The sequence below is a fragment of the Mycobacterium hackensackense genome (genome assembly GCF_025822555.1).
GTDB classification, from domain to species: Bacteria; Actinomycetota; Actinomycetes; order Mycobacteriales; family Mycobacteriaceae; genus Mycobacterium; species Mycobacterium fluoranthenivorans.
In genome coordinates, this window is sequence record NZ_JACKUC010000053.1 from 170490 (window position 1) to 223901 (window position 53412).

74 protein-coding genes (2 of these 74 running past the window's edge) are annotated in these 53412 nt (G+C 65.4%); 57 read left to right on the plus strand and 17 right to left on the minus strand.

Annotated elements, in window-relative coordinates:
- The 5 genes from H7J86_RS32735 to H7J86_RS32755 all read left to right on the plus strand — a co-directional run.
- Positions 1–76, plus strand: the final stretch of a protein-coding gene (locus H7J86_RS32735) for a hypothetical protein (protein ID WP_267296188.1). The gene continues 287 nt to the left of window position 1, outside the view; only the last 76 of its 363 coding nucleotides appear in the window; the start codon falls outside the window, past its left edge; its stop codon occupies positions 74–76.
- A 135-nt stretch (positions 77–211) separates the two neighbouring features.
- Positions 212–493 carry a hypothetical protein gene (locus H7J86_RS32740; protein ID WP_267296190.1) on the plus strand — a complete coding sequence of 94 codons (282 nt, stop codon included), beginning with the start codon at positions 212–214 and terminating at the stop codon, positions 491–493.
- Positions 487–1023: a ribonuclease HI gene (gene rnhA, locus H7J86_RS32745; protein ID WP_267296346.1), complete on the plus strand. Its 537-nt coding sequence runs from the start codon at positions 487–489 to the stop codon at positions 1021–1023. Before H7J86_RS32740 ends, rnhA begins: the two co-directional genes overlap by 7 nt.
- 81 nt (positions 1024–1104) lie before the next feature.
- Positions 1105–1638, plus strand: coding sequence for a hypothetical protein (locus H7J86_RS32750; protein ID WP_267296192.1), 534 nt, complete (start codon positions 1105–1107; stop codon positions 1636–1638).
- 457 nt (positions 1639–2095) lie between these two features.
- The gene (locus tag H7J86_RS32755) at positions 2096–2284 is read left to right on the plus strand and encodes a hypothetical protein (protein ID WP_267296194.1); all 189 of its coding nucleotides are present in this window, start codon (positions 2096–2098) and stop codon (positions 2282–2284) included.
- A gap of 653 nt (positions 2285–2937) precedes the next feature.
- Here H7J86_RS32755 and H7J86_RS32760 read toward each other — a convergent pair.
- Positions 2938–3951 (minus strand): Imm63 family immunity protein, encoded by a 1014-nt coding sequence (locus H7J86_RS32760; RefSeq protein WP_267296196.1) that lies wholly within the window; start codon positions 3949–3951, stop codon positions 2938–2940.
- 399 nt (positions 3952–4350) lie between these two features.
- On the opposite strand from H7J86_RS32760, the gene H7J86_RS32765 reads away from it, so the two are divergent.
- The 6 genes from H7J86_RS32765 to H7J86_RS32790 all read left to right on the plus strand — a co-directional run bounded on the left by H7J86_RS32765 (position 4351) and on the right by H7J86_RS32790 (position 8014).
- Positions 4351–5091, plus strand: a complete 741-nt coding sequence (locus H7J86_RS32765) for a sce7726 family protein (RefSeq protein ID WP_267296198.1) — start codon at positions 4351–4353, stop codon at positions 5089–5091.
- Positions 5092–5197: 106 nt separating this feature from the next.
- Positions 5198–5437, plus strand: coding sequence for a hypothetical protein (locus H7J86_RS32770; protein ID WP_267296199.1), 240 nt, complete (start codon positions 5198–5200; stop codon positions 5435–5437).
- 26 nt (positions 5438–5463) lie between these two features.
- The gene (locus H7J86_RS32775) at positions 5464–6057 is read left to right on the plus strand and encodes a hypothetical protein (protein WP_267296201.1); all 594 of its coding nucleotides are present in this window, start codon (positions 5464–5466) and stop codon (positions 6055–6057) included.
- Positions 6058–6116: 59 nt separating this feature from the next.
- The gene (locus H7J86_RS32780; protein WP_267296203.1) at positions 6117–6509 is read left to right on the plus strand and encodes a hypothetical protein; all 393 of its coding nucleotides are present in this window, start codon (positions 6117–6119) and stop codon (positions 6507–6509) included.
- Between the two features lie 252 nt (positions 6510–6761).
- Positions 6762–7652: a hypothetical protein gene (locus H7J86_RS32785; RefSeq protein ID WP_267296205.1), complete on the plus strand. Its 891-nt coding sequence runs from the start codon at positions 6762–6764 to the stop codon at positions 7650–7652.
- Between the two features lie 104 nt (positions 7653–7756).
- On the plus strand, positions 7757–8014 hold the full coding sequence (locus tag H7J86_RS32790) for a hypothetical protein (RefSeq protein WP_267296207.1): 258 nt from the start codon (positions 7757–7759) through the stop codon (positions 8012–8014).
- A 372-nt stretch (positions 8015–8386) separates the two neighbouring features.
- Here H7J86_RS32790 and H7J86_RS32795 read toward each other — a convergent pair whose 3' ends face one another.
- Positions 8387–8731: a hypothetical protein gene (locus H7J86_RS32795; protein ID WP_267296209.1), complete on the minus strand. Its 345-nt coding sequence runs from the start codon at positions 8729–8731 to the stop codon at positions 8387–8389.
- Between the two features lie 20 nt (positions 8732–8751).
- On the opposite strand from H7J86_RS32795, the gene H7J86_RS32800 reads away from it, so the two are divergent.
- Positions 8752–8880 carry a hypothetical protein gene (locus H7J86_RS32800; RefSeq protein ID WP_267296211.1) on the plus strand — a complete coding sequence of 43 codons (129 nt, stop codon included), beginning with the start codon at positions 8752–8754 and terminating at the stop codon, positions 8878–8880.
- 14 nt (positions 8881–8894) lie between these two features.
- Here H7J86_RS32800 and H7J86_RS32805 read toward each other — a convergent pair whose 3' ends face one another.
- Together H7J86_RS32805 and H7J86_RS32810 are read right to left on the minus strand one after the other, a co-directional pair.
- Positions 8895–9530 carry a hypothetical protein gene (locus H7J86_RS32805; protein ID WP_267296213.1) on the minus strand — a complete coding sequence of 212 codons (636 nt, stop codon included), beginning with the start codon at positions 9528–9530 and terminating at the stop codon, positions 8895–8897.
- A complete protein-coding gene (locus H7J86_RS32810) occupies positions 9521–9967 on the minus strand; it encodes a hypothetical protein (RefSeq protein WP_267296215.1) in 447 nt (148 codons plus the stop codon). The genes H7J86_RS32805 and H7J86_RS32810 overlap by 10 nt, the downstream gene beginning before the upstream one ends.
- Before the next feature lie 240 nt (positions 9968–10207).
- On the opposite strand from H7J86_RS32810, the gene H7J86_RS32815 reads away from it, so the two are divergent.
- The 4 genes from H7J86_RS32815 to H7J86_RS33510 all read left to right on the plus strand — a co-directional run bounded on the left by H7J86_RS32815 (position 10208) and on the right by H7J86_RS33510 (position 14522).
- Positions 10208–10603, plus strand: a complete 396-nt coding sequence (locus H7J86_RS32815; protein WP_267296217.1) for a hypothetical protein — start codon at positions 10208–10210, stop codon at positions 10601–10603.
- 67 nt (positions 10604–10670) lie between these two features.
- Entirely contained in the window at positions 10671–11270 is a 600-nt protein-coding gene (locus H7J86_RS32820; RefSeq protein ID WP_267296219.1) for a DUF4333 domain-containing protein, read from the plus strand.
- Entirely contained in the window at positions 11267–12508 is a 1242-nt protein-coding gene (locus H7J86_RS32825) for a DUF7373 family lipoprotein (RefSeq protein WP_267296221.1), read from the plus strand. The genes H7J86_RS32820 and H7J86_RS32825 overlap by 4 nt, the downstream gene beginning before the upstream one ends.
- Positions 12509–12584: 76 nt before the next feature.
- On the plus strand, positions 12585–14522 hold the full coding sequence (locus tag H7J86_RS33510; RefSeq protein WP_267296223.1) for a serine/threonine-protein kinase: 1938 nt from the start codon (positions 12585–12587) through the stop codon (positions 14520–14522).
- Between the two features lie 17 nt (positions 14523–14539).
- Here H7J86_RS33510 and H7J86_RS32835 read toward each other — a convergent pair whose 3' ends face one another.
- Together H7J86_RS32835 and H7J86_RS32840 are read right to left on the minus strand one after the other, a co-directional pair.
- A complete protein-coding gene (locus H7J86_RS32835; protein WP_267296225.1) occupies positions 14540–15244 on the minus strand; it encodes a sensor domain-containing protein in 705 nt (234 codons plus the stop codon).
- 38 nt (positions 15245–15282) lie between these two features.
- Positions 15283–16365 carry a helix-turn-helix domain-containing protein gene (locus H7J86_RS32840; RefSeq protein ID WP_267296227.1) on the minus strand — a complete coding sequence of 361 codons (1083 nt, stop codon included), beginning with the start codon at positions 16363–16365 and terminating at the stop codon, positions 15283–15285.
- Positions 16366–16829: 464 nt separating this feature from the next.
- Between H7J86_RS32840 and H7J86_RS32845 the strand changes: the two genes are divergently transcribed.
- From H7J86_RS32845 to H7J86_RS32860, 4 genes are all read left to right on the plus strand, one after another.
- Positions 16830–17159 (plus strand): hypothetical protein, encoded by a 330-nt coding sequence (locus H7J86_RS32845; protein WP_267296229.1) that lies wholly within the window; start codon positions 16830–16832, stop codon positions 17157–17159.
- 199 nt (positions 17160–17358) lie between these two features.
- A complete protein-coding gene (locus H7J86_RS32850) occupies positions 17359–17667 on the plus strand; it encodes a pyrophosphohydrolase domain-containing protein (protein WP_267296231.1) in 309 nt (102 codons plus the stop codon).
- A 440-nt stretch (positions 17668–18107) separates the two neighbouring features.
- Complete coding sequence (locus H7J86_RS32855; protein WP_267296233.1) at positions 18108–19100, plus strand: DNA cytosine methyltransferase; 993 nt, start codon at positions 18108–18110, stop codon at positions 19098–19100.
- Positions 19097–19525: a DUF6283 family protein gene (locus tag H7J86_RS32860; protein ID WP_267296235.1), complete on the plus strand. Its 429-nt coding sequence runs from the start codon at positions 19097–19099 to the stop codon at positions 19523–19525. The genes H7J86_RS32855 and H7J86_RS32860 overlap by 4 nt, the downstream gene beginning before the upstream one ends.
- A gap of 401 nt (positions 19526–19926) precedes the next feature.
- Here the strand turns inward: H7J86_RS32860 and H7J86_RS32865 are convergent, their stop codons facing one another.
- A complete protein-coding gene (locus tag H7J86_RS32865) occupies positions 19927–20127 on the minus strand; it encodes a hypothetical protein (RefSeq protein ID WP_267296237.1) in 201 nt (66 codons plus the stop codon).
- Positions 20128–20199: 72 nt separating this feature from the next.
- On the minus strand, positions 20200–21282 hold the full coding sequence (locus tag H7J86_RS32870) for a hypothetical protein (protein ID WP_267296239.1): 1083 nt from the start codon (positions 21280–21282) through the stop codon (positions 20200–20202).
- A 464-nt stretch (positions 21283–21746) separates the two neighbouring features.
- Here H7J86_RS32870 and H7J86_RS32875 point away from each other — a divergent pair, with 464 nt between their 5' ends.
- Positions 21747–22211 (plus strand): hypothetical protein, encoded by a 465-nt coding sequence (locus tag H7J86_RS32875; protein WP_267296241.1) that lies wholly within the window; start codon positions 21747–21749, stop codon positions 22209–22211.
- 155 nt (positions 22212–22366) lie between these two features.
- Here the strand turns inward: H7J86_RS32875 and H7J86_RS32880 are convergent, their stop codons facing one another.
- Complete coding sequence (locus tag H7J86_RS32880; RefSeq protein ID WP_267296242.1) at positions 22367–23074, minus strand: hypothetical protein; 708 nt, start codon at positions 23072–23074, stop codon at positions 22367–22369.
- 35 nt (positions 23075–23109) lie between these two features.
- On the opposite strand from H7J86_RS32880, the gene H7J86_RS32885 reads away from it, so the two are divergent.
- From H7J86_RS32885 to H7J86_RS32930, 10 genes are all read left to right on the plus strand, one after another.
- Positions 23110–23253 carry a hypothetical protein gene (locus H7J86_RS32885; RefSeq protein ID WP_267296243.1) on the plus strand — a complete coding sequence of 48 codons (144 nt, stop codon included), beginning with the start codon at positions 23110–23112 and terminating at the stop codon, positions 23251–23253.
- The gene (locus H7J86_RS32890; protein WP_267296245.1) at positions 23250–23624 is read left to right on the plus strand and encodes a type II toxin-antitoxin system death-on-curing family toxin; all 375 of its coding nucleotides are present in this window, start codon (positions 23250–23252) and stop codon (positions 23622–23624) included. The genes H7J86_RS32885 and H7J86_RS32890 overlap by 4 nt, the downstream gene beginning before the upstream one ends.
- Positions 23625–24097: 473 nt before the next feature.
- On the plus strand, positions 24098–24307 hold the full coding sequence (locus H7J86_RS32895; RefSeq protein ID WP_267296247.1) for a hypothetical protein: 210 nt from the start codon (positions 24098–24100) through the stop codon (positions 24305–24307).
- Between the two features lie 62 nt (positions 24308–24369).
- On the plus strand, positions 24370–24609 hold the full coding sequence (locus H7J86_RS32900) for a hypothetical protein (RefSeq protein ID WP_267296249.1): 240 nt from the start codon (positions 24370–24372) through the stop codon (positions 24607–24609).
- A 142-nt stretch (positions 24610–24751) separates the two neighbouring features.
- Complete coding sequence (locus H7J86_RS32905) at positions 24752–25069, plus strand: hypothetical protein (RefSeq protein ID WP_267296250.1); 318 nt, start codon at positions 24752–24754, stop codon at positions 25067–25069.
- Between the two features lie 63 nt (positions 25070–25132).
- Positions 25133–25300: a hypothetical protein gene (locus H7J86_RS32910; protein WP_267296252.1), complete on the plus strand. Its 168-nt coding sequence runs from the start codon at positions 25133–25135 to the stop codon at positions 25298–25300.
- A gap of 80 nt (positions 25301–25380) precedes the next feature.
- Positions 25381–25695: a hypothetical protein gene (locus H7J86_RS32915; protein WP_267296254.1), complete on the plus strand. Its 315-nt coding sequence runs from the start codon at positions 25381–25383 to the stop codon at positions 25693–25695.
- Positions 25696–26191: 496 nt separating this feature from the next.
- A complete protein-coding gene (locus tag H7J86_RS32920; RefSeq protein WP_267296255.1) occupies positions 26192–26344 on the plus strand; it encodes a hypothetical protein in 153 nt (50 codons plus the stop codon).
- Positions 26345–26435: 91 nt separating this feature from the next.
- Entirely contained in the window at positions 26436–26588 is a 153-nt protein-coding gene (locus tag H7J86_RS32925; RefSeq protein WP_267296256.1) for a hypothetical protein, read from the plus strand.
- A gap of 199 nt (positions 26589–26787) precedes the next feature.
- Positions 26788–27375: an exonuclease domain-containing protein gene (locus tag H7J86_RS32930; RefSeq protein WP_267296257.1), complete on the plus strand. Its 588-nt coding sequence runs from the start codon at positions 26788–26790 to the stop codon at positions 27373–27375.
- A gap of 46 nt (positions 27376–27421) precedes the next feature.
- Here H7J86_RS32930 and H7J86_RS32935 read toward each other — a convergent pair whose 3' ends face one another.
- Positions 27422–28309, minus strand: coding sequence for a metallophosphoesterase (locus H7J86_RS32935; RefSeq protein WP_267296259.1), 888 nt, complete (start codon positions 28307–28309; stop codon positions 27422–27424).
- A gap of 75 nt (positions 28310–28384) precedes the next feature.
- On the opposite strand from H7J86_RS32935, the gene H7J86_RS32940 reads away from it, so the two are divergent.
- The 3 genes from H7J86_RS32940 (at position 28385) to H7J86_RS32950 (ending at position 29367) form a co-directional block, all read left to right on the plus strand.
- Entirely contained in the window at positions 28385–28636 is a 252-nt protein-coding gene (locus tag H7J86_RS32940; protein ID WP_267296261.1) for a hypothetical protein, read from the plus strand.
- Positions 28629–28910 (plus strand): hypothetical protein, encoded by a 282-nt coding sequence (locus tag H7J86_RS32945; RefSeq protein ID WP_267296263.1) that lies wholly within the window; start codon positions 28629–28631, stop codon positions 28908–28910. Before H7J86_RS32940 ends, H7J86_RS32945 begins: the two co-directional genes overlap by 8 nt.
- A gap of 142 nt (positions 28911–29052) precedes the next feature.
- Positions 29053–29367 (plus strand): hypothetical protein, encoded by a 315-nt coding sequence (locus H7J86_RS32950; RefSeq protein ID WP_267296264.1) that lies wholly within the window; start codon positions 29053–29055, stop codon positions 29365–29367.
- 39 nt (positions 29368–29406) lie between these two features.
- On the opposite strand, the gene H7J86_RS32955 is transcribed toward H7J86_RS32950, so the two are convergent.
- A complete protein-coding gene (locus H7J86_RS32955; protein WP_267296265.1) occupies positions 29407–29688 on the minus strand; it encodes a hypothetical protein in 282 nt (93 codons plus the stop codon).
- Positions 29689–29933: 245 nt separating this feature from the next.
- Between H7J86_RS32955 and H7J86_RS32960 the strand changes: the two genes are divergently transcribed.
- The 3 genes from H7J86_RS32960 to H7J86_RS32970 all read left to right on the plus strand — a co-directional run bounded on the left by H7J86_RS32960 (position 29934) and on the right by H7J86_RS32970 (position 32490).
- Entirely contained in the window at positions 29934–30473 is a 540-nt protein-coding gene (locus H7J86_RS32960; RefSeq protein ID WP_267296266.1) for an Imm61 family immunity protein, read from the plus strand.
- A 100-nt stretch (positions 30474–30573) separates the two neighbouring features.
- Positions 30574–32034 (plus strand): UvrD-helicase domain-containing protein, encoded by a 1461-nt coding sequence (locus tag H7J86_RS32965; protein WP_267296268.1) that lies wholly within the window; start codon positions 30574–30576, stop codon positions 32032–32034.
- 156 nt (positions 32035–32190) lie between these two features.
- The gene (locus tag H7J86_RS32970; protein ID WP_267296270.1) at positions 32191–32490 is read left to right on the plus strand and encodes a hypothetical protein; all 300 of its coding nucleotides are present in this window, start codon (positions 32191–32193) and stop codon (positions 32488–32490) included.
- Positions 32491–32556: 66 nt separating this feature from the next.
- Here the strand turns inward: H7J86_RS32970 and H7J86_RS32975 are convergent, their stop codons facing one another.
- Positions 32557–33306, minus strand: coding sequence for a hypothetical protein (locus H7J86_RS32975; protein WP_267296272.1), 750 nt, complete (start codon positions 33304–33306; stop codon positions 32557–32559).
- A gap of 739 nt (positions 33307–34045) precedes the next feature.
- On the opposite strand from H7J86_RS32975, the gene H7J86_RS32980 reads away from it, so the two are divergent.
- Positions 34046–34294, plus strand: coding sequence for a winged helix DNA-binding protein (locus tag H7J86_RS32980; protein ID WP_267296274.1), 249 nt, complete (start codon positions 34046–34048; stop codon positions 34292–34294).
- Between the two features lie 461 nt (positions 34295–34755).
- Here H7J86_RS32980 and H7J86_RS32985 read toward each other — a convergent pair whose 3' ends face one another.
- Together H7J86_RS32985 and H7J86_RS32990 are read right to left on the minus strand one after the other, a co-directional pair.
- Complete coding sequence (locus H7J86_RS32985) at positions 34756–34920, minus strand: hypothetical protein (RefSeq protein ID WP_267296276.1); 165 nt, start codon at positions 34918–34920, stop codon at positions 34756–34758.
- A 38-nt stretch (positions 34921–34958) separates the two neighbouring features.
- The gene (locus H7J86_RS32990) at positions 34959–35183 is read right to left on the minus strand and encodes a hypothetical protein (RefSeq protein WP_267296278.1); all 225 of its coding nucleotides are present in this window, start codon (positions 35181–35183) and stop codon (positions 34959–34961) included.
- On the opposite strand from H7J86_RS32990, the gene H7J86_RS32995 reads away from it, so the two are divergent.
- Positions 35182–36054: a hypothetical protein gene (locus tag H7J86_RS32995; RefSeq protein WP_267296280.1), complete on the plus strand. Its 873-nt coding sequence runs from the start codon at positions 35182–35184 to the stop codon at positions 36052–36054. The genes H7J86_RS32990 and H7J86_RS32995 overlap by 2 nt on opposite strands.
- Positions 36055–36596: 542 nt before the next feature.
- On the opposite strand, the gene H7J86_RS33000 is transcribed toward H7J86_RS32995, so the two are convergent.
- Both H7J86_RS33000 and H7J86_RS33005 read right to left on the minus strand, forming a co-directional pair.
- A complete protein-coding gene (locus H7J86_RS33000; protein ID WP_267296281.1) occupies positions 36597–36764 on the minus strand; it encodes a hypothetical protein in 168 nt (55 codons plus the stop codon).
- 27 nt (positions 36765–36791) lie between these two features.
- On the minus strand, positions 36792–37703 hold the full coding sequence (locus tag H7J86_RS33005; RefSeq protein ID WP_267296283.1) for an alpha/beta fold hydrolase: 912 nt from the start codon (positions 37701–37703) through the stop codon (positions 36792–36794).
- A gap of 438 nt (positions 37704–38141) precedes the next feature.
- On the opposite strand from H7J86_RS33005, the gene H7J86_RS33010 reads away from it, so the two are divergent.
- The 4 genes from H7J86_RS33010 to H7J86_RS33025 all read left to right on the plus strand — a co-directional run bounded on the left by H7J86_RS33010 (position 38142) and on the right by H7J86_RS33025 (position 40585).
- Positions 38142–38342, plus strand: a complete 201-nt coding sequence (locus H7J86_RS33010) for a hypothetical protein (protein WP_267296285.1) — start codon at positions 38142–38144, stop codon at positions 38340–38342.
- 55 nt (positions 38343–38397) lie between these two features.
- Complete coding sequence (locus H7J86_RS33015; protein WP_267296287.1) at positions 38398–38817, plus strand: hypothetical protein; 420 nt, start codon at positions 38398–38400, stop codon at positions 38815–38817.
- Between the two features lie 168 nt (positions 38818–38985).
- Entirely contained in the window at positions 38986–39801 is an 816-nt protein-coding gene (locus tag H7J86_RS33020; protein ID WP_267296289.1) for an Imm63 family immunity protein, read from the plus strand.
- Between the two features lie 106 nt (positions 39802–39907).
- Complete coding sequence (locus H7J86_RS33025; RefSeq protein ID WP_267296291.1) at positions 39908–40585, plus strand: hypothetical protein; 678 nt, start codon at positions 39908–39910, stop codon at positions 40583–40585.
- Between the two features lie 11 nt (positions 40586–40596).
- On the opposite strand, the gene H7J86_RS33030 is transcribed toward H7J86_RS33025, so the two are convergent.
- Entirely contained in the window at positions 40597–40923 is a 327-nt protein-coding gene (locus tag H7J86_RS33030) for a hypothetical protein (RefSeq protein ID WP_267296293.1), read from the minus strand.
- 429 nt (positions 40924–41352) lie between these two features.
- On the opposite strand from H7J86_RS33030, the gene H7J86_RS33035 reads away from it, so the two are divergent.
- The 14 genes from H7J86_RS33035 to H7J86_RS33100 all read left to right on the plus strand — a co-directional run.
- Complete coding sequence (locus tag H7J86_RS33035; RefSeq protein ID WP_267296295.1) at positions 41353–41604, plus strand: hypothetical protein; 252 nt, start codon at positions 41353–41355, stop codon at positions 41602–41604.
- A gap of 291 nt (positions 41605–41895) precedes the next feature.
- Positions 41896–42762 carry a TrbJ/VirB5 family protein gene (locus tag H7J86_RS33040; protein ID WP_267296297.1) on the plus strand — a complete coding sequence of 289 codons (867 nt, stop codon included), beginning with the start codon at positions 41896–41898 and terminating at the stop codon, positions 42760–42762.
- Positions 42763–42812: 50 nt separating this feature from the next.
- Positions 42813–43490: a chymotrypsin family serine protease gene (locus H7J86_RS33045; protein WP_267296299.1), complete on the plus strand. Its 678-nt coding sequence runs from the start codon at positions 42813–42815 to the stop codon at positions 43488–43490.
- 201 nt (positions 43491–43691) lie between these two features.
- On the plus strand, positions 43692–44459 hold the full coding sequence (locus H7J86_RS33050) for an HNH endonuclease family protein (protein ID WP_267296301.1): 768 nt from the start codon (positions 43692–43694) through the stop codon (positions 44457–44459).
- The gene (locus H7J86_RS33055) at positions 44456–46204 is read left to right on the plus strand and encodes an FtsK/SpoIIIE domain-containing protein (RefSeq protein ID WP_267296303.1); all 1749 of its coding nucleotides are present in this window, start codon (positions 44456–44458) and stop codon (positions 46202–46204) included. Before H7J86_RS33050 ends, H7J86_RS33055 begins: the two co-directional genes overlap by 4 nt.
- A 104-nt stretch (positions 46205–46308) precedes the next feature.
- Positions 46309–46605 carry a hypothetical protein gene (locus tag H7J86_RS33060; protein ID WP_267296305.1) on the plus strand — a complete coding sequence of 99 codons (297 nt, stop codon included), beginning with the start codon at positions 46309–46311 and terminating at the stop codon, positions 46603–46605.
- 6 nt (positions 46606–46611) lie between these two features.
- Positions 46612–47283 (plus strand): metallophosphoesterase family protein, encoded by a 672-nt coding sequence (locus tag H7J86_RS33065; protein ID WP_372517364.1) that lies wholly within the window; start codon positions 46612–46614, stop codon positions 47281–47283.
- Positions 47284–47527: 244 nt separating this feature from the next.
- The gene (locus tag H7J86_RS33070; RefSeq protein WP_267296308.1) at positions 47528–47815 is read left to right on the plus strand and encodes a hypothetical protein; all 288 of its coding nucleotides are present in this window, start codon (positions 47528–47530) and stop codon (positions 47813–47815) included.
- A gap of 41 nt (positions 47816–47856) precedes the next feature.
- Positions 47857–48237: a hypothetical protein gene (locus H7J86_RS33075; protein WP_267296310.1), complete on the plus strand. Its 381-nt coding sequence runs from the start codon at positions 47857–47859 to the stop codon at positions 48235–48237.
- A gap of 47 nt (positions 48238–48284) precedes the next feature.
- A complete protein-coding gene (locus H7J86_RS33080) occupies positions 48285–48443 on the plus strand; it encodes a hypothetical protein (RefSeq protein ID WP_267296312.1) in 159 nt (52 codons plus the stop codon).
- Between the two features lie 224 nt (positions 48444–48667).
- The gene (locus H7J86_RS33085; RefSeq protein WP_267296314.1) at positions 48668–49111 is read left to right on the plus strand and encodes a hypothetical protein; all 444 of its coding nucleotides are present in this window, start codon (positions 48668–48670) and stop codon (positions 49109–49111) included.
- A gap of 541 nt (positions 49112–49652) precedes the next feature.
- Positions 49653–51866: a cellulase family glycosylhydrolase gene (locus H7J86_RS33090; RefSeq protein WP_267296316.1), complete on the plus strand. Its 2214-nt coding sequence runs from the start codon at positions 49653–49655 to the stop codon at positions 51864–51866.
- Positions 51863–53404, plus strand: coding sequence for a PE-PPE domain-containing protein (locus H7J86_RS33095; RefSeq protein ID WP_267296318.1), 1542 nt, complete (start codon positions 51863–51865; stop codon positions 53402–53404). The genes H7J86_RS33090 and H7J86_RS33095 overlap by 4 nt, the downstream gene beginning before the upstream one ends.
- Positions 53397–53412, plus strand: the 5' end (the start) of a protein-coding gene (locus H7J86_RS33100; protein WP_267296320.1) for a hypothetical protein. 209 nt of this gene lie beyond the right edge of the window; 16 of the gene's 225 nt are visible here — the first part of the coding sequence; it begins with the start codon at positions 53397–53399; its stop codon lies beyond the right edge, outside the window. The genes H7J86_RS33095 and H7J86_RS33100 overlap by 8 nt, the downstream gene beginning before the upstream one ends.

Consider the following 53412-nt stretch of genomic DNA (forward strand, 5'->3'; position numbering starts at 1 on the left):
CGTCGCCACTGTTGTCCCTGCCGTGTGGTTCTTCGCGCTGTCGGTGCGGTCTCAGGGCGCGTCCGCCGGGGCGTAAAGCCCGTGTGCGGGAATTCCAAACACGTTGCACAGAAGTCGTTTCAGGCAGCAGGGATCGAATCTGTTCTGCGCTGAAGGGCGAATCGTTGGCCGACCCGGGTGTTGAAGGTCGACCGTGATCGAGGAGAGTCGAATGGGTTTTTGGGAGCGAGTTGATAAGGCGTTGGCCGATGCTCGTGTTGCGCGTACCGCCGACGAGCTGGTCGGGGCGCTGAACCGTTGGCATGAACCGAGTTCGGGGGACGCGTTCTTCGCCGGGTCCGGTGGGGACAATCAGCTCGTCGAGGCGCTCGATCGAAGCGTGTGGCGAGTGAGTTACATCGAGTCGGACTACCACTGGACGGCGGTGTCTGGTGTCGATGGCAGCAGCATCGAGTACGTCGAGGGCGATGTCTACAAGCGAGAGGCATCGTGAACGAACCCATCATCGTCTACACCGACGGCGCCTGCCACGGCAACCCCGGACCGGGTGGTTGGGGCGCGGTGGTGCGTTTCGTTGACGGCGAGGAAACGCAGCTCTACGGCGGGGAACCGGCGACGACCAACAACCGCATGGAACTGACGGCGGCCATCATGGCGTTGGAGGCGATCACCTCGGGTTCGCCCGTGCAACTGTGGACGGACAGTCAGTACGTGCGCAGTGGCATCACCAGCTGGATCGCCGGCTGGAAACGCAACGGTTGGCGTACCGCAGCGCGTCAGCCGGTGAAGAACGCTGATCTGTGGCAGCGATTGGACGCTGCGGCAACCACTCTCACCGTGGACTGGCGGTGGATCAAAGGCCACGCGGGGCATGAGGGAAACGAACTCGCCGACACCCTGGCCACCCGCGGGGCCATCGAACACGGCGGCTCATCGAGACGGCAGAACGGCGAAGGGTTCCGCCGACCGGCAGGCGGGGCGCGTCGCGGTCGCCGGAGTGTTCGTCGACACACCGGCGGCTAAGCCGGTGCGGGACAAGGACGCAACCAAGTCCGCAGACCGAAACAGACTGTTAGGTAACGTTTGTCAAAACGGAGGAACCTCATGAGTGCATCGGCAATCCCGAAGAGGCTGCGTGAGCTGGACAGGACGGCGCAATCACACGGGTGGGACACCATGCCGCTGCGACTGTTCCATGTCTCCGCGGTTGGCTACCTGTTCACGCGGGGTCGCGTGGAGGTGGACGTGCGCGCCGACGCCAACCGCATCGTGCGGGCGGTCCGCACATCCCCCAATGCCGAAGCCGCGGACGTGACCACCGGTTGCTTCGAGGCTGCCAAGGACTGGCTCTCCGAGGCCGCTCCGCCGGTGGGCCACGCGACACGATTCACGCGTGCGCGCCGCTCATTGTTTGGATCCGGCGCCGAGTTGATCACCCACGACATCTGCCTGCATTGCCGGGGACCGATCAGCAATGGGGCGATCCATCGTCGGGCCGGGGACACCGAGGCGTGGGTACACCTTCGCGACGAGGACTGGGTTGATGACGTGCACCCCGCGGCCCCTGCGGGTGGCCCCATCACCGAGCACGACCTGCCCGGCCCGTGGCTGGTGGCTGGCGACCCCCGCCAGCTGTGACGCTCGCAGTGTGGCCGAGTGCGGGGCCGACGCGCCCCCGCCCCCACCTGCCCCCGGGGATGCCCGGAAAAAGGACGGACGTAAACGCGTCGCTGCCGACTGGCAGCTGAGGGTCCGGGGCACCATGTCACCTATGAGCACTCCTCTCGGGCAGCTTCCCCTCAGCGGGTCCCATCACGGCTCCTATGGCGGCCACGGATCGTTCATCGACACACTTCTTCGGGGCTTCGCCTGGCGAACTGGGAGCGACGTCGCGCACTCCCTGTTCCGTTTGGCCCCAGCGCTTTTCATCGTGGTCGTGTTAGTCGTTTTGGTGTTTGTCGGGGCCCGTTGGCTCCGTAACCGTAGCAAGTCGTGACCAGGCTTTAGGTAGATCGTCGTCCACGTTGCCGAGGTGTGAAACAGCGAAAGGCGGTGCCGAATCGTGGTAGCTCAGCATCAGTGTCCGTTGACGCGCATGGACATTCGGTTGGGTTACGTCGCCGCGCGGGTGGGCGTCACCTACGACGAGAAGACCTGCTGGGCGATCACCGATGCGCTGATCGCCGATGCGCCGCTGGACACCTGGCGAGTCGAGGCCGGTCAAGTGGTGACCTCTGCCGACCCCGACTTCTGGGCCATCGTCACCAACGTGGTCGGCGCTTAGCTTTCCTGTTGCATGAGTTTCGTTCTCCGGGGCCTCGGTGTAAGCCAGCCGGGAATGGTCAATGACGTTGGTGTGCAGGTCGTCAAACCCGCTGATGGGGCTGACTGATCCTGCTAGCAAACTAGAAACAGAGCACGAGGAAATCAATGAACATGCCTACTACAGGCCACACGCGCTTGCGTTCGGATGGCCGCCTGGAAGTCGCGGACACTGGGGAGGCAAACGACCTCTTCGGCTGCACGCGAGACGGCTGGTGCATTCTCACCAACGGCCACGAGGGAGACTGCGACGAAGACCGTGAGCTGTGGCTGGGCCCCAACACCGCGTACCCCGACCCCGCTGGCTCATGAGCGCCGCCGCGCGCGGGCGATCTGGCTGACCGGGTGGCCGCTCCCATCAACGACGCGGGCGATCCCGCCGAACCACCAGACAGAAGACGCATTCACTCACCGGTGAGGTTGTCTGCGGCCCCAATGTGGCGGTATCGGTCTGCATTCCTGCGTGTGCAGTCCGACGTCCACTTTCTCGGCTCGACTGTTCAACTGGGAATAATGCCCAGTTGAACGGACGGTGGGATCAACGCCGTCGTGGTGGAGGTTCGTGCCGCATGCGTCTGTCGGGATCGCTTGCCGTCGAGAGCGTTCGCCGCGGCGCTATCGCCGCTGCGGGCTGCCGAGCCCGGCGTGATTGCGCAATTCGGCGATCCGTGCGCGGGTCTTGGCCTCCCACCGCGGATCGAGGGCTGTCATCAAGGTGTGCCAGAACGGTACGGCGACCGTCCATCGCAGTTGTCGGTCGTTCATGGTGGCCGCCGCGGGGGTGCGATGTGCCCACGTCATGGCGATGGACCTGGTGATGTCGTCGACGATCCAGTACAGGGCCTCCTCGGGATCTGTCGTCGACTTCCAGATCAGACCATGGATGGGATCGGCTGTGTGGTAGCGGATCTCGAAGCCGATGCTGTAGGACGGTCCGTTGCCGTGGTGGCGAGAATGTCTGCGCGGCTTCACTTCCTGCGGTCGTGGAATGCTGTCGACGGGCAACCCTGTCAGGGTGGCCGCTGTCGATATGGCGGCGTCGAGCGCGTGGGCGAACTGCTGTGATGACACGTTGTTGTCGTCGTGCTGGAGCAGCTGCGACGGCGCGGGCCCGAGTGGAGCTGGCGCCGGCGGGCCGGCGATGGCCTGTGGCGGCCAGTCCTGGTCAACGACGGTGGCCGGCGGTGCAGCGAGTGCGGTTTGCCCGGCGCCGGTGTCAACAGCGGGGGTGTCGATGACGACGGTGGCGGCCCACTCGACCTTGTTCGGGTCGAAGTACGCATCGGCGCTGAGGGTGAGGTCGATGACGAATGCGAGTTCGGCGGCGACGCCGGTAGCGCCGGGGTGAAGCGCTCCCGGTTGGTGGGGGTGAACCGTGACGAAGTAGGACCAGGCGAAGGTGCCCGTGTGATCCTCTGCGACGTAGTCAGGGTCGTAACGGCCGCGCTGGGCAGGGTCGATCTGATGCGTGAGAGGTTGCTCCAGCTGAGCGCAGTACACGGTCTGCCCGTCGGTCGTGGGCATAGCGGTCAGAACCGCGGCCTCGGTCCCGACCACCTCATCGACGTGCACGGAATTCGCTGCGGTGACCTCACGGATCACGAACCGCAACGTCGCAGGATCCCCCACGCTGTACTCCTTCTTCCCCCGCGAACAGCCTCGCTGCTTGGTGCTATGAGCGCACCCTAGGCTGTGCCGTCGCGGGGGTGCGGGTGTGACGCGGCTTCAGCGCACATTCCCCTCGGCGGGCATGCCCGGGTGGGAACTTTCCAGTGCCCTCTGGTGTGGACGTCCCACCATCGCCGCCGAAAGGTGTCGACAATCGGCGGAATCATCTGGTGGTGTGGCCCGCAGTCGCGGACGGCCCGCACCTGGGGCGAGGGGACGGCGATGAGCAGGGGCTGTGGTCGAGAGCTTGCAGCGGCATTCAGCACCCGGTGTATCAGGCAGTTGGCCGGTAAGAACCATCCCTTGCCGTGGGAGCGACTCGCAGCAGTTCTCGAACATGCTCGACCTGGTGACACCTTGGTGGGCGCGTACGACACCGCCTACGCGGTGCTGCGGCGCGAGTACCGCTGCGAATACGTCTACGCCACCGCTCTGATCAGTCAAGTGGCCGGGACAGGGGAGGTGGTGAACACGATGACCGGCTTGCCGGTGTTCATGTCGGTGGCCGACCTTGTCATCGCCGGCGAACGGCCAGTGGTCTACGAGATCAAGACAGACCTCGACGGCCTGGGCCGCCTCGATCTTCAACTGCACAGCTACGCTACGTGTTTCGAACATGTCGTCGTACTGACCTCGCCGCCCAAGCTGAACCGGGTGCTCGCCGAAACCCCATCGCACGTCGGGGTGTCGACCCTAACCGAGGCCGACAAAGTCGTAGCCGTCCGGGCACCCAGTGGGGGACTGGAACGTATTCAGCGTTCCGCGCTGTTTCGGGTTCTGCGCCGAGGCGAACTGCTCAACATCATGGGTCGGCGCCTGGGCTACGAACAAGACGTGCCCAACACCCGTATCTACCACCGGCTCAACGGGCTGTTCATGCAGCTGGACGTCGAGACCGCCTACAACGAGTTCGTCACCGAACTGCGCCTCCGCGATCAGCGCAAGCGCCAGGCAGCCCGCGACGCCGGCCTGCCGATGTCACTGCAGGCCGCCGCGGCCGGCCTGAGTCTGACTCCGACCGCCTGGCGGCGGCTCGGTGCGCTGCTGCGCCGGCCCGCAGAGGAGTTCCGGCCGCCTGTTCGCAACGTCGCCGCCGGGTAACCGTCTCGTGCCGGATGAGACCCTCCGAGCCGCCGTTGTCGCACTTTCCGGCTCCGCTGAGCGTGTGCACATCGCGGTTGTCGGGACGCGGGCACAGAATTGAGGCATGGACGATGATCACGCCGCATTGTGGGCCGCCGAGTCGGCGGCCTGTGAACCCACCGCATGGGAGCGCTGGGTCGACGAGCTCGAAGCGCACCTGGGCCACAGCGCCGATGGCGACCAGAACACCGACGGCTACTCCATGGACCACTTCTACGCCCAATGGAAATCGGGCATGACCGCGGCCGCGGCCGCGGCGTCGGTAACACGTCGAGGCGACGTAGAAGCGACGCAGGGAGGGTGACGGTGGGTGGGATGTGGGATGGCCACGTGGCCGTAGGCGTCGAAGCAGACGGTCTGCAATGGATGTTCGGACCGTTCGACGGGATGCCCGATGCCATGGGCTTCGTCAGCGCGCACGTATGGGACACCGACCGCTACCGCCATCACTATGCGGCGCTGATCGACCCCGCAGAAGCCGCCGACCGGTTGAATCCTCGGATCGGCGAGCCCGATGGAGAACCCGGCCTGTTCGGTGTGCCGCCCCGCGATCGACGCGAGCCGCTCGAGGTTGCGTTGCGCGAGGCCATCGCCCGCCAGCACGGGGCCGCCGGTGAGGGACCCTACGGCGACGGCCTGTTCGCACACCTCGACATTCATCGTCCCTGGCGGGTTACGACCAAGCCGCAAGAGTGCTGGGACGGCGATTGTGAGCACGATCGTGATCCCGAAGGAGGATGCGCCGCGGCGCCACGTTTGGAGCTGTGGTGCCGTGGGTGCACCCCTGTGTACATCGGCGGCGGCGAGTACGACGGCACGACCTACACGGAGTGCCAGGTGGACTGGCCGTGCAGTCCCGTGCTGGCGATGTGCGCCTCCTTCGAGGTGCCACTGACCGGGAAAGCGCTGCCCACCCAACGATGAACCGAGAACGCGCGCCGATAGGGCGCCACTGGGTCCGCGTCGCAGCCTTCGCCGTGTTGGTGGCATCCGCAGTCGGTGCCGTCGCGTTCCTGATCACCGCGCCGAGCGCGGACTGTCGCACCGTCCGCACGACGGTGTCCTACATCCACGAGCACCGCGACCTCATCGCCGACGACCAGATCGACGCGGGGCCCCCGCTCAGCGACTACCTCGCGTGGGCGGACACATTGCAGCGATTCGCCGAGTCAACATCGTCACCGTCTGTGAGGCCCGATCTCGATCGCATCGCCGAGCGGGCCCGGCACGCGATGGGGATGGTCGCACTGGCCAGAGACAATCCGGCCCCCTCCGGCTCGGCCAGCCAGCGCGGGATCGCCGGCGGCTTCGCCGTCGACGTCTCCGACATCGTGGATACCGAACACCGCGTCATGGCGGCCTGCCACTTCGCATGAACCGCCCCGGCCCCAGGCGCGGAAAGTCCACTGCGACACACCCATCCTCCGATATCGGACGCCGGGCGGCGGCCAAGATAGTCAACGGTTGGCCAGCTACCGGTGACCGCGAGGTCCTTCGAATCGTGGCGGCGTGATCATTGGGAGCGGAAGACGCTACGGGACAGGGATAGTCGAATGACGACAAGCAGAACGAGCCGGAGCGGCAACTGCTCAGCCGCACCGAAGGTCACAGCTGCTGCTCTACTCCAGATGCTGCGCGCTCACCATGGATTGACAGGCCCGGCCGATCAATGGGCCGGCGGAACCCTCGTCCCTGAAGTGTCTCCGAACGGCCCCTTCGGGGACGGGCGACGCGCAGACGCCGTCTACGTCGGATATACCGCCGCGTCGGGTCGATGCCTCATCGGATACGAAATCAAGACTTCTCGCGCGGATTGGCGCCGCGAAATCGCCCGTGCGGCAGACAAGGCCGACCAATGGGCCGATCAGTGCCATGAGTGGTGGATCGTCGTCTCCGACCCCGCGATCGTCAAAGACGGTGAACTGCCGCACGGTTGGGGGTTGATGTCGCCACCTACCGGCGGTGACCATCTGATGACGGTCCATGTGCGGGCTGAGCGGAAACGTGACCACCAGCCGTCCTGGGATGCGTTGCGCTCGATCATGTCTCGCCTAGAGACCCTGCGTGCCAGCACCATCAAAAGCCAGATATGGCAGATCGAGCAGGAGGCGCGGCGCACGATCCGCTTGCAGGTCGAGGCCGAATTCGCGAAGCGACGCGGCCCCGACGCCCAAGAACTCCACCGACGCCTGCGGGTGCTCGAAGACGCGCTTGGACTCCGCGTGAACTGGGGTGATGCCGCCACAGCCATGTATCCCACGATTGACGTCGCGGCGATCGCTCAGATGGGCGCTGCGGTCAAGGAGTACGGCAACATCACAGCCGCCGCTGAGGCTGTCGCGGCGCGAATCCGACCCTCGATCAAATCGCTACGAACGCAGCTGGACTACCTGGACCGCGAAGTCGACGACCTGCAAGGTGCCGCGACGGCCTGCACCTCAGCGGTGCCGGCAATGGAGTCCGGGGATGACACGCCGAACCCGCATGGCGAAACCCTGCGAGAAGGACAGGATGGCTGACAGGTGACGAGTCGGTTCGCGCGCGGTCGTGCTATCCGGCTCAGATGAGAAGAATGGGAACATCGTTGCAGCAGACTAAGATTCCGGAACCACAGCTGGTGCAGATGCGTCAGGCCGCAGTCACAGCGGGCCGTTCGTCGAAGTTCGTGGATCCACATGCCGTGTACGCCTGTCTGGCGGTCATCCAGCGGCGCGGTGAGGAGTGGGCGCGCTCGGTCCTGGGCCGTGATCTGGCGCGTCGCAGCCTCGCCGACGCGCGATGGCCCTACCTCCTGACAGGTGAAGAGCATGTCATCGTCGCAGCAGATGTCGAGGAAGACCGACTGGCGGCAGCCTTGCTGGATCCGGACAATGATCGCTGAGTCCCGGGGCGTCCTTACGAGGAGTTGGTGTGATCACGGCAATCGCCAATCAGTTCTGTATCAAGCCGAGGAGAGGCGCTACATGCAGCAGGTATTGGGACTGGGCGGGGTCGCATGTCGCTGAGTGCGGCGGTCGCCGGGCTGCTTCTGGCTACGGCCGGGGTGGTCCTGTGCATTCTCGGTTTCGTTCTGCTGGCCCAGCACCGTTCATGGTGGGCGCTCCTCTGCCTGGTTCTGGCCCTCGCCGCAATAGCCGGCTTAGTGATCACTGGTTGACAGCGGACTGCCGGTGACCAATTCGGCGGCGCACAGCTTCCGGAATTCCGTGCGAGTTTCAGTGTCGGTGCCTGGTGGGTGGCTCGTCGCTATGCATCATGGCTGCCAACGGCAATCGAAGAACGTTCTTCGGGGAGGTGCGTAGTGGACGTCGCGCGGCTCAGCGATCGGGCACTGATCGAGCGGATGAACAAGGCCGAGGACTTCGGATACGACGACGAGCAGGTCGAGCTGAACCGGCGATTGGCTAAGCGAGGCCTGCAATGGCGATGGGCGCCTGAGGAGCAGCTCTTCGGCCAGCACGTCGAAGTATTCGATCCAGCGACCGGTCAAGTGGTTGCTCTCTGATCCCTCGGCGATATCGCGGTTGGTGGCGCACTCCGCGAAGTTCACCGATTCAGCAAGGGCGAGCGTCGCCCTGAATGAGATCAGCTCAACCACACGAAAGGTGAACTAGGCCAATGGACGAAGCGTCGAATCTGCTCAACCTCGACGGGATTGATGTCTTGGACGTAAACGGCGACCCGCTGGAGCTATCCAGCGCCTACGTTGCGGACGGGCGGTTGATCATCTCGGTACGCGGCACGTAACTCCGACGGTGGTATCAATCGTGCGGATCATCCCCCGCGACGGGATGCCGTTCGGTGGGTAGGGATGCGGCGAAGCGGCTCAGGGTGGCGCGGGCCGCGGCAGTCACTTCGGATACTTCGCCTGGTGGTGCGTCGCCGGCGGTGCAGTATGAGTCGAAGGTGTCTTGGAGATCCGAGAGGGCTTGGGCGGGTGCTGATAACCCGATCACGGTGAGCACGCTGACGTGGAAGTCGATGGTCTCGCGTGCGCCGTCGAGTTCTCGGGAGAGAGTGTTGGCGTCGTCGGCGCTGTAGGGCTGACCCGATAGTTCGGGTGCGCGGGTCGCGATGCGCATCCAGTGCAAACGGATGGCGAGGTGGCGGACGGTCTGTACGGCGCGTGCGGCGTCGACGAGTGCGTCCCGTCGCTCGGCGCGCGCGGCGCGTGCGTCCTGTGATTGACGGTCGAGGCGGGCTTGGCGGTCTTGGGCGGCGAGTTGCTTGTCCAGGTTGGCGCTGCTGACCGCGATTTGCCGGCGGCCGATGGCGTACGCGACGCACGCCGCGCCCAGGGCGATGAGAGCGGCCGCTGCCGGTGCGAGGTCTCGAATGAGGGTGAGCCAGGGCGAGTCGACCCAGGTAGGTGCGGTCGCGGTAACGGTCAACGCCATGGATGCGAGGTGGTCGCCGATGCGGCGTCGTACGCCGCGCGGCGCTGGCGGTGGTCGCGGGCAATGCGCCGGCTCAGGATGCGGGCCTGCATGCTGCCGGGCTCGTAGTTGACGAGGTGGTGGATCTGTTCCTCGGTCAGGCTGTCAAGGTGTCCGTGGCCGTCGTGCCCGGTGATGACGATGTCGCCGTGCAATAGGGGGACCTGGCGCGCGGAGAAGGTTGTGGTGGCTAGCAGTAGTTCGGTGGCGTGCTTGTTGACCAGTGAGCGCGAGCGCGGGCTGAACCACATGATCAGGGATCCGTGGGCGGTGGTGGCGGATTCGAGGCGGCGCGGGCTCTCACGGATGAGTTCGGCGACGTCGAGGAGGTCGTGCAGCCGGGTGCGGTAGAACTCGCCGTTGTGGCTGGCATGCAGTGTGGTCAGCAAATTGAGCATCCATCGTGGTCGTGTCGTGACCATAGGTTATCGCGGCGTGAGCGGCATGCGCCGACGATGAGCGGCCCCGGTCGACCGCGCCGTTCATCAGAGGTCTCCCGCGTCGCCGCGGCGGCCAAAGCAGCGCGCGTCCGTCCACCGCGAGGCCAGGCAGCCGGAACTCTGTAGATTCGACCAGCAAGGTAGTCGGCGGCCCTTCTGCGTCCCGAAGGATCAGCCGGAGGGGATTGGAGCCCGCCTATGGACGTAACCGATGGCGATTCCGGCGATGCTGTCTTCCGAATGAAGCCTGCCGCCGCGATCGAGGTCCTGGCCCGACAGTTCGTTGATGGGCAACGCCTGCTCGCTCACGCGCGACAAGTACTCGCCACGTTGCCTGCTGATGCTCCCGTTGACGTCGTGACAGAAGTGCGTCAACGTGTCGATGATTTGGTGGCTCTGTGGGATAGCCAGCAAGGCCCCAATCTTGCAGCGTGCTTCCGGCTCGCGTTGGAGGTGCTCGATACCTACGGCCCTGAAGGCGCCGATGTCGAGGATCTCACCGATGCTGCCATCTGGAACAACAAGTACTTCGTGTGGTTCAGGGAGTTCGGCGGCGCCGTCGACGGCGGTGAAAACGGCGGGAGCGCCGGGTGAGTCGGCGCTGTGATGTGGCGGTGTTGCGATGCGCGCGCGCCGGCAGAATTGCAACAGGATGACGAGCATGGATCCCTCTGAACCACAGTCGTCGCCGGAACGGTCAACTGCGGACGGGACTGCGCCGTGGACGCCCCAGGCACCGGGGCCGGACCCGTTCGCAGAGACCGTGGCCGGTGCCGAGCAGAGAGCTGCCGCAGAGGAGCCCCAAGAGGGGCCTGACGAGTCGGCCTCGCCGGTACATCCGAATGCCGCCGAGGAGCGGCTTGGCCCGCCGCCTGCCGACCCCTTGACTGCAACAACCGCCCCCGACAGTCCACCCGGCACCCGGGCGGTCACGACTAAACGTGCAGCTCAAGTCGGTGCCGCCGCTGCGGTGGGCATTGCCGCGTTCCTGATTTTGGGCCTCTGGAAGCCGGGCTTCCTGAACACCACCAAACTCGACATCACCGTCGCTCAACGCAGCATCGAGCAGCTACTTTCCGACAAGGCCAACGGCTATGGACTGGGCGCGGTCTCCGACGTCATCTGCAACAACGGCCAGAACCCCACCGTGCGCGCCGGCGCAACGTTCACCTGCACCGTGCGCATCAGCGGAATCCCGCGGCGTGTCAACGTCTCCTTCGACAACTCCTCGGGCGACTACACGGTGAGTCCCCCGCAGTGACGGTGAGCAAGGCCGCGCGCACCACCAGTGTTTTGCTCGCAATAGCTCTGGCCGGCGCTGGTTGCACCCCGATCGTCGACGGGCACGCCCATCGAGACCGGGGCTTCACTGCAGATTCGGCGATCCCTGGTCTTCTGCGCCCCGGGAACTACCCCACCACCCCGTCGCGGCCGTTCGGTACGGCTGACCAGGAGGGACGCAACGGCACGGTGATCGAGGCGCAGCGCCTGGCCGGCTATGTCGTGGGCCCTTGGGAGGTCGACCCCACACTGCTGCAGGCTGTCGTGACTGAAACCTACGCCCTCAAGAATGCGAAGGCGCTCAGTGGGCTACTTCCTGACCCGGTGCAGTTCCTCGCAGAACGGCATCACTTCGTGCTCGGGTTCTCGTCGGACCGAACCACCTCCATCGAGTCAGGGGGGCAAGCTGGCGGGGCCAAGGGCCTCACGAACTCGGTCTGGGAATTCGCCTCGCCCGACGACGCGCGGGTCGCGGCCGACGACATCAGCCAACAACCCCCGCCGGCATCCCTGTATCCCAACGGGTCGGTGTCCCCTCACAGCGTCCCTGGGTATCCGCAAGCCCGCGCCCGGGCAGGCACACTCGCAGACGGCACCAGCACCGTCGAAAGCTTCACCCCCCATGGCAAGTACGTCATCTACAACTACAGCCGCATCCAAAAAGGCGACAGCGGCGAAACCGCCGGACTGATCGCCAAGATCCTGGACCTGCAGCTCCCGCGGCTCGACGAATTCCCGGCCACCGATCCGGCACAGTTCGGCACCCTTCCCGTCGACTCGAACGGGGTGCTGCAACGAACCCTGCCGATGTCCCGCGAAAATCTCACGATCCAAAACGGTGTGTTCGAGCCTCGGGCCGCACTGCACTTTCAGGGCGACCCCGTGTCCTCGGCCAAGCTGTTCGCTGACTCCGGCATGCAAGTCCAAGGGGTTGGGGATGCGGCCGCGGTGTATTTAGCGCGCGACGCTGCCGCCGCGAAGACTCTGTTCGACGGCCTCACCCGAGACATCGCCGCCGACGCCGACTTCATACCGCTCGCGCCGGCCGACGGCCTGCCCTCGACGACGGTCTGCAGCGGTAAAAGCAAGACCGATCCGCTCAGTCTCTACCAATGTCTTCTCACCGCCGGCCGCTACGTCGCTGTGGTGCTGGCCACCCGTCCTGAAGAACTTCGCCAAAAGTCCGCTGCGCAGTATCTGATGCTCACCGCCCCCTGACGGCGTCGGCGCGCGGCCGGGGGAACGGCTCGAGGCGGCGGTAGTTTGAGGCGATGAACAGCACCGAGGACGCGTCGTGACGCTACCTCCAGGCACCTCGATCGCCGGCTACCGCATCGAAGAGAGACTCGGTGCCGGAGGAATGGGCACCGTCTACAGAGCCGCCCACAGGTCTTTGCCCCGGCACGACGCACTCAAGATCCTCAGCGCCGAACTCTCCCACGATGAGCAGTTCAGATCCCGGTTCGTTCGCGAAGCGGATCTGGCCGCCACGCTTGATCACCCCAACATCGTCACCGTCTACGACCGCGGGGAAACCAGCGACGGCCAACTGTGGATCGCCATGCAGTACGTCCAGGGCACCGACGCCGACCGTGAACAAACCGCCGGCCACATGACACCGCAGCGCGCCGTTCATATCGTGACCGAAGTGGCCGCTGCCCTCGACTACGCGCACGGCCGCGGGATCATCCATCGCGACGTCAAACCCGCCAATTTCCTCCTCGCCGCCGAATCCGATCGCGTACTCCTGGCCGACTTCGGGATCGCGCGCGCACTCAATGAAGCGTCGGGGCTCACCCAGGACGGCACCGTTTTGGCCAGTGTCGCCTTTGCCGCACCAGAGACTCTCGCCGGTGATCCTCAAGCGGTGGGTCCGCGTGCGGATATCTACTCGCTGGGATGTTCGTTGTTCCGATTGCTCTCGGGGCAAGCGCCATTTAGCGGTGGTCTGGCGGGCATGGCGGCCGCGCACTTGTTGCAAGCGCCGCCGTTGCTCACCGACCGTGCCCCGCACCTGCCCGAAGCCCTCAACCCGGTCTTGGTGCGGGCCATGGCCAAGGATCCGGCTGACCGCTACAGCAGCGCGGGCGAGTTCGCCGCCGCGGTAGCAGCTGCCCTCAATGTCCCGGCCGGTACGTCGGCTCGGCCCGGGCAGGTCTCGGCCCCGGGCGATCCACAGCGAGCCGAGGCGACGACGTATCCCGATGGCTGGTTCAGCGGCCCACAATCGGGCCGCAGCAGGCCGGGAGCTGCGCTGGTGGCCGCCCGCTCCCGGCGGCGGTGGATGCGCCCGATCCTGCTGATGGCCATCGTGGCGGTCGTGGCCGCAGCCGGCGTTCTCTGGTGGTGGCCTGAGCGCACGCCGGAGGCGGTCTACAGGCCCCAAACCTTCGACACAATCCATGGATCGATCACCCTGACCTCGGCCCCGTCTACCGTTGCCGTCGTCGGGCCGGGCGATGCCGACGCTGCGTTCGCGCTCGGCGCGCACCCGGCAGTTGCCGTTGCCGCGGGCGGGGCACTTCCGGGATGGCTGCAGGCAAAAGACACCACCGGTACCCACGTCCTTGGTTTCCTCGATACGGCCGCCGTGTCGGCAGTCCATCCCGACGTCATCGTCGCCTCCGGTGCGATCGACGATGCGACGTACACGAAACTGGCAGCGATCGCGCCCACGATCACTGAACCGAAAGCCCTGCGCGCCCAAGACTGGACGTGGCCCGAGCAACTGAAATGGGTGGGGCGCATCCTGGGCAAGCAGCAAATGGCTGATCAGCTGATTGCTCTGTCAGATTCGCAGGTGGCTGATATACGCAACGCGAATACTGAGGCGTTCAAGAACAAGTCGGCGACGGCGATCACCCTCACCGACTTCGGGGTCGGTCAAGTCCTGACACCGTCGAACACCGCGGACTACCTGACTGCGCTGGGTTTCGTCTACAACCAGGATCTCAGGCGCGAAGCCAACGACACCTCTGGCCTTCGACCGCTCGCAAACCCCGAGAAGCTCTACCAAATCGAGTCCGATGTTCTGATCGTGATCCGTACCGACAAAGCTGCAGGAGGGGGAGGTTTCTCAGGGCTGCCCAAGCAGCTCGTCGCCTACCACGGGACCATCGTCGTCGCAGATGACCCCAACGTCGTTGCAGCGCTTGATGATCCGGGCGGGGTGCTGGCCACCCAGTATCTCAACGAGAACCTGGCGCCCCAACTGGCCGCGGCGCTGCAGTAACGCTGCGCTCGCGGTGGTTAGGCCCGCAGATTCGCCACGAGTCCATCCGCGATGACGCCGGCCTGGGCCACAGTGTCGCCTGGTCCACACACCAGCGTCTCGATCACCGTATTCAGATGCGTGGCCACGACGTGCGCGCACGTCTTCGCGGCCCCCTTTTGCCGAGTCATCAGAGAGACTGCCCGATCCTCGGACACCGTGGTGACCGGCCCACCAACCCACGGTGTCGTATCACCATTGGAAAACGAGGTGAAAGCCTGCCCTTCAGGGCACAGGCGCCACTCCCCGGTGATAGTCGACAGCACCATCTTGGGGTGGTCTGCGTTCGCCCAGGACGAAACAACCTGCGCCGCAAGCACCCCGGTCGTGTCGTCGCTGTTGGCCTCACCAGCCATGCCTTCCAGGAGCGAGCTCATGTAGGCCGTGCTGCGAGCCGGAAATGCCCGGTAGTCGCACTGCGGAGGTTGCATCACCGAACTGAAATCCGGCTTGTCGTAGGTCTGGATCGGCTTGAGGCCGGCGTCGCCCACGGTAGCTGCGACAGCGTCGCGCTTGAGGAGTTTCGTTCCCAACGACGTCGGCGCGATAAAGCCGCTCGACGGAGCGTCCCCGGTCGGTGGCGCCGCCGTTGAAGGTGTGATGGGTGGGTTGGTCCGCAACGTGTGCGCCGCTCCGGGGATGGTCGTCGTGCACCCGGTGACCGCGGCCGCGCACACCGCCATCACTACACCGGCCGCGCGTGCACCGCGAGACCTCGCTGTCATCGCGAGGCCGTTCCGCCGGGGCCCTGGAGCTGGGAGATGAGCGCTGCAAGGGCTGCGGCTGTGACGGGGTCGACGTCCCGGCCGTCCTCCACAGCCAGGACCGCGCCCGTAGCGACGCCGGCAGCGTTGGCGGCCTCCTCGGCGGTCAGCCCGCCTGCTGTCCGGGTGGCATAGAGACGCTGGCCGAGAGTGGCGTACGGCGAGTGTGCCGCCTGGGTCATGAGGTCTCCGTACATCTGGCGTACCGCGCTGAGTGTGCGCGCGATCGCCGGTGTGCCCTTTGCCGTACGCGCGGCATTGGCGACTACCTGCTCCACGTTGCGCAGGTCGGCCAGGATGGAGGTCGCCACCGGTGTGTACTCGGGATCGTTGATATCGGGGAGCCGGCTGATGGAGGCTCTCAGTGTGGCCAGGTGAAGTTCGATTGCGCTCGCCAGCAGCGGAGCCTCTACCGTCGTCGACAGCGAGGCCTCGGCTTCCTCGCGCAGCTCTGCCAAATGTCCAGCGGGCCAACCGAGTGCATGTTCGAGTTTTGAAATGGTCTTTGCCCGTGGCCACCGGCGCCCCTTCTCGAGTGCGATGAGAGCACCGGCGGCAACCACGCCGTCGCGGGCCAGCTTGCGCTGGGCCAATCCGAGCTCTTCACGGCGGGCGGCGACCTGAGATCCGACCCGAGCGATGATCGGGTCGACATCTTCGGTGTCGTCAGCGAAGTCTTCGTCGAGATCGGCGTCCGTGTCGGGCTCTGACGGATCGGCGGGGTGACTGGGCGTCGTCTCGGTCACTGTGAGTCGGACGGGAATGCCCTCAGGAGCGCCAAGGTGCACCTCCATGGTGCCGTTGATCAGGATGTCCTCGAAACGCTCGCCGGCCAGATAGGTGCCGTTGCGACTGGAGTCGACGGCGTGCCAGCCGTCCTCGCGAGGCTCGAATAGCAGGTGTCGCCGGGAGACGCGGTTGTCGGGAATGTGGATCGTCGCCAAGGGGTCGCGACCCAGCGTGGCGACACCATTGTCTGGCTGAACTGCGAATTTTGTGGTGCTGCTGGTCGCCACCAGCAGCGGGGGGATTTCCGGCACGGTCGAATCCTAGCCGATACTGCTTCATCTTTAAATTGCACACCTCGCGCGAATCCGCGGACGAAGTGGGTTGGATGCTGCATCTAGGCGTGGCGCCAGGCGTGGAAGATTGCGGACCGTCTCTCGCATCCGCGCTGGTCGGTGGTCGTGTGTGTGCAGATCAAACGGCATGGTCAAGCGCCCCGAGGGTTTTGTGCTGCAACGGGCGACGGCCCGGGTGCTTCATCTTTTGGTGTTGCACCTGATGTTGAGCCGTGGTTATAGTTCTCGCATCTGCTTCATCTATTTGTGTAGCACCGGGAGGTATCCAACCCATGACTGCCAACGCACTCCGCACTGCGGGCCCTACTCCTGGCCTCGGCAACCCTCCGCTCGTCGAGGCGCTCGCTGGACCGCCGCTTTTGAAGTCCGTCGCCCCCGTCGTCGGCGAAGAACGGCCCCCAGTAGATCGGTACGGCGCTGACATGCTCGACTTCATCGTCACCGAAACCACCCACACGGTCGAGTTAACTCAACAGCGACCCGGGCTACCGTTCACTGCAACGTTCATCAGCGGTGAAACCGGTTGGTACGCCGACGGATACGAAGCCGAGCAGACGACGCACCACGAATTCGAACAAGTATTTCGATCACCGCTGCCCGAAGTCTTCGAGCTCGTCAACTACTGGCTGCTCACCGAACACCACATGGCCGTCCTCCCGCACAGCTGGCAGATAAACTCTCTCGACGCCGACAATCAACTTTCGCTGCTCGGCCGCGCCGCGCCCGCTCGGACACTCACCCAAACCGGATGATTGACGTCCTCGGACCTGCATCGAGCGCATCGACCCGGACTTGCTCCGGCCTCGGGTACACCCGTCGCGCCCGTTCTGCGGAGATAGTGTGCGCCCCGCCGTGTCCGTCTCGTCTGGCTGCCGCTCCAACAGTCACACTCGCTTCCTAGAAACACGGCACCCGCAGCGCCCAGACCCGGGAACCGCTAGGGGAGAACACATGGCGACGACGCAGCTCCGCACGCTCACCGACCTCGACGCACTAGCCAATGACGTCGTCGACCACCTCGACCGGCTTGGTATCCAGCGATCCGACTGGGTGCGCGTAGCGAAGGTCGGCGAGGAAGGCGGAGAAGTCGTCGGTGCACTCATCAAACGCTCCTACGGGCACGCCGAAACCGCTGATGTCCTAGCGGAACTCGGCGATGTGTTCCTGGCCGCGCTCGGCGCCGCCCACCAGCTCGGCATCGCACCCTCGGCCGTCATCGCCGCGCGGTGGGCGGACGTGGCGCCCCGCTCCGGCTTCTAACGCACTTAACCAGGGTCGTCCCGCCGAGGAACGCCATCGGTTGACTACGCAATGCGGCTGAATCTGCACCTGCCGTGGTCGGACCCGCTGCACCGCCCAGCTCACCATGAACGATTGCGCACCAACAGGATTGGCCACAGTATCGGTCGCCAGAACTCACGCAACTAGCCGCGCGTGGTGAGGCTCCACTCACGCGATATCACCGCAGGCCGTGGTTGGGGCCCGCGGCGGTTGAAGGTCGACGAGGCGTGAATAGTCCATGACTGCTCGCGGCCCGGACAGGCTGTTCGACCTGCCGAATCCGTCCGGCCGCCTCGATCGCGGGTGCTGACTGGGCGGGCGTCGCACACAGGCTTGAAATCTCCGACTGGCAGGGCTTGGCGATCTGGCGCATCGCCGGCTACATTAAGTGGCAAGCCACTTAATGACGGAAGGTCGACATGTACGCGCTCATCGACAGTCCCGCACGGACGCTGGGACTCACGGTTACCGACTTCTTCTCCGGCGCAGGCGGATCCTCTGAAGGACTGCGCCAGGCCGGCTACCGCATCGATGCCTGCGCCAACCACTGGGAAACCGCCGTCGACACCCACCGCCTCAACCATCCCGACACCGAGCACCACCTGGCCAACCTCCACGACGCCGACATGCGACGATTCCCCCGTACCACCCTGTTGTGGGCCTCGCCGTCATGCGTGTGGCACACCCCCGCCGGCGGGCGAAAAAAACTGCCTGTCGACCAGGAGATGAACCGCAACGACGCAGGCGCTCTCGACCGCGCCACCGCGTTTGCAGTCATCGCCGCAGCCGAAGCGCACGCCTACGAAGCGGTCATCGTCGAGAACGTCCCCGAGTTCGCCGACTGGGTTCTCTACCAATGGTGGCTCGACGGCATGCGGGCGTTGGGATACCGCGCCCAAACCGCGGTCCTCGACGCCGCCGACTTCGGCGCACCCCAACGGCGACGCCGCTGGTTCGGCGTCTTCACCTGCGATGGCGCTGTCGACCTCACGCCCCCTCTGCGCGAGTCCGTGCCGGCAGCTGCCATCTTGGAATCCAATCCCGGCGCCCGGCTCACCCGCCGCTTGTACGTCTCCCCGCAGATCGACCAGATCACCGATAACGATGTCCCGCACCTGGTGATGTACCGACGCAACGCCCGACCGCGCCGCGCCGACCAGCACCCACTGGCCACCATCACCGCCGGGGGCAACCACCATGGCCTGGCTACCGTGACCTCCACCGGCGTGTACCACCGGATGCTCACCAACCGTGAATGCGCACGCGCCCAGGGATTCTCCGACGACTACCAGTTCCTCGGCACTGCCAAGCAAGTCAAGCGCCAGATCGGCAACGCGGTGCCGGTGCCCGTCGCACGATGGTTGGGCCAGCGAGTCGCACAGGCGTTGGCCGATCGTCGGGCCGCGGCGTGAACCGCGACGTGCGCGGCCCCGCGCCGCGGCCATGTCGGTCCTGCCCCTATCGCCGCGACGCCCCCTCGGGAGTGTGGGCCGCCAGCGAGTACGCCAAACTTGCCGCCTACGACCGGGACACCGCCGATCAGCCCCCCGAAATGTTTCTGTGCCACCAGAATCCACCGAACACCGCCCAAAACCGTCTATGCGCCGGATGGGCGGGCTGTCATGGAGATCAGCTACTGGCCTTGCGACTGGCCGGTGCGCGCCGCGACCTGCCGCCCGAGGTGGTGCGGGCAGCGATGGACTACGTCAGTCCGGTGCCCCTGTTCGAAAGCGGGGCAGCAGCGGCCCATCACGGTGTGCGGGACCTTGCCGCGCCCGGCCGGCGCGCGAGCGCGGTGATCGACGCGATCGTCCGCCGGCGACCCGACGTGCAATAGGAGAAACTCGGCGCCTTGACTCCTAGGGTTCGAGCGCGCCCCACGAAGGGTGTAATGATGCGCACAGGGCACCACTGCGCTGGGGCCACAGCAGGAAAGGAGTGCATCACGATGACGACCGACGACGAGGATATGCGGCTCAGGCACGCCGCAGGATCGGGCAATTGGGGGTTCCACGGCATGCCCGGCGGCTCACGAGTCCTAACCGAAGCAGAGGCGCAAGAGCGGAAGGCCCTGGTAGAGAAGGAGCTAGCTAGACGCGGGGCTCTCGTACCGGATCGTCGTCCAAGCGGCCATTGCGCCGACGCGTCGAGCGAGGACGCAGCTGGCGAGTGGCTGTTGTTCGAATGCGACGTCCTTGGCTGCAAGGCCGCATTCACCTCCGACGTGGATAAGGGACTTCAAGAACTGGTGGCTCGGGGATGGACCTCGACGAAGGACGGCCGTGACCTGTGTCCGCTACACCGCGGCGACAGCCCCTCGTAGCAGATCTCGACGGGACGCACGACGCCACGCCAGTTGAGGGTGATCTGGCGGTCGGTGACGGCGTAGGGCGTCCCGGCCGTGGCCGCAGCAACGGCATCCCGAAAGTCGTTCGTCACAGTCGATTCCCTCTCAACCCGCGTGTTGGAGCTCTTCGGGGGGGAGCTGACGTGCGTTTACTGGCGTCACCGCTACAGGCCGGTTGAGGGTCGGTTGCGCAAGACGTGGACGCGTTCTTTGGCGATGAGCGGGGCGTTTGCGGGGCCCTTTTCGTAGTCGTCGATGTACTTGGGCCGGCGTTGACTGTTGCGCGGTCCGCATGGCTGTTGGCGCCAATAGCCCTCGACCGAGATGCGGTGGTCGAGTTGCTTGCCGGTGCCGGCCGAGCGGCGGGCAGTTGAGCGGCGTCGGAGAAGCTCGACAATGGTGACCGCCGAGGTTGGCGGCGGTGATGCTTCCTGATCGGCGGTGTCGCTGTCGGGCGGTGGTGCTGGCGGCGTGGACTGACCGATGGTGCGGGTTTCGGTGACGTTTTCCTGGCCCATGAGAAGCCAGGCGGCGCCGAGGCCGCTCACGAATCGGTGCGACCCGGCAGCCTTCTGTACCTCGGCGGTGCGCGGTACGGCCGGATTGAGCATGACCGTGTGGCTGCCCCAAACCGGCGATGACACGCCGACCCGGTTGAGCATGGTGGCCGCCGAAGTGTCGCGGCTGCATGGCAGGAGTTGCATGAGACCGTCCGGGCGGGTCCACCACACGATGCCGTCCCACGGTAGCTCGGTGGTGTTGGCAGCTGCAGTGAGCGGCGTAGGGGAGTAGGCGCTGCCGGATCTGAGTGAGGCCTCGACGTGCTCCACCGACGGGGTGGCCCACGTCGTGGTGCCCGCGGACTTCGCCCAGCACAGGAACCCGGACGGCGCCGGGGCGGCGATGGCGGGTGTCCACTCGGGCAGGGTCTCCGCGGCGTGCATCACCGTGTCGACGGCGTCGCGCGACACCCAGTACAGCGTCGCGCTCCGGATAGCTGCGGCCTCCACTTTAAGAACCTCGGAAACCGATGCGATCTTCGCCTTCATCTGGACGATGCGTCTGCTCATCGCGATGAGCTGCGCTGGTGCCTGAGGGGGCAACTCGGCGTCGAGGGCGTCCCAGGAGTAGTCCGCGACCGCGTCGATGGCCCGACACCACTGGCGGCGGATGTCGGGCATGCTGGTCGCCGCCCACGGCACTGCTCCGCGTTTGCCCATCGTGTCCCCCTCCAGGTCGCTCTCCATTCTGCAATGCACTGCAGCTCGCGGGGTTCGCTGGGGCGACGCCCGCGCGCGACCTCTGATCGGGGGAGACCTCGAATTCCTGATCGACTACCTCAGTGTTACCACCTGGCCGCAGTGTGGGCCGTCGTCGCCCGCTACTTCCCCGACACATCTATCCCGCAACGACCGGTGCTTTTCGTCGAAGACCTGATCGGAGGCTAGCGTTCATCCGGTATATCCGGCATACGCGAGATGGCCGACCTCCTCGCGGGAGCGTATCGGGGTCCACTGCGCGGTACCCAACACGCTGGCCGCATGCAGTGCTTTGCGCCGCACCGGCAATGTGTGTGCCTGCTATTCTTGACAGAGCCTGCTCTCGCAGCGGCTCCCTAGTCACCTCGACCACGCCGAGAGTTCCTCTAGGGCAACGCCCCTCGGGCGATGCGACAGATTCCTTCCATTCGACGGTCGGCCAACGGGCGTGCGTGGCGCCCAACGTGACGTTGGTCGGGACTTTCGACGGGAGAACAGAAAAGATGCCAGAACGCCGGAACAACGCGGCCAAGGCCGCAGCTCGCGAGATGCAAAGCCGCACCGGCATGAGCTACCGCCAGGCGCTATCGGCCACAACACGCTCAAACACAGTCGCGGACACCGAAGTCACTCTCGAAGAACTCATCGGCCCCTACATCGGTCATACCTCCTCGAGGGTATGGGGCCTGATCGAAAAGCTCCCGGAGGGTTCGGGTTTGGCGATAACCAGAGCGGCTAGCCTCTCGGGACCCCATGACCATTTTCGGCAGGAGCTCGTCGACGCGCTCGTCGCTGCCCTGCGGCGCAAGCATCTCCTGATCCATCTACTCGTAGGCGATACCGGCCTTTGCCGACGTGCAGCGATCAACTACCCAGGACTGCGGACCGCGGGCATTGAACTGCGACCAGGTTCATGAGTCGGGGAGGATTTGCCGTAAGGTGACGGGGCGTCGATTCGCGTCCTTCGCAGCGGCGGCCACACCCTCGGCCCCGCATTTCACCGCTGGAAGATCTAGCCTGGTCGCTGACCCATGCTGTGTGAAGGCCCGCCAGCTTGCCCGGCCGAACGCCGTCAGACGATCGGCACCTCGACGGTTCTGTCGCGACACCCGGCGAGTGCTGCACGCGCATCGTCGAGGTAGGTGTAGGCAGTCGACCGGCCGAAGAACGACGGGTATCCGGGCACGCGCGAGCAGCCGATCCGCGACCAATCCGGATCCGGCGGGGCAACGGAGGCCAGGGCCCGCGGGGTGGTGGCACTGGCTCGTCTCTGGTGCGGATCGGCCGGCATCAGCACCACACCCGCGCTGGTCGGCAACATCGTATGAATGACCTCGGCAAGGGCCCACGCCCGCAGATCGGGATCAGCGATCGCCACCTGCGCGCCCAGAACCAACAGGGCCACGCTGATCGGCATCCCGGCGGTGAAGTCGTCGTTCTCGTCGAGATCTGCGCCGAGCCAGGAGTCGGTGAACAGCACGGCGAAGTCGCCCGCACGCTCGCCAAAGTGCGGCAGGACATCCCCGACCGGCTCATAACCCAGCCGCAGGACGAGGAACTCGACGCTGCCGACCACGACATCGGGGGCCTGGCCGCGCGCGTCGAGAGCCGACATGCAGATGTCGGCACGCCAGTCCAAGCAGCTCGACACCGTGCAGACACTGTCCACGCTCTCGTAGTGCACCCGAGGAACGCCCAGCTCGATCGTGCTCAGGCCACAGCTGCGGGGAAAGTAATGCTGGGGGTTGCTGAGAAAGGTGCGAAGTGCGATCGCGTTCACACGTGTCTCCTTTCCTACCTGAATATCATCGCTAGATGGTGCCGACGCGTGATCGCGACGACGAAGCCGACGCCGACCACGCGGGCCGCGACCCGCAGCATGTAGCGGCGGTAACTGCCGCTCTGGATCGAGTGATGGCCGAGGAAAAGGAGGTCCTGCGCCTCTTGAAGGACACGTGATCGAGTATCTCGACTTCGACGACCTGCACCAGGTCGCGCTCCGTGCGGTCGGCGATGCGTACACGGTGCGTGACGACGATCTTCTCGAGTCTGCACTGGGACGTCCCCACGCAACGGTGTTCGGCGCCGACGCCTACCCCGACCTGTATGGCAAGGCCGCGGCCCTCATGCATTCGCTGGCGAAGAATCACCCTCTCGCCGACGGCAACAAGCGGTTGTGTTGGACCGCATGCCGAACTTTCCTCGCCTTGAACGGAATACACGTGAAGGCCACGATCGAGGATCGATTCTCTTTCGTGGTGGCCGTGGCTGCCGGCCAGGTTTCCGACGTTGCGGCCATCGCTGCCCAGCTGCGAGCCTGGAGCGTCTAACCAGCGAGGTGGCCCGCCCGGGCCGATCGGCGATCGCCACGTGTCCGCTGGAAAAGCTGCCCCTTTCATGTGTCGATTCCAGCCAGCAGTGCTGGGGTGCGCGATCCTGCCATGGCGCGCCGGGTTGGCGCGATCAACGCAGGGGGCAGGAACGTGATTGGCGCGCAGCGACCGTGGTGGGCCGGCGTGGCGTTGGCGGTGGCCATCGGCATTTCGGCGACTCTGATGGCGTGGCATGTTCGACATGGAGGGCCGCTGACCGCTACGGCTTTGCCGATATCGGCGATCACGCTGGGCGCTACAGCTGTTGTCCGTCGCCGACGCGCAACGGAATCGGCGATCGGCGCCGAGCACCGTCGGCGCTGTGCACCGCAGAGACAGGAATCATCAACGGGTTCCACCCCGATGGCGGGCTCCCGCGCCCCCGGCCCGGCCGCCGCCTGTCCCAGCCGTGAACAGGTCGGGCCCAGCTGATGGTCACGGTGGCCGAACTGGTGAACGAGAGCGGGAACGTCTGGTTGTTGACTCGGATGCCCGACGGCTCTCTGCTTGCGCGCATTGAAGGGCGGGCAGAGCGGGTGCTCGGGCCGGCCGCTGCGTGCCTGGTGGCTGATCACGGTTTCAAGGTGGGCTGGTGGAGCGAGCGCGATCCGGGACGCTATGTGTATCAGGTCGATGACTGAGAGCAGGCATCGCCGGCGATGGCCACTTGTTAGTGGCAAGCCATAAATCTACGATGGGGCAGATGAGCGGCAGCCAGCACAAAGACCCGGCGATGACCGTTCGCGTCCCCCCCGGCCTCAAGGGCGACGCTCGACACACACTCGCGGGCCGTGGCCTCGAACTGCAGGCCTTCGTCGTCGCCTGCCTCACCGCCTTGCGCGCCGAACCGGAACAGGTCTTGGCGGTTGTCGAACCCTATTGGCCCGACCCCAAGCCCCGCGGACGGCCGCGACGCGACGAGCCGCCCGTTCCTCCGCACTGAGCAAGGCCGCCGACCGTCGCGCTATCTGACGAGGCGCGACAGAAAATCGCCTACGACACGTACCGGCTGCGTCCCTATCGGCGCGTGATGCAACACCATGTGAAACGCCAAAGAGATCGTCGGCGTTTCTAGGAGGCTCATGATGACGATGACACGCAGCACACCGGTCGGAGTGGGACTGCCGCCACCACGGCCTGACGGGACTCTGCACGACGCGATCGCTATGGGCGACCAAGCGGCCATCCGGTCCTGGGCCCTGTACTACGAGTACGAAAACAGCGTGGGCATGAATAGTGTGCTCGGTCTCTGCAGGACGGTCGAGGACATCGGCTACGTACTGACCGGAAAGCGCTTCGATGAAGCCGAGAGCGTGTGGAACGTCGTCGCACGCCTGGCCCGTCAACAGGGATTCTCCGCGCGCGTCGACGAAGTCGAGGCGTCATACACCCACGGCGGCTGAAGTGAACACCATGGCCATTTCTAATTCCCTGCAGGACAGACGATTCCGGATGGATCGTTGACGATGGCCTACGAGAACAAGTTCGTGGAACTGAACGTCGTGGAAGCGGCCCTAGCCGAGGACGAGGATGGCGTAGACGAGCTGTTGGAGACGATGCTCGCAGGCGAGCGCCGGGCCTTGAGGCGCGGCCTGCGTGCCGTGATCGACGCCATCGACGTCCTCGGCGACTGAACGTCCTCGCCATCGAGTTTGCGCCAAGAGACACCGGCGCACTGAGTCCGACTCTAACGCACTGAGAGGAACGGAGCCTCATGGGTTTCAATACAGTGGTGGTCATCCGCAACGATGGTTTGGCCGAGATCGGCACGCATGCCGAGGAATTCGTCACTGGGGTCCAGGATCGGTTGACCGCCGGCGGTGAGATCGCCGTGGGATCGCACGCCAACGTCGCCACGGTCCATCCCACCGATCATGCCGACGCCGTGGTGCTCATCGCTGTCGGCGGCAACTACTCCACGAAGGTCTACACCGGTGCCTACACCGGTCCGCACCATACCGAGGACGGTGCGGTTGTCCTGCTGCGGCAATGGGCCGAATCTCTGGGCTACTGCTTGACCCGGCCGTGACGACCGCGATCCAACAGCGACACCAAGGTAGCGAGATGACTGGTGAGCAGCTCGGTTTCGAACTGTGGCCGCGCACCCACGACCTCCCGCCGCGCTGGGACGGAATGCCTGTCGATTGGGGCACGTGGTCGCCGTCGAAGGGCATCAGACTATGTGGGCGAACTGCACGATCGGTGCATCGGTGCACACAGTGCGGGAGCACGTCCCTGCCGGTGACGAGCACCGGCCGAGTGTGGGAGTGGGACGAATCCGATCCGGATCCGGCAGTGTCCTCCTTCGATGCGTCTGGGCCGCAGGCCAATACGCGTCGTCTCGCGCTCATCCTTATTGCCTTCCGATGCCCATCGTGTCGACACGACTGGGTGCTCGATATCGATGGGCAGGCATGGGATCTCGACGACACCGACTACACCGACGTCGGCTCCTGGCCGTCGCCGCCTACATCCGAACAGAGTTGTCGTAAAACCATTGGCTGGCAGGGAAAGCGGGAGGAACCATGAGTGCTCTATCGGATGCCGTCCATGACCTGGACGCCGCCTTGGAACACGCCGAACGTGTGCAAGATGGCGGGCACGCCGACATCAGCGACGCCCTGCGGGACCTGATAGCCGCTTCGCGTCGTGTCGTCGACAATTGGGACAACTGCTGATCACAACAAGCGTGACGACACCCGCCCCGCCCGCCGTGAAATGGAATGGCCCCCAAAAGGATCAGTCGACCCATCAAAGAAAGCTGACATCATGCGGATTGAAATCTACATCGACTCCGAAGACGAGCGTGCCAACGCCGTAGCTGCCGCCCACGTCGTGCAAAACCATCCGGAACTGTCCGACGCCGACGAGATCAGCATCATCGCGGTCCACCACGACAACGAAGTGGCGACCGTTTACTAAAGGCCATCTGGGGTTCCGGTCCCGGACCAGGTGAGCTTTAGTCGGTGCTCTCGCCGGGCGCCTGGCCCTCGGCGCCAAGATCACTCGGTTCCCGAAGTGAGCAGGCGCTAGTTCGTCGTGAGTGGGCGCGCTTTCGGGGCTAAGCACGCCGACGAGGCACGTTGTCCCATTTGTCGGTAGCCAGGACGATGCTGGCGGCATGAACACCAACCGGGGCTTCGTTGTCATCGACGTCGAGACTTCGGGCTTTGACCCAGCCACCGCCCGAATGCTCAGTGTGGCCGCCCTGACGCTCAGTCCAACCTGCGTCGTCGAACATTCGATGTACACGCTGCTCGATCCCGGCGTCGACCCGGGCCCGACCCATGTGCACGGTCTGACTGCCGCCATGCTGGCTGGTCAGCCTCGATACGCTGACGTTGCCGCCCAGCTCGCGTCGTTGATGAGCGGCCGCACCCTAGTCGCCCACAACGTCGCCTTCGACTACGGGTTCCTGGCCGCCGAAAGCCACCGCTGCGGTGCCACGTTGCCCGTCACCGAGGTGCTATGCAGCCTCGAACTCGCTGGTCTCCTCGGCCTCGGACTCGACAGCCTCAGCCTCGCTTCGCTGGCCGCCCATTGGAACGTCCCGCAGGCCCGTCCCCACGATGCGCTCGACGACGCCCGAGTCTTGGCTGCAATCCTGCCGTCGGCAATCAGTTGCGCCGCTGCGCGGCGGACGAAGTTGCCTATCCGCCACCCCTCGACGTTGCCGTTACCTCAACAGCGGTATCCGGCTTGCGCATAACGATCGACGTGGCACTGTCCCGTGTGTTGTCGTAGCCGGCATCTGGTCAGCGCGTCAGATCCAGAATGCTGCAGTGGTCCCGAAGGGGGGCGCTGTCGTCGGCGAGGCCGACCACCTTCGTGTGCCCGCGCACAGCGGTATAGCGCACGTGGTAGTGGCCGTGGAACAACACCGCCGGCTGCGTCTGCTCGACGACATGACCGACCTGCTGACGGTGCCGCTGCGCGGCGGCTGCCTCGGACGCGGGGACGGAGTCAGCAGGCCACAGCCCAGGGATGTCAACGCCATCGGGCGCGTCGTGCGCGATGATCGCGTCAACGGGACCCGCGCCCACCGCTCGCGCAACGTCGGCGTCGGTCAAATGCTCGTCGGGCCACCACGAGACCCCTTCGCGGCGGTCGCGCCGATCGATCGAATGGGCGCCGCCGAGCGCCATCCAGGTCGCTCCGTGCCACACCCACCGTAGCGTCCTCGGTAAGTGATAGACCCGTCGAGCGACCTGCCGGAGGCCGGTCTCGCGGTCGATCGGGAGGCGGAGCAGCTCGGGGAAGTCCTCGTGATTGCCGTCGAGGAAGAAGAGATCGACGTCTTCTTGAACACATCTTCGTGACACGGCGTCGAGAAACGCTTCACCCCAGCCGTTCTCGGTCGCGAAGCCGAAGTCGCCGAGTTGCAGGACCACACGGATGCCCCGGCTGCTGGCCAGGCGGAGGACCTCGCATGCGCGGCCGGTATTGGCGTCCCAGTCGCCGGCAAGTACTACTGCCGACGGTTCGGGCGATAGCAACGAGTTAGGTGGCATCCGACCACGGTGTTGCACGACGACGGTGGTGAGCAACCCGTTTTGCGTCGATTCCCGTCGAGTCCCCGGGCGGACCTGGCCGACATTCCGATCGCTGGCAAAAGAAAGCGGCTCCGACACGGTGACCTTCACACGCGGGCGGGAACGGCCGGTGCACGATGCGCTTGTCGGTACTTGAGCGTGCCGACCGACTCGGAGGGAACGACGATGACAGCAGCGACCGGTACCGTCGCCGACGATGCACAGACCGCGATCGTGGACCTGCTCGGGGTCCGCGGTGTGCCGTTGGGCACCGTCCTGAGGGAGCTGGCTGGCCGAGGCTTCTCCCGCAGCTCCGCGGACGCCGGCGTCCGGACGCTGATTCGGCGCGGTGTGATCGTCATGACCGACGACCGACACCTGCGCCTGCCCTCCGAGCTGCCCGTCAACGAGGCCCATGCGGAGCGGTGCGGTGGGTGACATCTTGGGCCCCGGAAACGATCCGCCGGATCTCGGCGAGAGCGTCGGCTACAGCGACAGGTTCGAAGTGCGCCGCCATCCCGGCCACGGCGACCCCGCAGGCCCCGGTGAGCCGCTGACGGCGCACTACACGGAACGGGACGCGCAGCGCCATTTGGACCGGCTTGCAGACGTCGTCACCGGCCGCGGCGGACAGGCCACCGTCGACGGGCCGCGGTTGCTCGTGGTGGAAGCCGAGGGCACCCACCACAGCTACAGCATCCACCGGTGCTGATTGCAATGTCGGCACATCCCAGCCTCGTCGATCTGGCCGTGAGCTCGAAGTCGCGCAACACCCGACCGGCCGACCAGCACGCAGGTGTTTGCCGGTGTTTCCCTACTGAGTGGATGTCGGTGCCCAGCAGGACAATGGCTACGTGAGCGAGCCCGCAGAATCGACCCCGCACCACGTCGTGCAGAAGCCGCGGAAGCGGAACGGCAACGCGCAGGTATCCGACTTCACCATGATGGTGAAGGTTCCGGGCCGCCCCCAGGCGATCCGCGTCTTCACCGCCACCGAGGACGCCGAAGCCCACCAATACGCGAACGACACGGGCGGAACTGTCGTGCCTCTGCCTCTTTCGCCACCGGACGGGTACGGCGTCGGTCCCAACGGACACCTCATTCCCGAGCCAACCGCGCCGCGCGCCGGCATGGCTGCACGCGGGCCGGCCGATGTCGCCCAGGACTGACCCGCGCCTGCAAGGCCTCACACCCGGATGGCGCTCGGGTTAGCGCGACAGGCGCCGCAGATCCTCCAGTGCCGCGCCCAGGTCCTTGATCAGCTGCTCGGCGGCTGCCAAGCCCAACGGCTCCTCAGCATCGACGTTGATCGCGAGGTCATAGAGGGTGCCATCGGCGCGCTGGAAGCCGGCCAGCCGCACGGTCGCGTCTTCGCCGCGCGGTGTGCTCTGGAAATAGCGGAACCGGCCACCGTTCTCCGCGGGCTCCCACGGATCAACCCGTTCGGTCGTCACCGGCAGCAGAACAGCAGGGGTGTCATCATCGTCCACAAGGCCGCAACCTACCGCCTCGACATCGCTCGGCTTTGTGCGACGTCCCCGAGATCAGTCGCCGACCTCGATCGGCGCGCTCTTGAAGAACGGCCGGTGAGCGGCACCATCGCCTAGGCGACCGCAGGCTGAGTCGGGACGCCGGCGGGTAGGGCAGACACCGACCGACGGCCAGCGGCCAGTAGCGTACGACGTGTGTTTAAGGCGCTCGGCACGTCGATGCACGGCGGCGCAATGTGCCACTCATGAGCGGACAGCTCACACCGCCGCAGCTGGGCCACGAATGCCTGGAGTGGGCGAAGGTAGCGGGCTACAAAAGTGAGGTCGACGCCGCCTCGACGCGACTTGTCCCGGCGTCTGGGGAGGGGACGCGGTATCTGATCGAGTGGCGCCGCGATCGCCTTCGGCTGACGGAGTACCTGCCCAGCGCGACCGACACCGATGAGGTCGTGCTCTACGCGGCGACGATACCGGTGCTCGAGACATTCCTGATGGGGGTGTTCGGTGACGACGTCCGCGACACGCTCGCGCTGCCCTTTCTCGAGTTGCCCTGGTCAGCTGACCAGCTCGCCGATGGGTTCGAGCTGATCACGTCGCGGCCAGGATCGCTGACCCTGGTGCGCAGCGGCCACGGTCCATTGGCCGGCGCCCGCGCCGGTGTCGAAGGATTAGTCAAGCTGGTGCCGTTATCGCATCTGCTGCGTTGGGACCTCGCGTCGGTGAAGGCGTCCTTTCTGGATCCGGGTGGTCGGCCCCTGCTCGCAGAGAGCCGGTACACCCGCTGAACAATCGCCACGCGGCATGAACCCGCCGCGGTAGCGAGAAATGCGGCGGTCAATCGCGGCGATCCATCTTCTCGTCGGCTGGCGCTCGTACAGTCCCGTCATGCCCGAACTGAAACCCACTGCCGAGCAGCTGCAGATCGTCGAGGCCGCCCGCCGCGGTGCCAACCTCGTCATTCAGGCCGGCGCAGGAACGGGTAAGACCAGCACGTTGAAAATGGTCGCCCGGGCCCGCAGCGACCGGTCGCTCTACATCGCATACAACCGGTCGATCGCGCAGGAGGCCGGACGCAGCTTCCCCACCCATGTCACCTGCCGCACAGCGCATTCCCTGGCGTTCGCGGCAGTGGGCAAACGGTTCGCACACCGACTCAACGGCCCGCGTGAACTTCCCTCACGGCGCGCCGAGATCCTGAGAACGACGTTTCTCGATCTGGGCCCACAGCTGACGATCTCGCCGGTGCAGATGGCTCGCATCGCCGTGGAGACGGTGACGCGATTCTGCTACTCCGCCGAGGACGACATCACCACCGAACACGTCCCGCACCAACACGGTGTGTTCGGGTCTGCGCACGCAGCTTTGGCGGCCGCCGTGGTGCCGTACGCGCGCCGCGCGTGGGCCGACGTCAACGACGCGGATGGTGCGCTGAAGTTTCAACACGACCACTACCTGAAGATGTGGGCCCTCACGCGCCCCTTGCTGCCCGTTGACGTGGTGATGCTCGATGAAGCGCAGGACTCCAATCCCGTTGTCGCGCAGCTGGTACACCAGCAAGTCCACGCCCAGCGCATCGCAGTGGGTGATAGCAACCAGTCGATGTACGAGTGGCGCGGTGCCTGTGATGCGTTGGGTAGCTGGGACGCCGATGAAGTGCTCTACTTATCGCGGTCGTGGAGGTTCGGGCACGTCATCGCCGATGAAGCCAACCGATGGTTACAGCAGATCGACACACCCTTGCGGTTGCTGGGCAACCCGGCGATCCGATCGCACATCGGCGCGCTGAACCGACCCTCGGCGATCCTGTGCCGCACCAACGCCGAAGCGGTACGCAACGTTCTGTCGTTGCTTGCCCAGGGGCAGAAGGTCGCCCTGGCTGGCGGTGGCACGGAGATCAAGCGGCTCGCTGAGGCCGCCCAGGAGTTGCAGGCCGGGCGCAGGACCAGCCACCCTGAGTTGTACGTGTTCCCAACATGGGCCGCTTTGCAGGAATACGTTGAAGGGGACGACGCCGGCCGGGACCTCAAACCGTTCGTGGATCTGATCGACGCACACGGGGCGGACAACATCATCGCAGCCGTGGATTCACTGGTCGACGAGAAGCGTTGTGACACAACCGTGAGTACCGCGCACAAGTCCAAGGGCCGCGAATGGGACTCGGTGTCGATCGCCACCGACTTCGCCGAACCCATCGGCCGCGGTGAGATCCCCAAGAACGACGCGATGCTCGGCTACGTCGCGGTGACGCGCGCGCGCCGTCAGCTGGACCGGACCGGACTGGCGTGGATCGACAAGTACACCCGACCATGCAGGCGAACCGGCGTCAGCGGCCCACTTGCGAGCTAGTGAGCCGGCTCCGGCGAATCGCTGCTACCGCAGCTTGATGCGCGTAAAGCGATGTTGCGGAGCGCCGTTGAACCAAACGATATGCCGGGGTGCGCCGCCCTTGAGAAGCTTCGGCAAACACACCACAAGCGAATCCGATCTGGGGGGAGAGTCATCGTGGCACTGACCGCGGATGACATGCACTGGTACGCCGTCGGTCGTTACCACCTCGACGGGACCATACCCATGGACACTGTCCTCGCCGAGCTGGAGGCGGCCGGGGATGTAATCGACGTGGATGAAGACGGTGGCCACGCCATGCTCAGCCTCGATAAGACGTTTCTGTCGACCGCGAAGAACATGTGGGAGCTGAAGGGCGACGCCCGCTACGCCTTGCCGCGACCCCAAGGCTGCGAAAGGCCTGTGGAGGTCATCAACGTCACGCGCAAATCCGACATGCACGTCTTCGACTTCTAGTCACTGTTCGACCCTTGATGAACCCGACGCAGTGGGCAGTGTCGGCCGAGCAATGATCTGCCAGGTTCAGGAGTGAGTCGTCCACCAGGAGTAGAGACCGCCGAGTGAGGTTGTCGGCAGTTCGCCTGTTATCTCGGCCAGCAGGAGGTCCCGCGTGCTGGTCCAGGCGATGATCGGCGTGTGGGACGTGTTTAGGGCGCACAGCAGATCCCCGGCTGATTGCTGGGGTGCGCTGTTTCGGCGCCACGGGCCTGGGCTCTGAATGTTGCCCGGGCACACAACCACGGAATTGGCAGCCGCCGTTTCGGTGAACGCGGTGCGCAGGGCGACAGCGTCGCCGAACAGTGAGAAGGTTGCCGACTGTGGTCCGCCGGGGTCGGTGTTGGCAGCGCATCGGATCGTGGCCGTCGCGTTGCCTTCGGGATCGACCGCTGTGCACGCTGAGGGCTCGTAACCGGGCGGCAGCAGGGCGCGCAGTTTGGTCTCCGCTGCGTCATCACGCTGGCGGGGTCCACTGCTGGTGCTGGCAGTGCCGCCCCGGTCGTCCTCGTCGCCGCCGTCGGTGGTGCTGACGACCACCGTGACGATCGCTCCTGTAATCACCACAACGGCTGCGATCGCCAGGGCGAGGCGAGTGCGCCGGCTCCCCGACGGACGGGCCGGGGTAAACGGGGATGCCTGCCTGGTGAAGCGGTCCTCCCGGCGGGTCGGTGGCTGGTCGTAGCCCGACTCCGGGGGCTGCGGATGAGTCGCCCCGATCGTCTCCGCTGGCGGCCGGCTGACCTGGGAGTCCCACTCGGAGTTGACGGACGGCACGCTTTCGGGCTGGGGTGTCGTCGAGGAGGCAGCGGTCCATGAGAACGGCGTGAATGGTGATGCCGGTGGCAGCGGAATAGGTGCGGTTTCCGGTGCGTCGACGTCATCTCCGGCGAAGTCGGCACCATCGAAAGCACCCCCCGCAGCGTCCCCGCCCGTCACAGCGTCACCCCCAACCGACTCATCGACATTCTCACCTGCTCATCGAGGTTAAACGGCTGGGGTGCCGTCCTGGAGTAACGCCACGTCGTGCGTGTGTGTAGCTGAAGGCCCCGCGCGTTGGGCACAAAGTCGTGCCGACACGCCCGACATAGCCGACGGCGGCGCCCGGGGCCGCCACCATGGGAAAGACCTCGATTGCGATACAGGCCAGTCGGGGCCTCGGCGCCGTGATGAGCCCGGGGCTAGAGGCAGAAGACGAACAGTCATAGCAGCACAACTTGCGGCGTGGCCGACCGAAGGAGGCAAATCCATGTCGGTGATCTCGTGTCCGTGGACGCACTCGGATTTGGGTCCGTGTGTCTACGGGCGTGCGCACAAGGTCCCTTATCACACGGTCGACGTGTCGGACCCGCCGGTTGACCGTGGGACCTACACCTATCGGGAGGCCCGGTTTCGACACTTCGACTACAACGGCGTCGAAGTCCAGGTCGATGAGCACGGCCGAATCGTTGGTCGCGGGTGACTGCCGTGTCTAGGCCGTCTGCGATCGCACAGTGATTGATGAAGCGGGGAGGCAATGGGCGATCTCAAACTGACGGCCAACCAGGCATGGATGCTCGGCCAGGTTCAACGCGCTGGCTTTGATCCCGATGAGTGGTTTCGTCCGATGGACGTCGGCGGCCACGATGCCAATGATGTGTCGCCGCTGCTGGCGGCGCTATGTCGCAAGGGCTTGATCGAGCGGCGGCACCGCCCCGCGTCGACCGCCTATCTGTATCACTTGACACAGGCTGGCCGCGATCACATCGCTGATCGAGAGTCGTGATCGGGGGGTGGATGATCTGCCCGCAATGCGGTGGCGATGACTGTGGTGATCTCGACATCGCCAACCCCTTCGACGCGCCCCGCGTCGAGCGACCCGGACCGCACCTGGTCGTTCAGGTCTGCCTCGACTGCGATTACTGCTCCACCATCCCAGTCTGAAACGGAACACGGCGACACGGTAAGCCTCTGTCCAGCAACGATATTCGAGGCTACGCCTGCGGCAGGCGAGACGACTACGTGGTCAGCGAACCGGCGTCATTCGTCGTCCACGCCGCTTCGCTGGGGGTGGTTTTGATTGATCTTGGTCTGGCAAGGGTCGAGGGGCGGCATTGTCAGCGCGCCGGCGGCACGCGCGGTCGTTGGCGCATTCCCACTCGCGGCCTTGCCCGCCGTCATTGAAACTGGACCGGTTGAATTGGCGGGTGCCCCAGCGTCCGCACCGCCAGCAGCACTTGGCGTACGTCATCGGGTAGCCACGCAGGCAGGACAGAACTCGCCGTCGAGGTCACAGGACCACCCATCGTCGACGGGGTTTCCGTCGACGTCGACGTTCCCGTGGCGCACCGCGGCCGTCCACTCCGCTTGGAATCCGCACTGATCGCAGGCTGCGCTCAAGACCAAGGCCATCAGACACTCCGTCGGCGCGAGATAATGGAGACCATCGCTCAGTGCTCCTGCGGTGTAGGGGATTTCAGCGCCAGGGCCTGGTCCAGATACAGGGCAGCTGTGCGCTTCTGCTCGGGACTCGAATCGCTTGACAACACGACATCGGCCGCGAGGGTCGATGCGTGGTGAGCGTGTTGGCGTCGATAGTCGGGATCATCTAATGCGGCGACGGCGAGATGAAGCGAGGAACGAGCCTCGGCGAGCTTGTCCGATGGTGTCTGCATGGTCCCCGTCGTCCCGATGTTGATCGAAGGTCCCGCCGTCGCGGTCTACGCGGTACGCGCAGAGGAATTGTTGGCCGGTTACCCGGGGCGCGTGGCGAGCGACACTTTTGGGGAGCAGGAATGTTCGCGAAAGACAGTCGGTGGCGTGCGCTCCGGAACACTGGCTTCAAGTTTGCAGGCGTCGATTGGCGTCGATCCGCAGGACATCAGCATGGCCGACTTAGGGTCGAGAGCGCGACGTGATGGCCGTGGGCGCTGGTCACCGCTGGCGGGAGGAGGGTCGATTGCGATGAATGGCGATGGGGACGAGGTCGACGCGCTGACTGACCTTGAACAGGCTCGCTGGGTGGCGGCTCGGACCGCGCTGGATGACCTCATGCGCGGGGTCCTGGCCGGGACGATCGATGACGACGGCGTGACTGCCTACACCCGACAGCTGGCCCAACTCAACCTGGATCTCGAGCAGGTCCGCGACAGTCTGCACGTACCGTGTGACGCCGGGCCCTACCGCGAGGCGCTCATTGCCATTCTGTTGCGCATTCCAGAACGATGGGGCCGATGGTTGTCCTGCGATGCAGGTTGGTATCCGTTGCTAGCGGCCCTCGACGCCGGATTGGCGGCGCTGGATCCTGACTATGTGCTGCATCAGGCCAAGGAGAAATTCGGGACCCTGCGGTACTACGCACACACCGAAAATGACGCGGTGCGTGCAGAGTTCGACGCCTTGATTGCCGAAGCTGAACGCCGATCAGCCACGATATGTGAGCGGTGCGGAGGCGAGGGTTCGCTATCCACTGGGCCTCAATTCAGTCGGATCAAGACGCTATGCCCCGGTTGCCGAACGGTTTTGGGGTACGAGGCCAAGGCGTAAGGACTGTCGTGCTGCAACGTTGCTGTGGGGGACGCGAAGCGAGGGAGTCTGTTGGTGGCGGTGGTGGGTTGGAGGGACGCGGTGGGTAGGCCGGCCGCGCGCTCGGTCGCGCTGCGCACGTTGATTGTGTCGGTCCTTCAAGCCTCCGAGGACCCTTTACCGACGCCTGAGATCATCGTGCGCGTCGCTGATGGCGGCCGCTACTGCAACAGTCCGCGCGGTCCGGTGTGCCCGAACTGGTCAGGTCGCGCTGGTGGAGTTTACGCACACTGTCCAGCCTGGTGCTGGGAGACGCCCGGGCCGCAGGGACCGCAACTTCGACCGCAGCTCCTAGCGCTGGAACGGCTTGGCGTTGTGGAACGCGTTCACTACCCGAACGCGGAGAGCATCGCCAAAGCCGTTGCCGCAGGCAATGTTTACGACCACGTGATGGGTGCCCGTTCCGGGTGCGTCTACTGGCAGTGTGCTGACAATGCGAGTGACGCGTACTTCAACGCTGCGGTGGATGCTATCGGCGATCCCTAGGGTGCCGAGTGCGCGCCTTAGTGGTGGGGTGAGGTGAGGTAGGCAATGCGTTCGGTGACGTCTTCGAGGTCCTGGGTAATCTGCTGTCGTCGCGAGACGGGTTGAGGTGCGGGATCGTCGAGCTGACGGTGGAGTTGAGCACTCCACTGGTGTGCCTGTTCCAAATCCATGTCTTCGGTGTACATCTGGGGGGACCTCTATCTGTTGCGTGGTTAGGCGTGGGCCATAACGCGATTGTGTTGAGCGCGGGCTACGAGCCGTAGCAGGCCGGCGTTGACCTGTTGTGGGCGTTCGAGTTCGAGCATGTGTCCCGCGCCCGGCACTTGCAGGAATTCGGCACCGGGGAGCGCCGCGGCAAGGTAGAGCGAATGCTGAAGTGGTGTGATCTTGTCGTCGCTGCCGCAAGCCACGAATGCCGGCAGGTGTGCCAGGCTCGGGAGTGCGGCTGTCTCGTCGTGTGTGCGGAAAGTGGTCAGCAGTGCAGCGATGGTGGTGATGGGGGTGCGACTGATCATGCGGCAACATGCTTGGTTGGCGTGCAGTGTCTGGTTGGCCGTGACGGGAACACCCATCAGGGGGGCGACGGTGTTGCGGGCAAGGGACCACATGCGACTGGCGATGCCGGGTGCCAGGCGTGTGCAGTACTGCATGAGAGGTACTGCCGGCGTGGCCAGTGCGCGGCCCAGGCCGCAGGTGTCCAGTCGCCCTGCCGCGGTGGAGATGAGGCCGATGCCGGCGATCTGGCTGACCATGTCGGGGTGGCGGGCTGCGAATGAGAGCGCGGCCATCCCGCCCATGGAATGTCCGACGAGCACAACGGGCCGGTCGGGGCTCAGCGCGGTAATGATCGACGCGAGATCGTCGCCGAGTTGCGCGAGTGTGTAAGTCGCGTAGTCAGAGGGGGTATCGGAGTGGCCGTGCCCTCGGTGGTCATAGAGCACCAATCTCGCGGTGTCGCCGAGGGCGGCACTCAAGTGACGCGCCTGCGGTAACCACGCGTCCATCGTCAAACAGAAGCCGTGCGAGAACACAACGGTGAGGGGAGCAGTGAGCGGCCCGATCTGGCGGTAGGCCAGCGCCGTTCCGTCGGCTGTGCGAATCCGTTGCAGGACAGGGCTATTCATGTGCTACCCCCTTGCGAAGGAGATCGGGCGCCCCGCCGAGAGGATCCGTGTGGATTCGAGGAACGGCGGTGCTTTGGTACCTCAATGGCGAGCGTGGCACTGGGTGCAGACCTAGTGCCTGAGGTGGGTGCGTGTCGCACCAGTTTGTTGGGGTCGATCGATCGTGCGGCCGCCCGCGGAATCTGGAGTTGTGTAGGTGGCCCCGGCACTGGTGTGCGGCGGCTGCGGCCAGGGCGGGCAGTGACGTCCCCGATGCAACCCGCTGTAAGGAGGTGGCACGGGTGGTGAGAAGTTCTGGCGTAGTAGACGTGTCGCGCGCGCTCGATGGGTACCGGGCGTGGATATGGTGCAGCCGCCCCACGCCGGGGGCACTGGCGGCTCGGGCGGGGCGACCGTCTACTGGTAGGCATCGCAGATGATGTAAAGGATTGGTGGCGCATGGCTCAGATCAGTGGCCCAGTGCCCTTTGGACGCGAGATCGACTGTCGGCTCGATGATCTCGCCAGCCTCCACGTGGCCTACGAAAAGGCTGCCGATCCCGTTGACGTGCAGACCGCAGGGGCGCGTGAGGCCGCGGAATTATCCGCCGCGGTCGGCGCGCTGCTCAGCGCGCTGGGGCGACCCGTGCAGCTGGGCTGACCCGGGGCGGGCCGGATCGGTCATGACAGGCCACACGCAGATTGGGGAGTAAGCAATGATTTATGAGGCCAGTACGAACCAGGGTGAGTCACTGATCCTGGTGGGGTACGTGCATTCGTTCCCCAGGCACCCGCAGCCGGGGACGGTGGTTGACGCCCTCGTCGAGGGATACGAGGTACGCCCTGCGGACTATGCCCCCGAGCGGCTCTACGCTCTGGTTTCAGTGGATTGGGCCACCAAGGTCACTTCGGTCGATGCGGATACGGGCCACAGTTCGACGTCGTATCTTCGTGGGTTCGGTACGCCCGACGGTGTCACCTGGTACCTATCGCCAGCCGTGTTCGACCCTGCGACGGGCCGATTTCATCTGAACAACGGGCGCCTGGCGAGGGGGCACCGAGACGCGTGGTTACCCTCGGAACTGGTGGGTCTGGGTGCCCCCGATGTCGTGCCGATCCATGACTTCCCGGTGTAGCCGGCCCCCGGTGGCGGAGTGCAGGCCGGCACGAGTCATCAGCGAACGTCGCAACGGCGGCGAGCTTGCTACGTTACGGCCATGGTGAGAATCGCGGTCAGTGCGTTGCACGAAGGGCCGGCGGAGTTGGCGGCCCAGCTCCCGGTGCTGGGGACACTTACGCGCCGGGTGCCCGATCCCAACGGCTGGCAGGTCTGGATCGTCGAGCTCGACTGGCCGGTGCGGTTTCACATTCCCTTGGATGCGCATCCGGACGATGCCTCGCTGACGGTGGACTTCGACGAGCACGGTCCGTTCTTGTGGGTTCGCGCGGTGGCAGTGGCCGGCGGGAGTGAATCCCTGCAGGGCGTCAGCCAGCTTCGGGTTCATCTGGCCTACGTCCTGAATCCGGACGAGGTCAACGACCTGTCGAGCCCGTACATCGGTGCGGTGGGGGAGGCCTATATCGACGACGTCACCGCCGCGGAGGGGTCTGAGCCGCCGGCGCCCGAGGCTGAGGCTGGAATTGGGACCGAGGCCGGGGCCGTCACCGCGACGTCAAGTTCCAGTGAGGCGGCGGATCTACCGGAGGCTGCGTCGCCGATGGGCTATGTCGAGGTCGAGGGCGACCTCGAAGTGTGGGTGTCGAAGCTGGCTGCCGTTGCTGCAGCAGTGCCCGAGGTGATTCCAGACCTCATCCGCGATGCGGAGCAGGCTCCGGGATACGTGTTGAGCGGAGACTGCGCGACCTACTATGGGCCTGCAGGCATGCCGCCGCAGACCACCGATAACCGATACGAGCTGGTGTATTGGATCGTCGATGATCTAGCCGCCGGCCTCGCCCGCGACTGGGCGACCGCTGCGCCCGCGTTTCAAGAGGGCAATCCTTCCGCCGTGCACGCGCTCTGGCTGGGGCGTTGGCACAACCTCATGTCGGCCTTGTCGACTGACTGGGGAGAACGGACGAGGGCGCGTATCGAGCAGTACTTCCTCAACCCGTCTTGAGGGGAGTGTTTGCGAAAAGCGGTCGCGTGACGCGTTTGTCCCGGCCGGGGTGCGGCTACGGGGGTATGTTCCACGCCACCACAGACCGAGACCGCTATGGGGGACGATGTTGACCGACGACGCCACGTCAATTGACGGTGCCGAGAGCCGCGCGACGCGACAGTCGCTGTCGACTCGCGAGGACCTACGGGCATCGATTGCCGCACAGTTGGCGGCCAGTCACGGGAGCCGTTGGGCGTCGCTTCCCGGTGAGGTGCAGGTGGAATATCTCGCTGATGCCGATGCGCTGATCGAGCAGGGCATGACCCGGTACTGGGTGGACCCAGATCTCGGTGAGACCGTATCGCCGGCGCTGGAAGCCGAGGTGTTCGAATTCGATCGCTCCATGGAGTGGTTCATGTCCTACCTGAATGCCAGGCATCCCCATTGGCGCGATACGGCCGTCTATCCGTCGTCTCATATCGAGGAGGCCGACCCCGAGGAGTGGGATGCCTGGGTGACGATCGCGGTGTCGGTGTCGGAGTCCGCGCGGATTCTGTGGTCGCGACGTTTCGCGGCTCAAACCGGCGAGCCCGTCGCGCCGCCGCGGTCGCCGCTGCCGCCAGTTCCCTCGTCGGCACCGCCTGCGGCTCAAACCATCGGGCGCGACCGCACGGCCGCGGCAATTGGAGCGGTGTTGGCGCATCGGCACGGGCGGCGGTGGATGGATCTACCGAGTGACCTTAGGGCCGCGTATCTGTCTGATGCGGAGTGTTTGATGCAAGCCGGCCTCGCCAGTTGGTGAGAGCGGCCGTCTCAGCTGGCGGTTTTTCGCCGTCCTCGCGCCGAGCGGTGTTCCTTTCCTGTGCGGGATGGGAAGCCGGCACGGTTGAGCACGTCGTCGACTGTTGCGGGGGCGTCGGTGTCGTCGCCAGTGGCCTCAAGTCGATTTCTGGTGCTGTTCGCCGCCTGGGGGCTGATGCTTGCGTAGCGGGCGATGACGCTGGGGCCGACGCCCGCTTCGAGCGCCCGGTGAAAGACCGACAGGTAATGGCGGTAGGCCTCATTGCGTAATGCGGCCGCGCGACGGAGGTCCTCGAGAACGGGGATCTGGTCGGCGGTCGGCTTTTTCTCCCGGGCCATAGAGCAGAAGTATAAAGCCCTGTTTAAGGTCCCGTGGGTTTGCGGAGGAAGCGCGTCGCGGATCTGCTGGCAATACGTCCGTACTGTCGGGTGTGGTCAGAGGGTGTGTGACCCGACTACTGGTCCGCAGCGACGGATTCTCGAAGGTTGCGGTGATGGGGTTATCGCGTCACGGCCGTCGCTCCGTGATTCAGGAGGCGTTGCTGTGCCAAGGCGCCGGCTGCGGTGCCCGCGTCGCAACCGGCGGCTGATCTGCTCGTGTCGGCGAGGTCGCGGCGCAGGTGTACGCGCTTCGGAGATTGCGGAGTCTGGCGAGCCGTGCACGGTGACTCCTGGGCGACCCGTGAGTGGTGCTTGCGTCGGCGAAAAACTGCCTTGCGACACGCGGCGGAATGCCTGCCGGGTTCGTCGGTCATTAAACTGCGCCGTATGAACGCACCGCCACCTGACGCCTCGCGGCAGGTGATGCCCAGCCCGGGTGACACCGGTGAGACCGCCCTCACTCCAGGGCCCACCCTGAGTCCCCCGGTGACTGTGGGTCCGATCGCCGCGTCGAGCCTGGGAGGGGTTCCGTTCATCGCGATCACCGGGCCCGTGCATCACTACAGCGGCAAACGCCTTACGCAGTTCATCTTGAACGCGTTAGGAGAGGTGGGCGTCACCATCGACGTTCCCGAATGACGGTGGGCGAAGGTTACCGACTGCGCAACGGACACTCACGGGCACCGCGAACGCCGGGCTCTGGCGTGGCGGCACCTTCCCCTGTGCGGGCTGACCCGAGGTCACCGGCCCGGCCATGCCGTCAGGCGGACATCGAAGCCGCGGGCCGCTAGTGGTCGTCCGGTGAAAAGCGTCGCGACACCGCGCTCAAACTCTCCCCCTCGGAGACGCCGCTTTAATCTGGAGGAGGTCTGGTGACAGGCACGTTGGGGCAGTAGTCAGGGGGCAACACAAATGGGTGCAATCGAACCGGTGGACCTGCCGGAGACGACGCTGATCATCGGCGAACACTTCCCGGTGCAGGATGAAACCGCCTACGCGCGCGAAGCGCAGGTGCAACGCCGCGCGGCGGAGCAGGCCGCCGGTGCGGGCGGGGTGGCCCTGGCGGCCGCCGGATACACCGATCCTGAGTTCCGTGGCTTGGCGGGGGGTGCGTTGGCCACCAAGTTAACGGCTCATCATCAGACGCTGACGGCTGACGAGACGCGGCATCTGAACGTAGCGGCATGGCTGGACTCCGGGGCTGAGAACATCGGTGCCACCAAGTCGCAGATGAACCAGATCAGCAGCGACTACCACGCGGCCTACGACCAGCTCTGTGACCGCGCGGTCACCGAGAGCTGGCCCCAGCAGAAGCTGCGGCAAGCCAAAGACGAGCTCGTCGCCGAAGCCCAGGAGCGCATACAGTCTGCCAGGTCGGCTTTTCAGGAGCGCCACAGCGTCGTCGCCAGCGGCATTGTGAGTGGCGCGGCGCCCGACGAGACGGCGCAGAAAGCCGGGGCGGGTACGCCAACCATGCCTGCGGCCGGGTGGAAGCCTGCGCCGCTGAGCCCGCAGACCACCGACCCGTCGCTACCGCCGCTGCTGCCGCCAGCGCCGGCGGAGTCCCCACGTACTGACGCCCCCCAGTACCCGCCTTACATTCCAGAATCGCAGTTCCCGAACGGGCTCACGCGGGACGCCATCGAAAAGCAGGGCCACGACGACGTGGTGCTGTGGAGCCCCACGCCCGAGCAGCCGCTGCCGCCCTACTGGATGAACCGCTACATGGAGATCTCGCCGGGTGTGTGGGTGCCTGACGACCGGCCGTCGCCGCCGGGATCGGTCCACCCGGCGTGACCTTCCGGGCAACCGCAGGACGGGGTTAAAGGCGAAGGGCGGCAGAGGAAATGAGTTCGCACCGACTGCGGCGGTTGGCGGCAGTAGTAGTTGCCGGCGCGTGCGTGATGGTCGCTCCCACCGGCCCTGCCCACGCTGGGCCATTGCCCGCGGTGTCCGCGCTCTACCCGGGCGCAGGCATGGAGATCATCGGTGATGACCCCTCGATCTGTACCGCTGGCTTCGTTGCTCACAACCAGCGTGGCGCGCCGGTCCTGTTTACTGCGGGCCACTGCGACACCGGTGACACCGCCGCGGTGAACTCGGCCGTCGACGGGCGACTTGTGCCCGCTGCCAACTTCGTGGTCAGCCAGTACGCCGGTAACGCTGGTGATCAAACCGACGTCGCCGTGATGAGTCTGACCGGGGCGTTGAAGCTCGACCCAAACATCGCCGGCAAGCTGCCAGTGACCGGGTTCGCGTCCAGCGTCGCCGAGGGAATGTGGCTTTGCAAGGTCGGGGTGGCCACGGGCCGTTCGTGCGGTCGAGTCGTCGAGGCCTCGTCGTCGAAGGTCAAGTTCGCCGCCGACATCGCCCCGGGAGACTCCGGTGGTCCTGTCTACGGGCTCAAAGAGGACGGCACGGCGTTTGCGGTCGGCATCACCATCAGGGCCAGTTCCGATGACGGATTTCCCGTGGCCGAACTGATCGGGCCGTGGCTCGACAAGTGGAACCTCAGCCTCAACTGAGCTAAGCGGCGCCAGCCCTCGAATCCCTTGATGTTGCCCGCTCCCACATCGCTGGGGCGTCTTGGTTCGTATGGGTTCGAGTAGCCAAAATATCTGGCGCGCAACACCTCAGCCTCACCCGAGGCGTCCTCTCGCGCACCCAGAATGGGCCGCGACGAGGATCGCCCTCCACAGCGATCCGGGGCACACAGAGGGGGTTGCATGACAGGGCTGCTACTCGACGCCTTGACGGGCGCACCGAGACGGGGTGGGAGACGGTTCGGGGCGCGCACGCGCATCATCACCGCCGTGGTGGCGCTGGCATTGATGCTCGGGGGGTACGGCGTCTGGGAGATGCGCCCCTCTGCGGCGCAACCAGCCGTCACGATTGCAACGCCACCCGCACAGTTGAACTATTTCAATGACCTTATCGCGCGGGTGAGCGTCGTCGACCGGATCGACCCTGCCCCGGGCTACGAACGTGGATGCGGCACCGACAAGCAGACCGGGCAGAAGGAAGGATGCGTCTTCGGTCCCGCGTGGAACGATCCGGCGTCGACGACGGGGTGCGACAGTCGTAACACCGTGCTGGCCGCCCAGCTGCACGACGTCACCTTCAAGCCGGGCACACGCAACTGCAAGGTGACCTCCGGCTGGCTCATCGACCCGTACTCCGGGCAGCGAATCACGTTGGCGCAAACCCAGATCGATCACGTCGTGCCACTTCATCGGGCGTTCAACGCCGGAGCGTGGGCATGGTCTGCAGCCCGGCGGCAACAGTTCGCCAACGATCAAAGCAACCTGCTCGCCGTGTCGGCCCACGCCAACCAGTCCAAGCAAGACCTCGGGCCCGGTGAATGGTTGCCGCCCAACGCCGCACAACAGTGCCCGTATGTCCTGCGCTACCTGAGCGTCGTGGTGGCCTACCAGCTGCCCATCACGACGTCCGACAAGGCCGCCGCGGTCACCGCGTGCGGTCAGGCGCCATGACTCACCCCGAGGTGCCGCAGCCGCGCCACGCCCAGTCCTACTGGCTCACGCCCAGCCGCAGTCTCACCGGCGGCTGCCTGCTCCTGGCCGGTATCGGATTGCTGCTGTACATGATTGGTCGGCTGGGTCACCCTCACTACGTCGAATTCGCCTCACTGCTGTGGATCCCGGCCGTCATCGCGACGTCCCTGGGGGCCGGATGGGTCTTCCAACGCCCAACCCCCACCACCCACAAAAGCCAAGAGCACAACACGCCAGCACCGGCGCCCGCCGAACCCACGCCCGCGCCGGGGCCGCAAGTCGTGCTCGGCGGCGGAGACATCGACCGAATCCGACAGCTGCTCTCGGGAAAATTCCCTTTCGAGCTCCTTGACACAGCGGTGCACTACGACGACACCACTGGCAGGCTGATGTCCTACGCCCTGCGTGCCATCGTCCCCGGATATCTCGCCGACCGGCGCAACGCCACCATGGTCTCCCAACGGCTGCAGGGTGCAGTCGCCGGCGACTGGCTCGTCGACGTCGACTCCGCCCGCGACCAAGTCACTGTCACCCGTAAGAAGCCGTTCCCTCCGTGGGTGGCGCCCCCACTGCCCGACGTGATCGTCGCCAGCCCCGAGGACGCCATCCGGCGCTACGACAAGTTCAGCATCGGCATCGGCGTCGACGAACTGGGGGAGCGGCTCGAATATGCGCTCAAGGATTACCACCATTGGCTGATTATCGGTGGAACAGGCTCCGGCAAAAGCGTTTTCGTGCGAGGCATCATCGAACAGATGCGCGCGGGAGGCATACCCATCCTGGCTGGCGACGGCAAGGGGACCGACTACACGAGTCTCAACGGCGAGGCGCAGATGGTCATGATCACCTCCAGCCCGGCCGAACATCCGCGGCTCGTCCACGCCGCAGTGCAGGAGCTGTCCCGCCGCCGCCGGGTCGCACAGGAGCGCAAAACGGCCGGCCACCCCGACCCCATGGGTTTTCCTGCGTGGGCCATCATCCTTGACGAGTTCGCCACCATGCGCAACGAAGTTGCCGGACTATACGAGGAACACCCCGGCAAAGACAACGCCTTCGTCGAGGACCTGCGCGTGATGTTCAAGGTGGGCCGCGAATTCCGCATGCACATGATGCTGTCCACCCAGGATCTCTACGCCCGGACCATCCCCCGCGACATCCTCGGGCAGTGCAAGCTCATCATCACCCTTGGCCCGCCGAGCGACATGACACTGAAGCAGGCGTTCACCCAGGAGATGGAACCGAAGGCCCGACGAGTCGGCGAACTCATCAGCCCCGAGTCGCAAGGCCGCGGCCTGGTCGCAGTGCCGGAGACCGCTTCGGTGAAGGAGTTTCAGTCGTACTGGAGCTATACGCCCGGCACCGACATCGACGGCCCGAAGGTCCCAGAAGGTATCCGCGGGCCCTGGAGAACCTACCGCGACAACGTTTCTCGGAAAGTCCCGAAGCTCTACAGTCGGCAGTGGTTCCGTGTTGAGGATCCAGAGTTCGCGACCTTGCCCATGGCCGAACTGAACGCCCTCAAGATGGTCAACCTCGACCTCGACGACGGCACCCCGGACCCGCAGATGTTCCAGTACGACAAGAGCCGCGATGACTACAACGGCCATCTTCGCGGAACCGACGACGACGGAGCACTGCGAGAACTCAGCCGCCCCCCAACACAACCTGCCGCGGCGCCTCCGGAGCAACCTCCCGTCACCAGCGGCGGCGACCCCACAACATGAAACCAACTCTGGGACAACCGAATAAATAGCGGCACGCCTGCCGTCCCCAGGGGTAGAGCCCGAGCTGCCGGCTCGTGAAGAAACGCCATCGGAAGGAACCAACCATGGAAATCGACTACGGGATCGCCTACGACTTCATCGACGACGACGGAGACCGTCGCCCCTACCAGCTCAGATTCCGCCGCGAGCAGCACTTCAGCGACCAAGGGCAGCTGATCGCGGTCATCGCCAGCGCAGGACGGCCCGACAACGGGACCACGCTTTCCATCAGCCGCCCCGGAGTATCGTTCGCCGACGTAGAACAGGCCCTCGACAACTGGGAGAGCTGGGCCATGCTCACCGACAGAACGGTCTCCCTATCCCGCATCCGGTCGGCGATCACCGCGAAAGGCCTGGGGTAACGGCCGATGACTCTCAGCAGCGCCCGCAGCGGGAACACCGGTGGCACCAAGCAGTCATGGGGCAACCGGGCTGCAAATGTCGCCAAACGACTGCGAGCGCCTGAGCCCTCACGGATAGTACGACTGCTCGTCATTGCCGACATGGCGCCAGAACTCCCCAGTGACGTCGAAGGCTTCCTCGACGCCGAAGCTGTCGACGTCGTAGTGCTGGCGGGGGACCTCTTCTCGGGCGACCTCCGAGGGTTGACGCAGACAAGCCGACCCACGCTCGGCGTCTACGGAAACCACTGCGACGGAGCGTATCTGGACGACATGGGATTCACCAACCTGCATCTGACCGCTGTCGACGTGATGGGCGTGACGTTCACCGGACTCGAGGGATGTGTCCGCTACAAGACCGGGACCAGCGACATCCTCTACACCCAAGAAGAGTATCGGCTGATGGTGCAACAGCTACCGGCTGCCGATGTCCTCGTCACCCACTGCCCACCGCGAGGGATCAACGATCACCAGGACCCCGCACACCAAGGTATCGACGCATTGCGGACCTGGATCGAAACACGACCTTTACGGCTCCTGGTTCACGGGCACACCTACCCGCGGTCACCGATGACAGCGTTCGGTCCAACCCGCATCGAATACGTGCAGGGAACCCGAATCGTGACCTTCGCTACGTGAGACACATTGCGGCGCCGCACTCATGCGCCAACCGAAAGTGTCCGCGACACGTCCGCGCCTCTCAGGTCGTCCGCAGTGGTCGTGTGAGCATCAGCCACAGGCGACGGACCGACGGGCGAGGAAGGAACGCATTGAGGATCGCGAGAGCAGCCAAAGACTCTGGGACACACAGCCTCTGTACTGGGCGCGGTCCCCGGCGAACACATGCATTATCTGACTCGCGGACAGGCGATGGGAACGTAGTGTGACAGCTCGGTTCGGGATTCGGGATCTGGCCGAACAGGCAGCTGCCGCCATCCCGACTCACGTGGGTGAACATGCAGCCGATGCCGGCGCCCAGGTGTGCGCGGGGGTCAGCGAAGGGCACGGTGCCCCGTATGTCATCTGCTGGGAGGCCGGGCCGTTTCAGTGGGCCTACCGCGTCGATGTTCTCGCAGCGCTGGAACGCCAATTCGGCGTGCGGGTGGAGACGGTCAACCACTTCACCGTTGTCGTCACACCCCGCGATTGCAACGCAAGACCTGCGCCGTGATGCAACCCGCGGCGTCGAACCCAGACGGAAAGGGGAAGGCCATGAAGATCACCGTCGTACCCACGATGTATCGCGACGCTTCGAATTGGAAGGTGCACGGCGAAATTCACGTGCAGGGCGAGCTCACCGAGGCCGACATTCAGGCGGTGCGCGCGGCGCTCAGTGATGGCCTGTACTACGTGCCAGGGCAGATCGGCCTCACGCATTACGGATCAGGGGAGTACTCCAGCTATCCCACCGAAGACGACCACGGCTGGCAAGAGATGTGCCTCGACGAGATCACCGTGATCGAGGCCCACCAGGTGAGCCGCCGCCTGTCGGTCGCGTCCGGGCCAGAGGACGGCGGCACTACGGCGGACTTCGTCGCCTGCCTCACAGCAGCGGCCCGCGCCGGCTGGAATCCCGCCCTGCACGCGGCTTGACCGCCGGGTGGAATCTTTCTACGCACGACATTAAGGAATGTACGCAAGTGGACACCAGAAGAGGGATCACCCTCAGCAGAGAGCAACTAGAAGCCTGGGCTCGACGTCCGCTCAGCGACGAAGAGGTCGAGGCGATCGAGGAGTGTGTGCCCAACTCATCGATACCGGACGCCATCGAGGTCATCTCCAACGAGGCGATCACTTAACGGCATTCTTCGGTCGATCGGGCTCGGCCCGCGGGCCACTGTGGTTCATCGGGTCCGGTTGCCTGCGGTGAGGACAGCCCCGATGAGGTTGTGTGGGCTCCCCTTGGCCGCACCCGCGCGGAAGGGAGGAGCGTGTTGTCCCCGCCGGGTCGTCGTCCTGAAGACCTTCCACCGCTAGCATTGACACAGATTGGTCGGACGCGGGCCAGAGAGGGGGTCGGTCAGTGCTGATACCAGTACAGGCGCACGTCGAACTGTTCACCGCTGATCAGCTCACCACCGAACGTCTCACCGACGCCGTCGCCATCGTCAACCAAGAGCTGCAACAACACTTCTCGCGCCACGCTGTCGTTGTCGGTATTCCGCCGAGCGGCATCGACAACCTCACCCGAGTCGATACGAGCACCAATGACGAGGGCCAGGAGGTAGTCACCGCGACGCTGGTCCTCGCGTTGATGAACATCGACGCGGAGGCTGCGCGGGAGCTGGCCGGACAATTCCGCAGCCAGAACTTTCGCACGACCCGCATCGGCTCGACCAGCGAGGCCCAGCTCGATCGGCTGCGGGGCCTTGGCATGTTCGCAGGACAGTCCACCGCCGCTCACACAAACGCGGTAGCTCGAATCAACGACATAGCCAGCGACTGTTCGCCTCCCCGCGAGCGGTAGCGTCCGCGCTAGCGCGACTGGGATCGTCGGGGAAGTCTGAACCAGAGTCGTTGCATGCCTGCCCGCAGCCGGGCGTGACTAGCGTACTTTTTGGGACCCTACGGTTCGGCGTTCCGCGACCAACCAACCAGAACCAGCGATAGCCGGTCTGGGATGGCAAGGCAGCGACGATGACGACCGGGGTTTGCTCGCCAACCGGACTTCAAACCTGGTACCGGGATGCGCGTCGGGCGTCAGGCCACCGTGATTGTCTTGTGCGTCTCCCCCGCGTGAAGGGGGAGCTGCGCCGCCTAACGCTGGAGCTGAACGTTGCGTACTGGGCAGAGCTGAGCGCGACGTCGGCCACCACACACACTGGTGCCGGTGAGCGTCGGCGACTCGTCTCGGCCGTCGACTCCGACGACGCTTTCTGATCCTAGGCGAGCACCAGTCACGGCGCGAAAACCGAGACGCCGCAGTGTATGTGGGGCCGATCCAACTTTATGCCCAGTAGAAGTGTCGTGTCGCGCCGGCCTCATGAGGCGTTGTTAGGTTCCCCGGCATGAGCGGCCCGCGACGGTCCGCTCACCTCGAACCACCGGACCACGAACCGCGCCACGCGATCGGCGGGGGTATGGACAACGACTGCAAGGGAATCCTCATGCTGGACCTCATCGAACCGGCGCTGAACACCACGCCGACACCTCTTCTTCGCGCCAAACTCGCTGCCGGTACCGTGGCGTTCGCCGTGTTCGCCGGCGCTACCATTGGCCAGCCGGCCTCGACGATGCTCACCGCGCAGGCGGGCGGGCCGGCTCAGCATCATGTCGCTGTCCAGCTTGTGGCCGAGATCAGCGATACCTCGGCGACGGTCGGTGTGGCCGACTCGAATCTATACAACCTGAGCCAGGACGAGCTCGTCGATCGGCTCAACGACATGAAGAGCCTTGGGGTCACCGATCTGCGTATCGCGGTGCCCTGGATGTACATCCAGCCAACCAGCGCGACCTCTTATGACTGGTCGAAGATGGACAGCGTCGTCGACACCGCATCCTCCATGGGATTCTCGATCACCGGAGCCATCAGCGGGAACCCCAAATGGGACGGCACTCCGCTCGCAGGAGCACCGAACCCGACCGCTTATGCCACCTTCGCATCGGCAGTCGCCTCGCGCTACGGCACCAAGATCGGCGCCTACGAAGTCTGGAACGAACCCAACGGGGTGGTGTTCTTCGCCCCGGTGAGCGCGGCCAAATACACCGAGGTCCTCAAGGCCGCCTACACCGCGATCAAAGCCGCCAACCCGGACGCGATCGTGCTCGCCGGCGCGCTCGGAGCGACCGGCAACATCGGCGGCGTCAGCGTGAGCCCCCAGAAGTTCCTGGAGCAGATGTACGCCGCTGGCGCGGCCGGATACTTCGACGCGCTGTCCTATCACCCGTACGGCACTTCGTTGCCTTTCAGTGCTGGCGCAGACGTGAATAATGCAGCACTGCAGCAGATTCAGACCCTCTACTCGATCATGGTTGCCAATGGCGACGGGGATCTGAAGATTTGGGGGACCGAGTTCGGCAACGCCACCACTCCGGGCATCGGCTTGACCACGGCCGAACAGGCGCAGTTCCTGCAGGACTTCGTTACCGCTTGGAATCGGCTGCCGTTTACCGGCCCGTCGTTCGTCTACACCGCCCAAGACATTCAGACCGGAGCGCTGAACGCCGAAGCCAACTTCGGCCTGTTCAACAGCGACGGCACACCCAAACCGGCCGCACTGTTGCTGGCCAAGCTGATCGCCGAGCTGGACGCGGGCGGCACGCTGCCCGACTACACAGCACCCAAGTTGTCCCAAGCGCGTGACGCCTACCTGCAGCTGGCCTCCATTGCCTTCGGCCTGGTCAACACGGGGCTGATCATCCCGAACGCGATCGTCGCCGCGGTATACAACGAGATGCCCGCACCCGCCAGGCGGGCATTCACCGCCCTGGCCAACATCGTGACCAAAGGTGTGGCGGCCGTGGTGACGGCGATGGGTCCGATGGTGCAGGCCGGCATTCAGGCACTGATCAACGTGACCAATGTCGTTGCCGTTCCCAAGGCGACGGCCAAACCCGCCCTCACACAGCAGGACACGGTCGCCACTGCGGATGTGCACCCGGCTGAGCGCAGCATCGCTGAGAATGTGCGCGACACTCAGCTCACCGTCGCGGGCGCCGTGCGTGGTGTCGAGTCGGCCCTAGCTGATGCGCTGCACGGCACCCAGCTCACCTTGCGGCGACTGACCGCCGAGGCACCCAAGACAGCCGAGCCGACACAGGCGGCGACGCTGCCGTCGACAAGCCTTCCCGAGGCCACGCCAGTGCCGGCGGCTACAGCCCAGGAGGCGAATTCAGATCCGGAAGCCTTTGACTCCGAAGACGTGTCGACGTCCGATAAGTCGTCTTCGACACCGAAGGCCTCGCCCGCCACTCCGAAGGCGGCGTCGACACAGAAGCCCGCGGAGACCGATCAGGCATCGTCCACCAAACCCGATCAGACGTCACCGACGAGGCCTGACCCCGCAGACTCGGCCACCTCGACGGGAAAGCGTCCGCAGGGCGCACCCAAGCACCGCAAAGAATCCGCCGAATCGTCGGTGGCCGACACCACCTCGACCGTGTCGTCGACCCAGACCCGTGCCGCCTCCGGCGACAGAAAAGACGGCACCACCAAGCCCGGCCCCCGGCACGCGCGGGCTGACCGCGCCGATTCGCCGAAGCAGCCCAAGGCCGACTCGTGAGCCGTCGGCGTCGCCAGTGGTTCGCGACGACCGGATGCGCACTGGTGATGGGCGCGGCCGCCATCGCGCCCCTCCCGACAGCGCATGCCGAGGATTCGGTGTTCTTTCTGTCCGGCACCCGCAACCATCCCGCCCCGGAATCCACGGTGTCGCTCGGCGCGATCAGTGCGGCGCTGACGGGATTCGGGACCACCGCCCTGCAACTGGGCTACGAAGCGTCGCTCTTCCCGGTCGTAGGCAGCATCGCGTTGGACCCGTCGGTCGCTACCGGTGTCGCTGCACTCGCTGCCGCACTCGGTGGTGTTCCGGTCGGGAATCGGGTCGTCCTCATCGGTGTCTCCCAGGGAAACATCGTCTCCAGCGTGGTCGAACAAGCGGCGATCGCCTCGGGTTCCGAGGTGGACTTCCTGTTCGTCAGGGTGGCCGATCCGAGTAGCGCCGAGGGCATCATGGGGCGTAACAAGGGGATTCGGCTGCCGGGTCTGACGTTCGTCTCTGCCCCGGCCGAGAGCCCCTGGGACACCATCGTCATCGCCTACCAGTACGAGGGCCTCAGCGACTGGCCCGTCCAGCAAGCCAACCTGTTCGCTGTCGCCAACGCATTCCTCGGCGCGCTCACTTACCACAACCCCTGGTCATACAACGTTGATCTGGCGAGCATCCCCGCCGCCAATGTCACCGTGACGGTCAATTCCCTCGGCGCGACCACGACGCGCTACCTCATCCCGGCCTCGGGTCTGCTGCCCATCTTGCGGCCACTGCAGGCCGTCGGGGTGAATGACCCGACGCTGCAGAAGCTCCAGAAGGTGCTCAAACCCATCATTGACTCGGCGTACGGTCCTCAGCCGTACCCGGACGTGGCCGCAGTGGCTCAGAAACTGTTCGTGGCGTCGATCGACGCGATGACGACGATGGCCGACCAGGCCGGTGTGGCGCTGCGGAAGGCGCAGGCAGCGGTGAAGGTGGCGACCGCCCAGTGGAAGGCCTCCACCGCAACCTTCCTACCACCCGACGGCACGACGGAGACCGGTATCACCGCGGCCAACGCAGCGGACAAGCCGGTGCCGACCGCAGGGGCACAAGGACCCACCACCGCCACCGCCGCACCACCGGTCCCTGTGTCCACCACGTTGACCACCACCGACACAGCGCAGGCACTGAGGACGTCGCCGGCAGTGCCAGGCTCCTGGTCATCCGCCGCGGCATCAGTGAGCACCAGCCAGGCGACAGCCGCACCGAAATCACCTGCGACACGGGCGGATTCCGGCCCGGATGCGAAGGATGATCTGGCCACATCTGATCCCGAGGCGTCCTCCAACAGCGGTGACACTGAGAAGAAGCGTGGCCTCCGACATCCACCCAGCCGTAGACATTCCCCGTCGTCAACGAGCGAGCAGCCCCGTCCAGTCGACAGCGGCACCAGGGACGGGGCAGCCAACGGCATGGACCGGCAGGCTGCACATGCACCGCGCGCAGACACCACGGCGGCCAACGGTGACCCGAAGGGCGAGAAGAAAAGCGAGTCCGCCGATGACTGAGCCGGAAA

Bases quoted from the DNA above. Each gene is read 5' to 3' on its own strand.
- H7J86_RS32980 (WP_267296274.1), top strand. From the start codon at position 34,046: ATGGGCGATCTCAAACTGACGGCCAACCAGGCATGGATGCTCGGCCAG.
- H7J86_RS33010 (WP_267296285.1), top strand. From the start codon at position 38,142: ATGGCTCAGATCAGTGGCCCAGTGCCCTTTGGACGCGAGATCGACTGT.
- H7J86_RS33045 (WP_267296299.1), top strand. From the start codon at position 42,813: ATGAGTTCGCACCGACTGCGGCGGTTGGCGGCAGTAGTAGTTGCCGGC.
- H7J86_RS33055 (WP_267296303.1), top strand. From the start codon at position 44,456: ATGACTCACCCCGAGGTGCCGCAGCCGCGCCACGCCCAGTCCTACTGG.
- H7J86_RS32895 (WP_267296247.1), top strand. From the start codon at position 24,098: ATGGTCACGGTGGCCGAACTGGTGAACGAGAGCGGGAACGTCTGGTTG.
- H7J86_RS33075 (WP_267296310.1), top strand. From the start codon at position 47,857: ATGAAGATCACCGTCGTACCCACGATGTATCGCGACGCTTCGAATTGG.
- H7J86_RS32750 (WP_267296192.1), top strand. From the start codon at position 1,105: ATGAGTGCATCGGCAATCCCGAAGAGGCTGCGTGAGCTGGACAGGACG.
- H7J86_RS32835 (WP_267296225.1), bottom strand. From the start codon at position 15,244: ATGGCGGTGTGCGCGGCCGCGGTCACCGGGTGCACGACGACCATCCCC.
- H7J86_RS33060 (WP_267296305.1), top strand. From the start codon at position 46,309: ATGGAAATCGACTACGGGATCGCCTACGACTTCATCGACGACGACGGA.
- H7J86_RS32990 (WP_267296278.1), bottom strand. From the start codon at position 35,183: ATGCAGACACCATCGGACAAGCTCGCCGAGGCTCGTTCCTCGCTTCAT.
- H7J86_RS33090 (WP_267296316.1), top strand. From the start codon at position 49,653: ATGAGCGGCCCGCGACGGTCCGCTCACCTCGAACCACCGGACCACGAA.
- H7J86_RS32790 (WP_267296207.1), top strand. From the start codon at position 7,757: ATGCGTCAGGCCGCAGTCACAGCGGGCCGTTCGTCGAAGTTCGTGGAT.
- H7J86_RS32820 (WP_267296219.1), top strand. From the start codon at position 10,671: ATGGATCCCTCTGAACCACAGTCGTCGCCGGAACGGTCAACTGCGGAC.
- H7J86_RS32855 (WP_267296233.1), top strand. From the start codon at position 18,108: ATGTACGCGCTCATCGACAGTCCCGCACGGACGCTGGGACTCACGGTT.
- H7J86_RS33065 (WP_372517364.1), top strand. From the start codon at position 46,612: ATGACTCTCAGCAGCGCCCGCAGCGGGAACACCGGTGGCACCAAGCAG.
- H7J86_RS32810 (WP_267296215.1), bottom strand. From the start codon at position 9,967: ATGCTCAATTTGCTGACCACACTGCATGCCAGCCACAACGGCGAGTTC.
- H7J86_RS33025 (WP_267296291.1), top strand. From the start codon at position 39,908: ATGTTGACCGACGACGCCACGTCAATTGACGGTGCCGAGAGCCGCGCG.
- H7J86_RS33030 (WP_267296293.1), bottom strand. From the start codon at position 40,923: ATGGCCCGGGAGAAAAAGCCGACCGCCGACCAGATCCCCGTTCTCGAG.
- H7J86_RS33035 (WP_267296295.1), top strand. From the start codon at position 41,353: ATGAACGCACCGCCACCTGACGCCTCGCGGCAGGTGATGCCCAGCCCG.
- H7J86_RS32910 (WP_267296252.1), top strand. From the start codon at position 25,133: ATGGCCTACGAGAACAAGTTCGTGGAACTGAACGTCGTGGAAGCGGCC.
- H7J86_RS32965 (WP_267296268.1), top strand. From the start codon at position 30,574: ATGCCCGAACTGAAACCCACTGCCGAGCAGCTGCAGATCGTCGAGGCC.
- H7J86_RS32845 (WP_267296229.1), top strand. From the start codon at position 16,830: ATGCTCGACTTCATCGTCACCGAAACCACCCACACGGTCGAGTTAACT.
- H7J86_RS32930 (WP_267296257.1), top strand. From the start codon at position 26,788: ATGAACACCAACCGGGGCTTCGTTGTCATCGACGTCGAGACTTCGGGC.
- H7J86_RS33005 (WP_267296283.1), bottom strand. From the start codon at position 37,703: ATGAATAGCCCTGTCCTGCAACGGATTCGCACAGCCGACGGAACGGCG.
- H7J86_RS32785 (WP_267296205.1), top strand. From the start codon at position 6,762: ATGCTGCGCGCTCACCATGGATTGACAGGCCCGGCCGATCAATGGGCC.
- H7J86_RS32915 (WP_267296254.1), top strand. From the start codon at position 25,381: ATGGGTTTCAATACAGTGGTGGTCATCCGCAACGATGGTTTGGCCGAG.
- H7J86_RS33050 (WP_267296301.1), top strand. From the start codon at position 43,692: ATGACAGGGCTGCTACTCGACGCCTTGACGGGCGCACCGAGACGGGGT.
- H7J86_RS32905 (WP_267296250.1), top strand. From the start codon at position 24,752: ATGACGATGACACGCAGCACACCGGTCGGAGTGGGACTGCCGCCACCA.
- H7J86_RS32870 (WP_267296239.1), bottom strand. From the start codon at position 21,282: ATGGAGAGCGACCTGGAGGGGGACACGATGGGCAAACGCGGAGCAGTG.
- H7J86_RS32900 (WP_267296249.1), top strand. From the start codon at position 24,370: ATGAGCGGCAGCCAGCACAAAGACCCGGCGATGACCGTTCGCGTCCCC.
- H7J86_RS32995 (WP_267296280.1), top strand. From the start codon at position 35,182: ATGGTCCCCGTCGTCCCGATGTTGATCGAAGGTCCCGCCGTCGCGGTC.
- H7J86_RS32800 (WP_267296211.1), top strand. From the start codon at position 8,752: ATGGACGAAGCGTCGAATCTGCTCAACCTCGACGGGATTGATGTCTTG.
- H7J86_RS32920 (WP_267296255.1), top strand. From the start codon at position 26,192: ATGAGTGCTCTATCGGATGCCGTCCATGACCTGGACGCCGCCTTGGAA.
- H7J86_RS32740 (WP_267296190.1), top strand. From the start codon at position 212: ATGGGTTTTTGGGAGCGAGTTGATAAGGCGTTGGCCGATGCTCGTGTT.
- H7J86_RS32960 (WP_267296266.1), top strand. From the start codon at position 29,934: ATGAGCGGACAGCTCACACCGCCGCAGCTGGGCCACGAATGCCTGGAG.
- H7J86_RS32940 (WP_267296261.1), top strand. From the start codon at position 28,385: ATGACAGCAGCGACCGGTACCGTCGCCGACGATGCACAGACCGCGATC.
- H7J86_RS32815 (WP_267296217.1), top strand. From the start codon at position 10,208: ATGGACGTAACCGATGGCGATTCCGGCGATGCTGTCTTCCGAATGAAG.
- H7J86_RS33015 (WP_267296287.1), top strand. From the start codon at position 38,398: ATGATTTATGAGGCCAGTACGAACCAGGGTGAGTCACTGATCCTGGTG.
- H7J86_RS32770 (WP_267296199.1), top strand. From the start codon at position 5,198: ATGGACGATGATCACGCCGCATTGTGGGCCGCCGAGTCGGCGGCCTGT.
- H7J86_RS32755 (WP_267296194.1), top strand. From the start codon at position 2,096: ATGGACATTCGGTTGGGTTACGTCGCCGCGCGGGTGGGCGTCACCTAC.
- H7J86_RS32925 (WP_267296256.1), top strand. From the start codon at position 26,436: ATGCGGATTGAAATCTACATCGACTCCGAAGACGAGCGTGCCAACGCC.
- H7J86_RS32850 (WP_267296231.1), top strand. From the start codon at position 17,359: ATGGCGACGACGCAGCTCCGCACGCTCACCGACCTCGACGCACTAGCC.
- H7J86_RS32885 (WP_267296243.1), top strand. From the start codon at position 23,110: ATGGTGCCGACGCGTGATCGCGACGACGAAGCCGACGCCGACCACGCG.
- H7J86_RS32985 (WP_267296276.1), bottom strand. From the start codon at position 34,920: ATGGCCTTGGTCTTGAGCGCAGCCTGCGATCAGTGCGGATTCCAAGCG.
- H7J86_RS32805 (WP_267296213.1), bottom strand. From the start codon at position 9,530: ATGGCGTTGACCGTTACCGCGACCGCACCTACCTGGGTCGACTCGCCC.
- H7J86_RS33000 (WP_267296281.1), bottom strand. From the start codon at position 36,764: ATGTACACCGAAGACATGGATTTGGAACAGGCACACCAGTGGAGTGCT.